Source organism: Sphingobium sp. TomMM7A, assembly GCF_055397305.1.
In genome coordinates this window covers 1-55,534 of record NZ_AP027311.1, presented here as the reverse complement: position 1 = coordinate 55,534, position 55,534 = coordinate 1, and the positions used below count along the sequence as shown (strand labels likewise).

The window sequence follows — 55,534 nt, the reverse complement described above, 5'->3', positions numbered from 1 at the left end:
AGCTGGAGAGCGGCGTCGCCGAACGCGTGATCGCTGGCATAGCCGAAGGCTGCAAGCAAGCTGGATGTGCCCTCATCGGTGGCGAAACCGCTGAAATGCCGGGCATGTATGCTGCCGGAGACTATGACCTCGCCGGATTCTGCGTCGGCGCGGTTGAACGCAGCAAGGCGCTCACCGGCAACAAGGTGAAGGCAGGCGATATCCTCCTCGGCCTCACCTCCTCGGGCGTCCACTCCAACGGCTTCTCGCTCGTCCGCCGCCTCGCCGCAGACAAGGGCTGGAAGCTCGACCGACCGGCGATCTTCGACAATGAAATACTGCTGATCGACGCGCTGATGGCCCCGACCCGCATCTATGTGAAGCCGCTGCTTCCTTTGGTGCGCGGCGGCAAGATCAACGCGCTCGCCCATATCACCGGAGGCGGCCTCCTCGAAAACATCCCTCGCGTCCTGCCCGAAGGCTGTCATGCCGTGGTCGACGCCGACGGCTGGGAGCAGCCCCCCCTGATGGCCTTCCTGCAAGCGCAGGGCCATATCGAACCGGAAGAAATGACCCGCACCTTCAACTGCGGCGTCGGCATGGTGCTCGCGGTGGACGCTGACGCGGCGGACAGCGTGACCGCCGAACTGGAAGCCGCGGGCGAAACCGTCGTCCGCGTCGGCGTGGTCGAAGCTGGCGAAAAAGGCTGCACCGTCAAGGGAAGCCAGGAGACCTGGAGCGCCAAGGCCGACTGGACCGCCACGCATCTGGGTTAGATCAAAGTGTCGAGATAAGAAAGCCGTTCGCCCTGAGCTTGTCGAAGGGCTTCACTTTTCTTCAAGAAAGAGCAGGGCTTCGACATTCGAACGAGGCAAGTGACTCGTTGAACAGCTGAACGGGGATGATATGACAAAGGCCAAAGTCGGCATCCTGATTTCCGGGCGAGGGTCCAACATGGCGGCGCTGCTCTACGCCGCCAAGCACCCATCCTGCCCCTATGAGATCGTCCTGGTCGCCGCCAACGACCCGCAAGCCGCTGGCCTCACCCTCGCCCAAGCGGAAGGAATCCCCACCTTCGCCCAAAGCCACAAGGGGCTAAAACGCGCCGAGTTCGACCAGATCATCGACGCAGAATTGCACAAGGCAGGCGCGGACTATGTCGCCCTCGCCGGCTACATGCGCCTGCTCTCCCCCGAATTCGTCGCAGGCTGGGAAGACCGGATGCTCAACATCCACCCCAGCCTCCTCCCCAAATATAAGGGCCTCGACACCCACCAAAAGGCGCTCGACGCGGGCGACAGCCATGCGGGCTGCTCCGTTCATGTCGTCACCAGCGAACTGGACGACGGCCCGGTGCTGGCGCAGACGGAGGTCGCCATCCTCCCCGGCGACACCGCCGACAGCCTAGCCGCCCGCATCCTGATCGCCGAGCATCAACTCTACTCCCGCACCCTCGCTGATTTCGTCACCCGCGAGCGCCAGCCCGAATGGCTGCTCGCCAAGGTCCGCGAACGCGCCCTCGCCCTTCCCCAGGCGGATGAGGTAACGTCCCACGGCATGCCCTGCTTCGGCATCGAAAAAGGCAAGAAATTCGCCTATTTCAGCCATGATCATCATGGCGACGGCATCACTGCCCTGCTCGTCAAGACCACAGCGCCCGAAGAACAGGCGATGCTGATCGACAGCGACCCCGCCCGCTATTTCCGCCCCGCCTATTTCGGCGACGGCTGGGTCGGCATCCGCCTCGACCTTGGCGACACCGACTGGGATCATATTGACGACCGGCTGGCAAAAAGCTGGCGGGAAATAGCGCCCAGGAAGCTCATGGGCCTGATGGACGTAGCTGACGAGTTTTGAAAGCACCCTGTTCCTGCGCAGGCAGGAACAGGTGACTTTCATTTTCAGCCATTCCACTCCACATAAGCCGCCATGACCGACAGCTTCGCCCCCGCCCCCATGCCCGCGATCGAGATCACCAACCTCACCAAAGTCTATGCGGGCGGCAAGCGCGCGCTCGACAATATCAGCCTCACCATCCCGCGCGGTCAGATTTACGGCCTGCTCGGCCCCAATGGCGCGGGCAAGTCGACGACGATCAACATCCTCGCCGGCCTCGTCAACAAGACCAGCGGCACGGCGAAAATCTGGGGTTTCGACATCGACCAGAACCCCCGCAATGCCAAGAACAGCATTGGCATCGTGCCGCAGGAAATCGTCTTCGACCCCTTCTTCACGCCGTTCGAGACGCTGGAGAATCAGGCGGGCTATTATGGCGTGCCAAAGGAGCGCCGCCGCTCGATGGAACTGCTGCGCGCTGTCCATCTGGAGGACAAGGCGAACGCCTATGCCCGCACCCTGTCGGGCGGCATGAAGCGCCGCTTGCTTGTGGCAAAGGCGATGGTCCATTCGCCGCCGATCCTCGTGCTCGACGAACCGACTGCAGGCGTGGATGTCCAGCTTCGCCAGCAGCTCTGGGCCTATGTCCGCGAACTTAACGCGCAGGGCGTGACCATCGTCCTCACCACCCATTATCTCGAGGAAGCCGAAGAGCTGTGCGACCGCATCGGCATCATCAACCATGGCCGACTGATCACCGACAAGCCGACCCGTGAACTGATCGCCATGGCGCAGGAAAAGGTCGTGCAGGTGACGGTCGATCGCGACATCACCGCCGCGCCGGACGCTCCGTGTTTCGAGAAGGTAGAACTGTCCGACCCGCGCACGCTGACCATCACTTACATGAAGGACCGCGCCAACGCCGGGCAGGTCTTAAGCGCCGTCCAGGCCAGCGGCCTCTCGATCGTGGACGTCGTCACGCGAGACCCTGACTTGGAGGATGTCTTCCTCCACCTGACGGCAGCGGCGTGACAGGGGGCATGCCTGTTCCCCCTCCCGCTGGCGGGAGGGGGTTAGGGGGTGGGCCTGCGCAACCTTTCCAAAACAGAAACACCGCCCGAGCAAAGCAACTCCGCAACACCGTCCCGACTCCCGAACGACTATTGTGGCAACAACTCCGCGCCCGCAAACTCGGCCACAAATTCAGCCGCCAGATACCGATAGGTCCTTACTTCGCCGATTTCCTGTGTCGTGAACTGAACCTCATCATCGAGATCGACGGCGAAACCCATGATCATCGCGCTGCCTATGACAATCGCCGAGAAGATTACTGCCTCACCCGAGGCTATCAAATCTTGCGCTTTTCCAATGCCGATGTGATGAAAAATCTTGAAGGCGTCATAACGCACATCCAGACCACCCTTGCGCAGGCCCACCCCCGGCCCCTCCCGCAAGCGGGAGGGGAGCAGTAGAAGTAATGCCCACCACCACCCACGACGTCGTCATCATCGGCTCCGGCGCGGCCGGTCTCACCGCCGCCATCAACCTGGCGCAAGACCGCAAGGTCATCGTCCTCGCCAAAGCCGCCCTCGACAGCGGCTCGACCAACTGGGCGCAGGGCGGCATCGCCGCCGTCCTCGACGGCGGGGACAGTTTCGAAGCTCATGTCAACGACACCATGGTCGCAGGCGCAGGCCTCAACAATCGCGAAACGGTCGAGTTGGTCGTATCCGAAGCCCCCGCCGCCATCGAAAGGCTGGCGAAACTCGGCGTCCCCTTCAACGGCGGCGAGGAATTTGGCGAACGCTGGCACCTGACGCGGGAGGGCGGGCACAGCCACCGCCGCATCGTCCACGTCGACGACGCCACCGGCCACGCCGTACAGGTCGCGCTCCTGAAGGCCGCCCGCGCCAATCCCAACATCACCCTGCTGGAGGATATGGTCGCCATCGACCTCATCACATCCCGCCATGGCGAGCGCTACTCTGGCGACGGTCATGTCTGGGGCGTCTACGCCTTCAACAAGCGGACCAAGCATGTCGATGCGCTGCTAGGGAAAGCGACGATCCTCTGCACCGGCGGCGCGGGCCGCACCTATCTCTTCTCCACCGCCCCGCGCGGCGCGACCGGCGACGGCATCGCCATGGCGTGGCGCGCGGGCTGCCGCGTCTCCAACATGGAGATGAACCAGTTCCACCCGACCTGCCTCTATAATCTGGAGGTCAAGAATTTCCTGATCACCGAAGCGGTGCGCGGCGAAGGCGGCCATCTGAAGCTCCCCCCCGGCGTCCCAGGCGGCGGCGAGCGCTTCATGCCCCGCTTCGACCCCCGCGCCGAACTCGCCCCGCGCGATGTCGTAGCCCGCGCCATCGACCATGAGATCAAGCGGCTCGGCCTCGACTATGTCCATCTCGACATCAGTCACAAGGAACCGGAGTTCGTCAGGCACCACTTCCCGACCATCTACGCCCGGCTGCTCGATCTCGACATCGACATCACCAAGGAACCGATCCCGGTCGTCCCGGCGCAGCATTATACCTGCGGCGGTGTCATCATCGATCTGGACGGCCGCACCGACATGCCCGGCCTCTACGCCGCTGGCGAAGTCACCGAAAGCGGCCTCCACGGCGCCAACCGTCTGGCCTCCAACTCCCTGCTCGAATGTTTCGTGTTCGGCGAGACGGCGGCTCGGCACATCCGCGCCCATTGGGACGATCTGCCCGCGCCCCCGCCAATCCGGCCATGGGACGAAAGCCGCGTCACCAATTCCGATGAAGAGGTCATCGTCCAGCACAACTGGAAGGAAATCCGCCGCTTCATGTGGGACTATGTCGGCATCGTCCGCACCACCAAGCGGCTGGAGCGCGCGCAGCATCGCATCGACCTGCTCGCCAAGGAAGTGGACGAATATTACGGCCATTTCCGCGTGACGCCCGACCTCATCGAACTACGCAACCTGCTGGAAGTCGCCCGTCTGGTCGTCCGCTCAGCGCTCCGCCGCAAGGAAAGCCGGGGCCTGCACTACACGCTGGACTATCCGGACATGCTGCCTGAGGCCGTGGACACGGTGCTCGCGCCCTGACGGTGGGCGGCTCAACTGGACAGGAATTGCTTCACCGCCGCGCTGAACCGCGCGGGCTGATCCGCCATGATAACATGGCCGCCCGGCCCGATCGGCGTCAGCGTCAAATCCTTCTTGGCAGCATAGGCCGCGCGAAAGTTTCGACCGATCTGCGCCGCCTGACTGGCATTGGCCCCGGTGGCGTAAACAACGTCCATGGGTACGCTGATCCGGCCAAGCTGCGGCCCAAGGTCGATATTGGCGAGGTCGCGAAGGGCATTGGCAATGACGTCCGGGTCACTCCCCCTGGCACCGGGAGCTTGCGCCAATATCTGCGCAAGGTAGCTCCGCCCTGCCTTGGTTCCCGTGAAATATTGGCTGAGTTGGTCGGCAAGATAGCCCATGCCGCGCGCGGTGCCGCCCACCATGGCCCCGCCGTCGGGCAGCATATCGACCACCATCAATCGGCCCGCCACGCCCTTCAGCCCCAGCATCATCGCCAGCGTACCGCCCATGGAATGTCCCACGACCGCTGGCCGCCGCAGCCCTACCGAACTGATGTAGCGCGCAATCTCATCCGCCAGCGGCTGGATCAGGGGGCCGCTCACATTGGCATCGGCCGCCAATCCCGCAAAGCCACGCACATGGACAAGGTGCCAGCGATAGCCCGGCAAAGCCGCCATCAGGCCGTTCCACAGCCCCGGGCCGCTCGCCAAACCCGCTATCAATATCACGTCGCGTCCGGTGCCCCGAACGGTCACGGCGATCCTGCGCGACGCGAACGGAGCAGCCATAGCCGTGCTGCCGAACATCAGCGCGCCCGCCACAGCCGCGCCGCCCAGCAGGAGCATTCGCCGGTCCAAAACCCCTATGTTCATCTCGCCTCCATCCCCGGTCGCGGCTTAACCTTAACTGAGCGCAAGAAGCATTCCGTTCAGACTCCTTACATCGCAATTGTGGAATCATTCGTCGCATGAACCTTGTCAGTCGGAAGGCTCGCGCCACCAAGAGAGGTAGGGAGAGCGCGGGGACGCAGATGAAGAATGGAAATGACGGGCGCGACACGCGTCCTTATGGCGGTTCGGCCCGTCTTGTCTTGTTGATGGCGGCGCTTTCGGCTTGTGTCAGCGCACCTGTGGAACCTCATGCGCGCGCCACGCCGCGGGTGCAGCCGACGACATCGACCTTTCCGATCAAGCCTGTCGCCAATCCGCCAAAACCTTTCCAGGCGCTGGACGTCGATCAACGCGAAACGCCGCCCCCCGCTCTCGTCAGCGTCGTTCGTAACCTGGGCCAGAGCTTCAGCGGAAAAGTCGGCATCGCCGTTCGCCGCATCGGCAGCGACTGGACGGTCGCGTGGAATGGCAACTCGCTTTTCCCGCAGCAGAGCGTGTCGAAGCTCTGGGTATCGATGACGTTCCTCGACGCGGTGGATCGCGGCAAGATTCGCCTGTCTGATTCGGCGACGATCACGCGGAAAGACCTGACCCTGTTCCACCAGCCAAGTGCTGCGCTGGTGGGCAACAGCGGATGGACGACGACCTATTCCGACCTGATGCGCCGCGCGATGACGCAAAGCGACAATACGGCGAACGACACCCTGCTGCGCGCGGTTGGCGGGCCGGAGGCTGTGCGATCCTATCTGTCACGGCGCTACATCAAGGATATCCGCTTCGGGCCGGGCGAACGGTTGTTGCAGGCGACGACCGCGGGTCTGGAGTGGCGGCAGGATTATTCGATCGGCCGCAATTTCTACGCGGCTCGTGCCAAGCTGCCGATGGCCGCGCGAGCGAAGGCGCTCGACAATTATCTCGCCAGCCCGCCTGATGGAGCCGCGCCCTCTTCGATCGTGCATGCGCTGGCCAAGCTCAAGGAAGGCAGCATGCTGTCCCCCGCTTCGGCCCAATTGCTGATGTCCATCATGAGCGAAGCCAAGACCGGGCCGCAGCGTATCAAGGGCGGGGTGCCCGCTGGCTGGCATTATCTGCACAAGACCGGGACCGGGCAGGAACTAGGCGCTCGCTCGACCGGCTTCAACGACGTCGGCATCATGACGGCGCCAGACGGGACAAGCTATGCGGTCGCGGTAATGATCGGCAGCACGACCGAATCGATCCCGACGCGCTGGCAACTCATGCAGGCGGTGGCAAAGGCCGTGGCCGCGAACCACGAAAAGCGATAACGCCGCCTTAGCGATCAAGCATCCTGTCGAGCGCGGCGGCAATCGCCGTCATGCCCGGCAGCGTGGGATGATAGGGCGCGCCGACCGGCTTGCCGCCTTGCACCGGATAACCGTCCATCCACGGGTCCGGTGCACAGACGTCGTGACCGACGGTAAGGCGCGAGGCCGCAAGAATGGATGAGCCGGTATCCCGCGCCACGCGCGCCGTCAGCGCGGCCAGCCGTTTCGCCATGGCCCGCGCCATCTCCGCATCTTGAGGAGAAACCGGCGTGGCAGCGCAAAGGCCTTTCCCCGGAAGCACCACAGGATAATCGACCCATATCAACTTGGCCTTGGGCGCGCGCTGCCGCACTTCGGCCGCGATATGGCGGAGCGCTGCGTCCAGCGCCGTCCATCTTTCTTCTTTGGGCGCCAGGGTGGGCGGACAGCGAGCCCCGCTTGCCGCATTCACCTGACGGCAGGACGCCCCCATCAGACCCCCGATATAGCCCACGTCATTGCCGCCAATGGTGATGGTGACGAGCCGCGTTTCCTCCGTCAGTGCTTCGATCTGCGGGCGGATGCCTGCCCAACCGTCGAGTACGCCGCCGGTCGTCGCCCCGCTGCAACTGACATCGACCAGCTCCAGCCCGCGCCGCTTTGCAAGCTGCTGCGCATAGTTGTTTGCGGAGCGGGCGCACATGGCCGGTTTGCTGTTCGCGGATGGCGCAATGCCCGGCCCTGCGGCGAAGGAACTGCCCATCGCCACATAGACCGATCCCGGAGCAATGCCGCCATCGTGCCGAACGCTCTGGTCATGCGCGCAGCCGGTGACGGCAGCGACCAACCCCAGCAGGAGAAAGCGAGGGAAGGAAGTTCGGGAAAAACGCCGCATCGGCCCTTGCTCCTCAATCCAGATTTGGCCGCAGCCAACGCTCCGCGGTTTCCAGGTCAATCCCGCGCCGCTGCGCATAATCTTCCAGCTGGTCCCGGCCGACGCGCGCAACGCCGAAATATTCGGCCTGCGCGTGACCGAAGTAGAAGCCGCTGACCGCCGCCGTGGGCAGCATGGCAAAGCTCTCCGTCAATGTGATGCCCGTAGCATGATGCGCGTCCAGCATGTCGAACAGCAACGGCTTCAGGCTGTGCTCGGGACAGGCAGGATAGCCGGGCGCCGGGCGGATACCGCGATATTGCTCGCGGATCAGCGCCTCGTTGGTCAGCTGCTCGCCTTCCGCATAGCCCCACAGTGCGGTGCGGACATAATGGTGCAGCCGCTCGGCAAAGGCTTCGGCCAGCCGGTCAGCCAGCGCCTTCAGAAGAATGTCCGAATAATCGTCGATCGCAGCCTTGAAGCGGGCAAGGTGCGGTTCGATGCCATGGATCGACACGGCAAAGCCGCCCATCCAGTCGCCATTGGGACTGATGAAGTCGGCCAGGCACATGTTCGCCCGGCCCTCCCGCTTGGCGATCTGCTGGCGCAGCATCGGCAGCGTGACATGCTTCTCATCCTCGACATGGACGATGATGTCATCCCCCTCGCGGCGGCAGGGCCACAGGCCCACGACCCCGCGCGCCGTCAGCCACTTCTCGCTGACGATGCGCTCCAACATCTTCTGCGCGTCGTTGAACAGGCTGGTCGCGCTTTCGCCGACGACCTTGTCCTCAAGGATCGCGGGATAATTGCCCGCCAGTTCCCACGCACGGAAGAAGGGCGTCCAGTCGATATAGTTGATCAGGTCCTTTAGGTCCCAATCAGGGAAGCTGTGGATACCCGGCAGCAGCGGACGGGGCGCCTTCAGCGCCTCATCCATCTCGAATGCGTTGGCTCGGGCGTCCTCGATCGACAGCAGCTGGCTCTGCCCCTTGCCTTCGCGCGCCTTGCGGACATGCTCATAATCGTCCTTGGTCTTCTGGACGAAATCGGCCTTCTGCGTTTCAGACACGAGCGCCGTCGCCACGCCCACCGCGCGGCTGGCGTCCAGCACATGGACGACCGGCCCCGTGAAAGCCGGATCGATGCGCAGCGCGGTATGCACGCGCGAAGTCGTCGCCCCGCCGATCAGCAGCGGCATGGTCATGTTGGCGCGCTGCATTTCCTGCGCCACCGTCACCATCTCATCGAGCGAGGGGGTGATGAGGCCGGAAAGCCCGATCATGTCCGCATCATTCTCATTCGCGGCCTTGATGATGTCCTGCCACGGCACCATCACGCCCATGTCGATCACTTCAAAGCCGTTGCACTGGAGCACGACGCCGACGATATTCTTGCCGATGTCATGAACGTCGCCCTTGACCGTCGCCATGATGATCCGGCCCTTGCCCTTCGCGCCCGGTTCCTTCGACGCTTCGATGAAGGGCAGCAGATGCGCCACCGCCTTCTTCATGACGCGCGCGGATTTCACCACCTGCGGCAGGAACATCTTGCCCGCGCCGAACAGGTCGCCCACGACATTCATGCCGTCCATCAACGGCCCTTCGATCACCTCGATCGGCTTCACGGCGGCCAGGCGGGCCTCTTCCGTATCCTCGACCACATACATGTCGATGCCCTTGACCAGCGCATGCTCCAGCCGCTTGGCGACCGGCCAGCCGCGCCATTCCTCGGCCGCCTTTTCGGACGCAGCATCCTTGCCCTTGAAGCTTTCGGCCAGTTCCACCAGCCGATCGCCCGCCTCGGGATCGCTGTTCAGCAGCACATCCTCGCACGCCTTGCGCAGCGCCGGGTCGATGGCGTCATAGACGTCCAACTGCCCCGCATTGACGATCGCCATGTCCAGACCCGCCGGAATGGCGTGGTAGAGGAACACGCTGTGCATCGCCCGCCGCACCGGCTCATTGCCGCGGAAGGAAAAGCTGAAGTTCGAAAGGCCGCCAGAAATATGGACATGCGGGCAGCGCTTCTTGATCTCGCGGCAGGCCTCGATGAAGTCGACGCCGTAATTATTATGCTCCTCGATCCCCGTCGCCACCGCGAAAATATTGGGGTCGAAGATGATGTCCTCCGGCGGAAAGCCCATGGTCATCAGCAACTTGTAAGCGCGCTCGCAAATTTCGACCTTGCGCGCCTGCGTGTCCGCCTGCCCCGTCTCGTCGAAGGCCATGACGACTACCGCCGCGCCATAGGCCATGCAGAGGCGGGCATGATGCAGGAAAGCCTCCTCGCCTTCCTTCATGCTGATCGAGTTCACGATCGGCTTGCCCGAAACGCATTTCAGCCCCGCCTCGATCACTTCCCATTTGGAGCTGTCGATCATCACCGGCACGCGGCTGATGTCCGGTTCCGACGTCATGAGCTTCAGGAAGGTCGTCATCGCCTCGACCGCGTCGAGCAACCCCTCGTCCATGTTCACATCGACGATCTGCGCGCCATTCTCCACCTGATCGCGGGCGATATCGATGGCGGCGGCATAGTCGCCCGCCATGATCAGCTTCTTGAACTTGGCCGATCCGGTGACGTTGGTGCGCTCACCAATGTTGACGAAAGTGGCGGAGGATTGGGTCATTGTCTGAACCTTCTCCCTCTCCCCTTCAGGGGAGAGGGCCGGGGAGAGGGGAATGCGAGGAGAGGCCGCCTTTACAGGCCCCTCTCCCTAACCCTCTCCCCTAAAGGAGAGAGGGAATTTTGATCTACGCCGCGATGTGCATGGGCTCCAGCCCGGCAAGCCGCGTCACTACCGGCAACTCAGGCACCACCCGAGGCTTATGCCCCGCCAGCGCCTTCGCCACAGCACCAATATGCGCAGGCGTGGTGCCGCAGCAACCGCCGACCATGTTTACCAAGCCTTCATCCACCCACTGGCGGATCAGGCTCGCCGTCGTCTCCGGCAACTCATCATACTGCCCCAACTCATTGGGCAGGCCCGCATTGGGATAGGCCAAAATCAGCGTATCGGCATTCTTCGCCAGCTCGCTCAAATAAGGCCGCAGCAAATCCGCCCCAAAGGCGCAATTCACCCCGATGGTCAGCGGCTTCAAATGCCGCAGCGAATACCAGAAGGCGTTGATCGTATGCCCCGACAGGTTGCGCCCCGACATATCGGTAATGGTAAAGCTCAGCATCAACGGCACAGGCCGCCCCGCCGCCGCCTCGGCCTCCCGCGCCGCCATGCCCGCCGCCTTGGCGTTCAGCGTGTCGAAGCAGGTCTCGACCAGCAGGAAATCCACCCCGCCCTCGATCAACGCATCGCACTGCTCGCGATAGTCGGCCTTCAGCGTGTCATAATCGACCTCGCGATAGGCCGGATCATTGACGTCCGGCGAGATCGACAAAGTCTTATTCGTCGGCCCGATCGATCCCGCCACGAAACGCGGCCGCCCATCCTTCGCCGTTGCCGCCTCGCACGCCTTGCGCGCAATCCGCGCGGCGGCGATGTTGATCTCCCGCACCAGATGCTCGCAGCCATAATCGGCCATCGCGATCTTGGTGGAGCTGAAGGTGTTCGTCTCGATCATGTCCGCCCCGGCATCGAGATAGGCGGTGTGAATACCCTCGACGATGTCAGGCCGCGTCAGGCACAGAAGGTCGTTATTCCCCTTCTGATCCTTCGCCAGGCCGAGCGACCCGCGATAATCCGCCTCGGTCAGCCCGTGCTTCTGGATCGACGTTCCATAGCCGCCGTCGAATATCATGATCTTCTCCGCTGCCACGGCGCGGAAGCGTTCCTCGGCGGTCATGCCGTCTTCTCCAGTTGCGGGCGGAGGCCGAGCAGATGACAGATCGCATAGCTCAATTCCGCCCGGTTGAGCGTATAGAAATGAAAGTCGCGCACCCCGCCCGCATAGAGCTTGCGGCACAGCTCCGCCGCCAACGTCGCGGACACCAGCTGCCGCGCGGCGGGCAGATCATCCAGCCCCTCGAACAATTTGCCCATCCAGCCCGGCACGTCAGTGTTGCACATGGCCGACATGCGCTGGACAGCCGCGAAATTGCTCACCGGCATGATGCCCGGAATGATGTCCGCTGTAATGCCAGCAGCCGCCACCGTGTCACGAAAGCGGAAGAAGGTTTCCGGTTCGAAGAAGAATTGCGTGATCGCTCGGCTAGCACCCGCGTCCAGCTTGCGCTTCAAATTGTCGATGTCGCTCTGCGCGCAGGACGCATCCGGGTGCGTCTCCGGATAGGCCGCTACCGAAATCTCGAACGGGTGACGCTTGCGCAAGCCTTCGACCAGCTCGGCCGCGCCCTTATACCCTTCAGGATGCGGCTGAAACTTCGTGCCCGCTTCCGGCGGATCACCGCGCAGGGCCACGATATGGCGCACACCCGCCTCCCAATAGGCGTCCGCCACCTCGTCGATCTCGGCCTTGCTCGCCGCGACACAGGTCAGGTGGGCGGCAGCCGACAACGGCGTTTCCTTCGCGATCCGCGCCACCGTATTGTGCGTCCGCTCCCGCGTAGATCCGCCAGCGCCATAAGTCACCGACACGAACTTGGGCGCCAGCGGCGTCAACGTCTCGATCGCCGACCACAGCTGCTCTTCCATCTTCTCCGTCTTGGGCGGGAAGAATTCGAAGCTCACATTCAGATCGCCCGCCAGATCGGCGTAGAGCGGCGCTTGCCAAGCCCGCGCGGCCTCTTCGACGGATGGAAAGCTCAGGGTCATAGGGAAACTCGTCCTTCGATGGGCAGGATTCGCGCGCCCCGGCGGCGGCCCAGCCATAATACTACCGTCAATTCCTGGCCGGGCAGCACCTCCACCCGCTCCAGCTCCAAACCTGCGTCCGCAAACCAGCTTTCGATCTGCGCGTCCGAAAAGCCGAGCCGCGCATGTTGATCGCGCAGCCGCAACTCTTCCCGTTCATGCGCCGCGAAATCGGCGATCAGCACCCGACCTCCAGCCTCGGTGACGCGCGCCGCTTCCGCAATCACCGCTTCGGGCGCCTGCGCATAATGCAGAACCTGATGCAGAACCACGGTGTCCACGCTGCCCGGCTCCAGCGGCAGCGCCCCGAAGTCGCCCAGCACCAACGCATATTTGTCACCTGCATCGGCAGGCAGCTTGGCCCGCGCCAGCCGCAACATATCGGGGCTGCGGTCAAGCGCGGTAACCTGATCCGCCGAGCGCCCGAACAACTCGATCATCCTGCCCGTACCCGTGCCGATATCGAGCAGATGGCCGATGGTTTCAGCACTCAAAAGCGCGGTCATGGCCGCTTCGACATCCACATCGGGCACGTGCAGCGACCGGATCGCGTCCCATTCCTCGGCATGTTCCGCAAAATAGCTTTCCGCCGCCCGTGACCGATCCGCACGGACCGCCGCCAGCCGGGCAAGGTCGGCCTTCTGCCACAGATCTTCGCTTTCCGACGGCACCAGCTGATCGAACAGCGTCAGGAAAGGCGCCATGGCCTCGCCCCTGACCAGCCGCAGGAAAACCCAATTGCCTTCCTTGCGCCGTTCGACCAGACCCGCCTCCGCAAGGATACGGACATGGCGGGACACGCGCGGCTGGCTCTGCCCCACGACCTGCGCGATCTCACCGACCGCAAGCTCCATGGCGCGCAGAAGATAGATGATGCGCAGCCGCGTCGGATCGCCAAGGGCGCGGAATATGTCGATTGCAGCGCTCATGGGCACATCATATAAAGAAATCTTTATATACGTCAATGGCCCTGCCGCCCTTCAAATGAGCCACAGAAGTGGAAGCCCGGAAATTGGCGAGTCGCACTATGGGGATTGCCTTGAGTGATCCAAGGCATTACGAATCGGCCCCGCAGGCGCAATGGGGGGTGAACTTTTCTCCGAGAGTGGTCTGCGACGTTTTTATCTCTGAGAGGGGTTTGCCCATGTCCAAGTCGATTGCTCTTTCGCTCGTTCTCGCCGCTTCGCTCGGCCTCGCCGCTTGCTCGAAGGGCGAAGACAATGCCGCCAATGCTTCGGCCAATGCTGCTGAGAACGCTTCGAATGCTGCTGACAACGCCATGAACGCTGCCGAGAATGCTGCTTCGAACGCCAGCAACGCCGCTTCGAACGCCAGCAACGCTGCATCGAACGCTGCCGCGAACGCGATGTAATTCCCTTCTCGGGATTTTTGGAAACAGGGCCGCCCGGCAACGGAGCGGCCCTTTTCTTTTGGACCGCGCGATTGCAATGAAAAGGGCCGCCCTTTTGGGGCAGCCCTTCTCTATCCAACAACGGGTGGCTGATCAGCAGTCCCGATCGATCGCCCGGCCAGCCAGCGCACCTACGCCCGCACCGACAATCGCGCCCGTGGTGCCGTCACCGCGGCGGCCGTAGCGGCCACTGCCCTTGCCGATCTCATTGCCCAGCAAGCCACCGGCAATCGCACCTATGATCGTGCCGCCCGTGCCATTGTCCCGGCAGCGATAGCCGCCGCGATAGCCACGATAATAATTGTCGCGATAGTAGCGGTCGCCACGATAGCCGCGATAATAATCACCCCGGTATCCGCGATAGCCCCGATCGCCGCGATAATAGTCACCGCGATCATAACGGCCCCAGCCGTCACGGGCCTGCGCAGGCGCTGCGGTTACGGCCAAGGAAGCAACGCCCATTGCCAGCGCGGCCCCCATATTGATCAGAAACTTGGTCTTCATGGCGTGCTCCTCAATCATGTCGTTACCGACTCCGGCGCGTCTCCGCCGCCCCATCGATTGCACCCCTTTTGGCCGATTCGCATTGAGCCAAGCCTGAATGGGCGTGTCAGCCACCGTTCAGATAAAAAAGCACCGTCCCCAGCCGGTTGCCGCTCATCAAGACCTGACCTGAACCTCATCACCGCAATGGAAAAACTGGTCCCTGTCCCGCAGGCGAACAGCATATATGAACAATCAGCCGTTGGTCGGGCAGGCGGGATTGCCTATGGCGGGGCGATGCGCCGTATCCTGATCGTCCTGCTGCTTGCGATCCTGCTTTTGCCGGCGCCCCATAAGAACAAACCTGAACTATTTGGGCCTGGTCCGCTGCTCGTTACCGCGCGCGCCCTGCCACTAGACGCGTCCGATCCGGCTGTTCACAGCATTGGCGCGCTCGATTATCTGGGAGGCTGGCAACTCAGCAGCCCCCACCATGGATTTGGCGGCATCTCATCCCTGCTGGTCGATCGACAGGGACAGGTTCTGGCGCTGAGCGATTCCGGCACTCTGATGGGTTTCGCGGTCAGACCTGCAATCGACAACCGCCATCCCTTCATCGCCCCCCTGCCAATCAGGGCACAGGACGGAGCCCAGCCATGGTGGGCATGGGATTCAGAGGCGATGGCGCATGATCCGGAATCGGATCGCTACTGGGTCGGCTTTGAGATGCTTCAGCGCATCTGCCGCTACGCCCCCGGCTTTTCGCGGGTGGAAACGTGCCGCACCTGGCCGGAGATAGAGGCCTGGCCGGAAACGGGCTCGATCGAATCCATGGCGCGCCTACCCGACGGGCGCTTCCTCGTGATCGCGGAAATGGGAATGACGGCAGATGGAAGCCATGACACGCTGCTCTTTGCCGGAGACCCGGCGGAGCCAAGCACCGCATCGCCCATGCACCTTCGCTATGTAGCGCCACGGGGCTATCGTCCGACGGATGCCGTCGCTCTGGATGACCGTCACATTCTGGTGCTCAATCGCCGCGTGACGCTGCGCGATCTGTTCACGGCCACTCTGGCCCTCATAGAGCTGCCATCCCATCCGGAATCCGGCGATCGGTTGACCGCTCGCACGATCGCCCGTCTTGCTCCGCCCCTGCTGGCCGATAACTTCGAAGGGCTGGCTATCACGCGCGAGGCCGGGCGAATTATCGTGTGGATCGTGTCAGACGATAATCATGAATTTTTTCAGCGCACCCTGCTGCTGAAATTTGCGCTGCGCGGGGCGCCCCGCATTCGTTGAGAAAAGAGCGGTGTCGGGCAGCGCCGCACATGCGGGAATGATGCGCGGGCGCATCCTCCCGGCACGCAAAAAAGCGGCCCGTTACCAGGCCGCTTCTTAAAGCCGAAACGAATCGAACCGAATCAGGCGGCCGGAGCAGCCTGCTTCTTGACGATGTCGCGCTTCAGACGGCGCGCCTTCAGCGACAGCTTGTCGTCGTTGGTCTTCAGCAGCCAGTTGTCCAGCCCGCCATTATGTTCAACCGAACGCAGGCCATGCGTCGACACGCGCAGCTTGACGGTGGTTTCCAGCGTTTCGGAAATCAGCGACACATTCTGCAAGTTGGGCAGGAACACGCGCTTCGTCTTGTTATTGGCGTGGGAAACATTGTGACCCACCTGGCGACCCTTGCCGGTCAGCTCGCAAATGCGCGACATAGTCAATCAACCTTGTAGTTCATGTTCGTTCGGAAAGCGGCGCCAGTAGCGGGATTCCGGAAAGCCGTCAACCCGCCCACCGGCCAGATCGGATCGCTTTCGCAACCCTTTCCACGGCTCGGACGTTTGCAGCCGATAGACGAAAGGAGGGAGCAATGCGACTCATTGGTGGCTTGTTGGTGATTGTTTTGCTGGTGCTGGCCGCTGGCATCGCGACCGGCTTCATAGACCTGCAAAAGACCCAGGAGGGCAGCCTGCCCAAAATCGCCGTGGAAGGCGGGCAAATGCCAAAGTTCCAGGCCGACGTGGCCAAGGTCGAAGTGGGCACGCGGAACGAAACCGTCGAAGTGCCGACCGTCGATGTGAAGAAGCCCTGATCATTTCGTAGACGATAGCTATGCTGTAAGGACTGGCGGATGGCACCGCCCTTTCCGCTTCCCGAACCCATGCGCCGCGCGCTCGAACTCGCACGCGCGGCGGAACTTGCGGGCGAGGTGCCGATCGGCGCCGTCGTCACGCTCGACGGGCGGATCGTTGGCGAAGGAGAAAATCGCAACCGGCGCGACTGCGACCCGACCGCTCATGCCGAAATCGTCGCGCTTCGATCTGCGGCGGAAGGGCTGGGCGATTTCCGCCTCACCGGCTGCGACCTTTGGGTAACGCTGGAACCCTGCCCAATGTGTGCTGGCGCCATATCCCACGCGCGCATCGCCCGGCTTTATTATGGTGCTGCCGACCCCAAGGGCGGAGCGGTCGAGCAAGGCCCCCGACTTTTCACCCAGCCCCAATGCCTGCACCGCCCTGAAGTCTATGGCGGACTGGGCGAAGCGGAAGCGTCAGCGCTGCTGCGTGACTTTTTCGCTGCCCGCCGCTGAATAATCGATGCGATAGAGGGTGTAGGGCAAGGTGAAGGCGCTCTTCAACGCCACGGGATGCAGCCAGCCGGGAACATCGCCCCGCATCAACCCCGCATAAAAGCCGCGAGGGCTGCGGGATTGGTAAACCGTCCCTTCCGGAAAGCCGGGGCAGATCAGCAGGTAGGTCGCATGATGCCGCGCGGCGACCGGCCGGAATGCGTCCGCCGGTCCGTCGAAGGCATGGTGCAGGTCCAGGATAACCGTGCCGTTGCGATGATAGGGACCCGCGATCGCGCTATGATGCGTGGTCGCGATCAGGCGCGGCCCCAGGTCCACCATTGTGAAAATGGTAGCGGAAGGAAGCTGGTTCAGCACCTCCAGCGCGGGCAGCGACCGGCAGCGGCCATTGGCCTTGCTGATCGACTGTAGTCGAGTCTTCGCCGCCGGGCGTTGTACTTTGGGCTTCTCACCAGTCACGCTGACCCACAACTGATTGATCTGCGGATAAAGCGGCGTCGCGAACGCTGCTACGGCAAGCAGTGCGGCTCCGACGATGCCGACTACACGCGCAAGAGGCCTGCCGAAGAATATAAGCTGAAGCACACGGTGCGCTGCCCAAGCCGCCGGTGGGATGGCGAGCAGCTGCGCCGCTGGTCCGGCCCGCAACTGCCAAAAGAGAAGCGCCGTCGAGAATAGCATCATCAGCCCAACCGTCGCCCAGGCCCACAGCCGATCGCTGTCGCGCCGCGACTCCCAAAGCGCCCAGATCAGGCCGAACAGACCCGCAACCGGAATGGCCATCAGCGGCACGATCAGGCTCCACGCCTGAACCGTGATCGGCTTGGCCTCACGAATATTGGCGAGCCACAGCCGCTCCAGTTCCGGCGAAATCTGATAGGCGCCCGTCAGGCATTGCGGCCAATTGAGCCATGCAAAGGCCGCGACGGCGCCCCCCACCAGCACGCCAGCGCACAGCCGGGCCTGCCAGCTGCGTAGTGGCAGCAGCGCCAGCAGTGTCATGCCCGCGCCCACTGCCCCGAATATGGCGACCCAGATAGGCGAGATAGCGTCGCACACCATCTGCCGGTTTGCGTAGCTTGCAAACAGCAGGAACAGGATGGAAACCGAGCCAGCAAGGCTCAGCGCATAGGGCAGCATCCGCCTCGCCGCGCCTTCCTTGAATACCCAACGAAGCGCGATCAGCGCCCCGCCCGCCGCCAGATAGACGATCATCTCCATACCGATGGTGATCGACAACGCGCTGCTCACCCCCGCCACGATGCCGCCGCGCAGCCAGTTACGGTCGATCAGCCCCGCGAGCATCAGTACCGTCAGGGCCAGCTGCCACCCATGATGATCGACCCGCATCGGCAGGAACATGCTGATGCCCATCTGCGCCGCGAAGGGGGCCAGGGCGGCCAGTATCCAGCCATTGCCTCCAGCGAGGCGGCGCGCAATGAAACCCAGCCCCAGCATCAGCGGCAACAAAGGGATCATCGGCGCAATCGCGCAGGCCAGCCGATCCGCCAACCCCTGCTCCAGAAACGCGCGGAAGAACAGCATCAGCGCCGCGATCGGCAGATCGACCAGCCGCGACCAGTGAATGTTGAACCCGGCAGGCGGATCAAGCCGATATTGCCTCAGATCATACCAGCCCTGCCCCGCCAGCCAGTCCTTGACCTGCAAATACCGCATATTGTCGTCGGTATCGTTGAGCGTCAGCCAGTGGATGGCGGGCCAGCGCGAATAGAGCAGCCAGGTCACGGCCGCGACCCACATCAGGAAGGTCAGCCATTTCCAGTGCACCTGCGCCCATGCAGACGTCCAAACCAGGGCGCGCCGGGATCTTTCCCGCAGGGTGAAGCCGCTTTGCAAGTTCATGGCCGGTGGATTAGAGCGTTCGCATCAAATCGCAACGGGGCCTTCATGAAATTGCTGTCACGTCTGACGCCGGAACGGCAGGCCCTGTTCTGGCAGATCGTGCGATATGGCCTCAGCGGCCTCTTCATCACTGCCTGTCAGGCCACCATCTACTGGACGCTCGCGGCTCTGGCCGGATGGCATCCGCAGCTTGCCAACACGACTGGTTATGTGGCGGCGGTGATGATCGGCTATGTCACCCACAGCCTCTTCACCTTCCGTGATCAGGATGGCGACGGAAACCATGCGGCGCGCGGCGTCAAATTCGTGGCCGTATCCCTGCTCAGCTATGCTTTGAACGCCCTCTGGGTCTTCCTCTGCGTCACCCATATGCAATGGCCGGAATGGTCGCCCATCCCGGCCATGATATTCGTGACGCCAGCCGTGGTGTTCGGCCTCAACCGCCAATGGGTGTTCCGCTAGGCGCGCGTCAATGGACGAAGCGGGCGACGACATCCCTGTACGACCGGCTGACCTTCACCTGAGCGCCTGATTCCAGCACCAGGAAGCACTCGCCATTGGTGTGCGGCTTCACCTGCCGCACTTGGCTGAGGTTCACAATAGTCGACCGATGCACCCGCTGGAAATTGCGCGGGTCGAGCCGCTTCTCCAGATCCTTCATCGTCTCACGCAGGATGAGCGAATTGTCGGCCGTGTAGATGCACATATAGTCGCCCGCAGCGTCGATCCGCTCGATCGAGTCGACATCGACGCGGAAAATCTGACCCCGGTCCTTGATGTTGATAAGCTTCTCGAAGCGGTTTGACGACGGCGCCTCTTCATCCGCGTTGAAATCGTTCATGGCATCAGGAGCGACCTCCGCCAGCACCTCGCGCAGCTTCTCGGCTTCCTGCACCTGCTTCTTTTCCGACAGGCGCTGACGCACGCGGTCCAGCGCGTCGGCAAGCCGACCTTCATCGACCGGCTTCATGAGGTAATCGACCGCCTGCGCCTCGAAGGCGCGAATCGCATGATCGCTATAAGCGGTGCAGAAAATGAACAGCGGCGGCTCGACCTCCATCAGGCCCTGAACGACAGAAAAGCCATCAAATCCCGGCATCTGAATGTCGAGGAACACAAGGTCGGGTTTATGCGTCTTTATCGCGCGGATGGCTTCGCGGCCATTCGAGCAGGTTTCAACAATTTCGACATCCTCATGCGCTTCCAGACGGAGCTTGAGGCCTTGAATAGCCAGGCTTTCGTCATCGACGAGGATTGTTCTGATGGTCATGCGGCCACTTTCGATGGTTCATCCAGATTAAGCGGCATTTCGATATGGACCGAAAAGCCGCTTGGCGTGGAACGCGTTTCAAAGCTCTGTCGTTCCCCGAACGCTTGAATCAGGCGATCGCGGATATTCGCCAGGCCAACGCCTGTCCCCTCGCTCATTGGGATGTTCGGGCGAGTGAACCCCTCGTTCAATCCCGGGCCGCTATCCGATACGACGATCCGGACATTTTCACCGGCAGGCTGCGCCGTAATGGAGATTTCGGCGCCTTCTTCCTTGGGGGTGACCGCATATTTGATGGCATTTTCCACTAGCGGCTGGAGCAGCAGGGAAGGCAATCGCGACTGTGCGACGGCCGGATCGATGTTGAATACCGGCCGCAAGCGGTCCTCGAACCGCATCTTCTCAATCTCCAGATAGAGTTTGAGCGTTTCAACCTCCTGCTCGATCGTCACTTGCGCTGTGGGTTCATTGATCAGGGTATAGCGCAAAAAGGACGACAGGCGTGAGAGCATCGCGTTGGCGCGATCCGTCTGCTTCAAAAGCACCAGCGTCGATATGCTGTTCAGCGTATTGAACAGGAAATGCGGATTGAGCTGATAGCGCAACATCGCCAGTTGCGCGCTCGACGCCTGATTTTCCAGATGCAGCAGCTGGTCCGCCTGCTCCTCCACCTGAAGGTAGAAGTTGATGGCGTAGTAAAGCGCCGACCAGGCACCCAGCAGCGTTATGCTGAGATAAAAGGCGCCAAGGAAGAGTTGTAGCCCCGCCGTTTCGCTTGCCCGGTTCTGGGTCGAAAAAACCCAGGCGTCGATAAAGGCGACCAGACCCGCCGCCATCACCACGGTCACGATCGATGCGCCCCAGGTGATGATCGGCCGCTGTCTTTGCAGAAATCGGAAGATGACCGCGATGAGCAGGGTCACCGAATAGCCCGACACGGTGGAAATCATCACCGGGATCAGGCTGGAGAGCGGCTGCCCATTAGCGATGGTGGATGAGCCGCGCAGCAGGAATGCACCCGCCCATCCGACGGATTGCAGGTTCCAGAAAGCGCGGTTCTTGTCAGCGAAAAAAGGCTGAGGCTGAATAGGTTGAACAGACATCGCCGTCAGCCTAGGCGAATTCAGGTTCAGGGTGAAGCCACCCAAGTTACGCCGCCGTAGCAGCTTCCTGATCCATCGGCGTGACCTCGTCGGGGCAAAGCCAGACAAGGTCCTTTAGTTCCAGCGCCCGGCCATCATGCGCCTGAATGGTCACACGGCGAATCGGCTGGCCATCGCGCTTGTCCGCCAGCACCTGGCAAGACGGCGATCCGCATCCCCATTTCTCGCCCCATTGACGCAATGCGATCATGACCGGGGCCAGTTCCTGCCCCTTTTCCGTCAAGCGATATTCGATCTTGCGCCGGTCGCACTGCATCGGCTGACGCAGCATGATCCCGTTCTCGACCAGCCGCGAAAGCCGGTTCGCCAGGATGTTGCGCGCGATACCGAGCGACGATTGAAAATCTTCAAAATGCCGGATGCCCGACAATGCGCCGCGCAGGATGAGAAACGACCAGCGCTCGCCCATCGCTTCCAGCGCGCTGGGGAGCGCGCACTGTTCCAGGTCCTGCGCCAGATTATGTTTCATCGTCCGTCTAGATAGCTCAAAGCCACAGCCCATGCAAAAGAGCAGCCATTTTGTCCAAAGATGGGATTTTTTTGTTGCACAGCAAGATGCTTCCCGGACAATCGGGTCACGATGCTGCGTCAATATGAACTTGTTGAGCGGGTGAAGCGCTACGATCCGGATGCGGACGAGGCGATGATCAACCGCGCCTACGTCTTCTCCGTCCAGAAACACGGGTCCCAGAAGCGCGCCAGCGGCGACCCCTATTTCAGCCATCCGATCGAAGTGGCGGGCATTCTTACCGACTTCAGCCTGGACGACCAGACGATCGTGACCGCGCTGCTGCACGATACGATAGAGGACACGCTCGTCACCTATGACGAGATTGAGAGCGCGTTCGGCAAGGACGTCGCCAAGATGGTCGATGGCGTCACCAAGCTGTCGAAGATTGAAGCGATGTCGGAAAATGAGCGGGCGGCGGAGAATCTCCGCAAATTCCTGCTCGCCATGTCGGACGATATTCGCGTTCTGCTGGTGAAGCTGGCCGACCGGCTGCACAATATGCGAACGCTGCACTTCATCAAGAATGAGCAGAAGCGCCGCCGCATCGCCCGCGAGACAATGGACATCTACGCCCCGCTTGCGGAGCGGATCGGCATGTATGATTTCATGCGCGAGATGCAGCTGCTCGCCTTCCGGGAGCTTGAGCCGGAAGCCTATGACAGCATCACCAAGCGGCTCGAACAGCTGAAGGAAGGCGGCCATGGCAAGGTCGATCGCATCGGCGCGGAACTGCAACTGCTGCTGGGCGGCAAGAACCTGTCCGTCACCGTGTCAGGCCGCGAAAAGCACCCCTATTCCATCTGGAAGAAGATGCAGGAACGGCACATCAGCTTTGAACAGCTGACCGACGTCATGGCCTTCCGCGTCATCACCGAAACGACAGAGGACTGCTACCGCGCGTTGGGCGTCATCCACCAGACCTACAAAATGGTGCCGGGCCGGTTCAAGGATTACATCTCCACGCCCAAGCGCAACGGTTATCGCTCGTTGCACACCACGGTGATCCATCAGGATAACGCCCGGATCGAGGTGCAGATTCGCAGCCGCGACATGCACAACGACGCCGAACTCGGCCTGGCCGCGCACTGGGCCTACAAGCAGAAGGGCGACGCGGCCGATCATCATGCGGCATGGCTGCGCGACCTGGTCGAAATCCTGGAACAGAGCCAGGATGCGGACGAGCTGCTCGAACATACCCGCATGGCGATGTATCAGGACCGGATCTTCGCCTTCTCGCCCAAAGGCGAGCTGCACCAGCTACCCAAGGGATCCACGCCGGTGGACTTCGCCTATGCCGTCCATACCTCGCTGGGCAACCAGACGGTCGGCGCCAAGGTAAACGGCCGCGTCGTGCCCTTGCGTACCGGCCTTGAAAATGGCGATCAGGTCGAAATCCTGAAATCGGAAGGGCAGGAGCCGCAGCCGGGTTGGCTCACCTTTGCGATCACCGGCAAGGCCCGCGCAGCGATCCGTCGCTATATTCGCCAGAAACAGCGCGGCGAGGAAGTTGCGCTGGGTGAGAAGCTCTATGAGGAAATCATCGGCCGCTTCTCGCCCGAATTGGCGAGCGAATTGGGTGACAAGGCGCTGAAGGCCGCGCTGAAGCGGCTAAAGCTGGATGATCGCGGGTCTCTGATGGTGGCCATCGCTACTCATCGCCTGCTCGATTCAGAGGTGATGGAGGCTCTTATCCCCGGCTCCACCAGCGTAGACGGGATTGAGGAAGCCCATCCGCGCCAGCACGCGCCCGTCTCGATCCGCGGCCTGACGCCCGGTATCGCCTATAATCTGGGCGACTGCTGCCACCCTGTACCCGGCGACCGCATCGTCGGTGTACGCCGCACGGGCGAACCGATCGAGGTGCACACCATTGACTGCCGATCGCTCGAAGCCGGGCAGGACGACGATTGGGTCGATCTCAGCTGGGACAGCAAGTCCAAGGGCGGAACCGCGCGGCTCCAGGTCATCGTCAAGAACCAGCCCGGCGCGCTTGCCGCCGTCGCCAACGTGTTCGGCGCGACCAAGGCGAACATTCTGAACCTCCAGCTGGTGAACCGCGAAGGGCCGTTCCACACCGACATCATCGATCTGGAAGTCAACGACGCCCAGCACCTGAACCGCATTCTCTCCGCGTTGCGAGCACTGGACGCGGTAGTACAGGCCGACCGGGTTTAGGGCAGCAGCATCTCCCCCTCCCGCAAGCGGGAGGGGGCCGGGGGGTGGGCTAGCGCAACGCAAGATCTTATTCTTAAGCAGCACGCCAACAAAGGCTGGCATCTCGGGCAAAAGCGCTGACCGCGGATCTTCTCCCTCTCCCCTTCAGGGGAGAGGGCCGGGGAGAGGGGAATGACGAGCCGCAGCTCCTTATGGCCCCTCTCCCGCCATCGCTTCGCTCGGCACCCTCTCCCCTGAAGGGGAGAGGGAATGTTCCTATCAGTCGCGAGCCATCCCCACCTGTATCCCCAACATCACACCCCCCGCAAAAACCATCCTATTTCCCCCACACCCTCCCATTCCCGCTGTCCTACACAGCCCCAACCTGCCTATCTCCCAGCCCTCTTTGAAACGTCGAACCGCTTCCCATGACGCCCACGCGCGCCCGGGCACGCGCGCGCATATGGTGTGAACTTCGGGACAAAAATGGCGCTTTTCCGCCATTCCCTACGTCACTTTCAACTTTCGCGTGACAGCAAACCTCCAATTCTGTAGAGGCCCCCGCAGCGGACCCTTCGGGGTCTTCCGTCCGAGACAGTCGGTGAAGGGAATTTGCCCTTCTTAATTTCCGGCCTAGACGGGGAAAAGCTCTTTACCGGCCGGACCTTGTGTCCTGTCCGGGTCTGCCTGTTCTCCTCAAGGGATACGGGCCAGTCGATCTCTCCCCTTCGGACTTTAAGTGCCCCGCGTTCGCGCGGGTTTTAGTCGTTTGCTGGTTCGCCAGCGAACATGAAGTGGAGAATGGCATGGATCGTAATCAGAAAGCTGAGGTCGTTTCCGCGCTGAACGCACATCTGGCAGATGTTGGCGTGGTCGTCGTGACCCGCAACCTCGGCATGACGGTCGCACAGTCGACCCAATTGCGTCAGAAGATGCGTGCAGCCGGTGGCACCTACAAGGTTACGAAGAACCGCCTCGCCAGAATCGCCTTTGAAGGCACCGACTATACCGCGCTCAGCAGCCTGCTGACCGGTCCTGTCGGCCTCGCCTCCTCGGCCGATCCGGTTGCCGCCGCCAAGGTTGCAGTCGAATTCGCCAAGACCAACGACAAGCTTGAGATCGTTGGTGGCGCAATGGGCGAAGTGCTGCTCGATGTAGAGGGCGTCAAGGCGCTCGCATCGTTGCCGTCGCTGGATGAACTGCGTGCGAAGATCGTTGGGCTGCTCGTTGCACCCGCGACCAAGCTCGCGACCGTCACCCAGGCACCGGCTGCGCAGCTCGCGCGGGTCTTCAACGCCTATGCGGAAAAGAACGCGGCCTAATCGCCGCGGTCCTACCGACAAGACAGGTTATCAACTTTCAATTGAGGGGCTCATGCCCCGCCCAGAAGGGAATATAGTAACATGGCAGACATCAACGCACTGGTCGATCAGCTCTCGGCCCTCACCGTCCTCGAAGCCGCTGAGCTGTCGAAGGCTCTGGAAGAAAAGTGGGGCGTTTCGGCCGCTGCTGCCGTCGCCGTCGCCGGTCCGGCTGCTGGCGCCGCTGCTCCGGCTGCTGAAGAGCAGACCGAGTTCGACGTGATCCTCACCGGCGACGGTGGCAAGAAGATCAACGTCATCAAGGAAGTCCGCGCCATCACCGGCCTGGGTCTGACCGAAGCCAAGGCGCTCGTCGAAGGCGCGCCCAAGGCTGTCAAGGAAGGCGCCAGCAAGGACGAAGCCGAGAAGATCAAGAAGCAGCTGGAAGAAGCCGGCGCGACTGTCGAGCTCAAGTAATCGGTTTTGCTCCGCCCCGCGCGGAGCACCGATCCAGCTCAGCTGGAACAAGGGCGGTATCTTCGGATGCCGCCCTTTTCTATACTGACACAGGCAGAGCAGCCTGCCTGAGTCCTTCTGGATCAGTCGCCCTAAACGCGCCCCAGCGCCTCTATAAGCGCCTGCCCCAGGGCCTTTATGGCCGCACCATCAACGCCCGCGTCCACCGCTTCCTCCAACGCGGACGCATGGCCGCCAATATCGGCGTAGCCAAAGATCCCGGCCACGCCCGCCAATCCATGGGCGAGGTGCAAAAGGCGGGAGCGATCCCCTGCTTCAAGCGCCGAAATGATGGCACTCAGATCGGACGCGGCCCGCGCATGGAAGCGCTGTCGCAACTTCTGCATTTGCGCTTCGGTATCGCTCATGGCTCCAGCAATGTCCGCACGGTCCCCGCGAGGCTCATCGGGTCGAACGGCTTGGCAAGCACGGTTCGCGCACCGAGGGCTTTGAGGTTCGTGACGTGCCGTGGATGAGTTTTGGCCGTGATAAATGCGACGGGAATTGTCGCGGTGGCGGGCTCAACCTGCAACGCCGCCAAAGTTGCAGGCCCATCCATGCCCGGCATCATCACGTCAAGCAGGATGAGAGCAGGCTGCCACTGTCTCGCCTGCTCCAACGCTTCCGCACCCGAGGCCGCCGTTCGCACCTCGAACTCCGGGTCCAGCTCAAGCGACATGGCCGCGATCTCCCGCAGGTCCGCCTCGTCATCAACATAAAGAATGCGGGTCAACTCGGGTCTTTCTGTCAATTCGGCATCACAGCGGTAATTCGACAAGAAACGTCGCCCCTGTTTCCGCCGCGGAATCCAGCGCGATGCTTCCGCCATGCGCCTCTATGATGCCTTTGCTGATTGCGAGGCCAAGGCCGGTGCCCGCATGGCCGTGCTGATGCGCACCGTCCTCCTGCTCAAAACGCTTGAACAGCCGCGCGCGAAACTCCGGCGAAATCCCCGGCCCCTCGTCAGCAACGCTGATCCGGGCGACGTCCCCCGCCCGCTCAAGGGAAACACGCACCGTCCCACCCGAGGGCGAAAATTTGCAAGCGTTGGACAGTAGGTTGGTCATCACCTGACACAGGCGATTGCCATCAACCTTCGCAACGACCGCTTCGGCCGGGCGGTCGAATTCAAGCTTAACACTGAAGCGCTCGGCATATGGCTCAATCTGCTCGATCGCCTCGATCAGCAGCAAGCCCAATTCCCGCCCGTCGAAATGGAAGACCAGCTTCCCCGACTGAAGTTTGTCCATGTCCAGCAGGTCATTGACCAGATGGATCAGCCGCTCCGCATTCTTGCTGCCGATCGCGACCAGTTGTTTGGCCCTGTCAGGCAATTCGCCAGCGGCGCCACCCGCCATTAATCCCAATGCACCGGAGATAGCGGTCAACGGCGTCCGCAATTCATGACTGACGGTCGATACCAGTTCGTCCTTCAGGCGGCTGATCTGCCGTTCCTGCGTCACATCCCGCGCCGTCATGATGAACCGCCCCCCACGGATCGATTCCCGGCGGATATCGAGGATGCGACCGTTCCGGCGCTGAATCTCCAACCGACGACTGTCGCTGGTGCGGATAGAATCGACGAAGCCCGCAACGATCTGATCCGGGTCACCGGGGCCCAGTTCGCCGCGCTGTGCGGTCAGGCGGATAAGCTCACGTGCGTCCCTTCCGCCCGTCACGCTATCGGGAGCATAATCGAAGAGATCGACAAAGGCTTGGTTCCACAGCATCAGCCGCAGGTCCCGATCCACCACCGCGACGCCGCCACTGACGTTTTCCACTGTTAGCTTCAGCAACTGGCGTTCGTCATCAAGCTTGCGCCGATGTTCGTCAGCCGCAAATCCTTCGACCCGCAATTCGATGAGGTCGATCACCGTCCGTGCCAGCTGGGCGAGCCGCTGCCGATGTGCCTCGCTGAAATCACGCGGCTTGTAATCGACGATGCACAAGGTCCCAAGCGGCTGGCCATTGGCTACCCGCAATGGCGCACCGGCGTAGAAGCGGACGTGCGGCGGCCCTGTGACCAATGGGTTGCCGCTAAACCTCGGATCCTTCGTCGCATCCGGCACCACCATGACCTCCGGTTGCAGGATCGCGAAGGCGCAAAAGGCGACATCCCGCGAGGTGTGGGTCTCATCGATGCCGCACGCACCGCGAAAACATTGCGTGTCTGATCCCACGATCGACACCAGCGACATGGGCACATCGAACAGGTCAGCTGCGAACTGGGTTATATGGTCGAACGGGCGTTCCCGACCGATGCCGCCAAGCCGGTAATGTTCCAGTGCTCGCAACCGATCGGCCTCGTCCCCCGGAATGGGAGGCTTCATGCCTTGGGCATCCTTGGGCTGCCGCTCCTGCATCGTTGGCATCGGTCCTCAAGTCCCGCTTATGATCACGGCACCAATCGACACCTTAACTGCAACGAAATCAACACCTTCCTTGAGAAGCAATGTCAAAGCGGATCAGGATCGAGGTAGAGATAGCGCGCGTCGAACTCCGCGAGGGCCTTCAAACCCTCAAGATCAAGGATCTGCGCTTCGCCACGCTGATATTTCAAAAGCCCCCGGTCGCGGAGCAATCTCAGCGTGCGGTTTACATGGACCGAAGTCATACCAAGGCTGTCGGCGAGCTGAGATTGGCTCATCCCGATATAGAACCGGTCGCTCGCCTGATCGATCACCTGTAGACGGACATATAGTTCGCAAAAAAGAGCCGCCATCCGGCCCGCCGCCGAACGCTGACCGAGCGACAATTCCCATTCGCGGCTCATGCACGCATCCAGGTTTGTGCTGAACCAGTACAGACGGCCGATACGCGGCCACTGCTCGATCAACTGGCGGATTTGCTCATGGGGCACCAGGGTCACGACGCAATCCGTCAGCGTCATGACATCATGCTCCAGCCGTTTCAGCGTGAAGCCATGAATGTCGACAAAGTCGCCCGCTAGGTGGATTTGCGTGATCTGCCGCTTGCCATCCGCCAAATCCTTGAAGCGGCACATCACCCCTTCGAGCAGCAATGTGCTGGCCTCAAGAGGTTCGCCCTCATGCACGATAATGCTGTTGCGAGGCACATGACGGCCCGGCGGCGTGATCGCCCGGATGGCCTCTTCCTCTTCCGGAGATAACGGGTGACGGAATCTAAGTTTGGCGAGATGAGCCTCTACCATCGCGGTCTCCTGGGGCGAGCCGGAGACACACAGCCTCGCTGAAGGACACTCGTCCCATCTGTACGCCAGAATCACTCCTTATGTCGATCCAGCCCGTCAGATCGACGACGCCCATCAGCACTTCCTCGCTCAGGATCGAGCGTATGCTGCTTACGGCAAGAGCGCAGGCATCAGCCTCTTCGGCCAACTCCCGCCCCTCGTCATCGCGGGTAAAGCCGGTGCCATTGTGAAGATCGAAATGAAGGCGGCGCATGGCATGGGGAACGCCGCCTTTGACGGTAAGTTTCACGCAGCTCAAGACGCACACTTCATGCCGCGCGCTTGGAGCCGACTTTTCTGCTATTTAACGCGCCGCGAGGAGGAACGGCCGATCGGCCGCCGCCTGCGCAAAGTGTTGAGCGCGCAAACTGCTCAGCATGTTGTCCCTGTCCGTCGCATCATTCGCCACAATCACCCATGCCTCGAACTTCGACCCAGGGCGCACCTCCTGCGGTAAGGGGTAAAGCGATCCCATCGATCGGATAGCGCGCATCGATATGCGATCGACGCTGCGGGATGCCGAAGAGCCCGCCAGAGAAATATTCTCGGGCCGACCCTGTTCGCCCAGCCGGAACTGCACGCGGGAATATCCGATCGATGCTCCATCACGATAGAGGGACGTTGCCTGACGGATACTCCGAGACAATCTTGATGCTGTCCGGTCCGTCCACTTTTCATAGCTTATTGCGCTTTTATCGGGTGCTACCACCGTCAGTTGCCCAGATCCCTGCCTGGCATCTGCCACCATCGGCACAGCCAAGCAGACGCAAAGCGCCGCCATCACAGGCTTGGCATACATAGAGGCCTCCTCTGTTTCTCTAGCAATTTTTTCCTGAAAGGCCGCTGCGGCAGCGTCGGACCAGCCGAGAGCAGCGGCTGCTTATATATTGCAAAGCCGCCTGACCGGGTAACAAATTATCGCCAACGAAGTCATGGGCATAAGAATTATTTCATCGGAGCTTAATTTTCAGATCGAAAGTAATTTACCCGCTTAACTTGTTTTAGCTTGGCAAAAGACAGCGTTAAACTGCCACCATCATTGGATTTTGATGGATTTACCTTACGGCAACGCCGCACGACTCAGGCGGAAATCGCCAAGCCGACGGCTTCCCCAACCTTGATGCCATCAATGGCCGCCGACAATATGCCGCCTGCATAGCCAGCACCCTCTCCAGCCGGATAAAGTCCGGCCACGTTCAAGCTCTGAAAATCCTTGCCGCGTGTGATGCGGATGGGGGATGAGGTTCGGGTTTCGACACCGGTCATGACCGCATCAGGGTGATCATAATTGGCAATCTGTCGGCCAAATGCGGGCAGCGCCTCGCGAAAGGCGTCGATCGCAAAGTCAGGCAGGCAAAGGGACAGATCGGTCATGGTGACGCCCGGCTTGTAGGAAGGGACGACCTCCCCGAGCGCTTCTGAGGGACGCCGCGCCATGAAATCGCCGACCTTTTGGCCTGGAGCCCAGTAGGAAGAGCCGCCTGCGACAAAGGCCTGGCTTTCCCAATGCCGCTGAAGGTCGATGCCCGCCAAAGGCCCTCCCGGAAAATCCCGCTCCGGCTCTATGCCAACCACCAGGCCTGAATTGGCGTTGAATTCCGCACGGCTATATTGGCTCATGCCGTTGGTGACGACACGTCCTTCTTCAGACGTGGCAGCGACCACGCGCCCCCCCGGACACATGCAGAAGCTGTAAACGGTGCGACCATTCTCGCAATGATGCGCAAGGCTGTAGGCCGCCGCTCCAAGTACCGGATGACCCGCACAATTGCCGTAGCGGGCTCGATCGATCCAGCTTTGTGGATGCTCGATCCGCACCCCGATTGAAAATGGCTTGGCTTCGATATGAACGCCGCGCCGGTGCAACATTTCGAAAGTGGGGCGGGCGCTGTGTCCGACGGCAAGCACAACATGGTCGGCCTCTATAAAGCTGCCGTCGGAAAGATGCAGTCCGCGCAGGCGCTGTGTTCCGTCGCCTTGCCGCTCCATTTCCAGTTCATCGACCTTGTGCTGCCAGCGATATTCGCCGCCCAGCTGCTCGATCTGGCGGCGCAGGCTTTCAACCATGCTGACAAGGCGAAACGTCCCGATATGGGGATGCGCTTCGGTCAATATGTCTTCAGGCGCGCCCGCCGCGACAAATTCCTCCAGCACCTTGCGGCCCAAGAATCGCGGGTCCTTCACGCGGCAATAGAGCTTGCCATCCGAAAAGGTGCCCGCGCCGCCTTCCCCGAACTGGACATTGCTGTCGGGATTCAGTTCGGCTCGCCGCCAAAGACCCCAGGTATCCTTGGTCCTCTCCCGCACAACCTTGCCACGGTCGAGGATGATGGGCCGGAAGCCCATCTGCGCGAGGATCAGTCCCGCGAAAAGCCCACATGGGCCTGCGCCCACGACAACCGGGCGCTTCCCCGACCAGCTTTGGGGCGCACGAGTGACGAAGCGGTAATCGGTATCCGGGCGGCGGCGCACGTCGTTGTCGCCCGCAAGCCGTTCAAGCAACGCGGCCTCGTCCACCAGCTCGACATCGACAGTATAAACCAGCTGGATTGCACTTTTTCGCCGGGCATCATTGCCCCGGCGCACGATGACGTGACGGACGAGGTCCGATGCCTCAATTCCCAGCCGCTCGCAAATGGCGGCAGGCATCGCATCGGCCGGGTGGTCGAGGGGCAGCTTGAGGCCGGAGAGACGCAACATGGCGCCGCCTCTAGCCGCATTTACCGCCCCGCTCCACCCCCTCATGAGGATAGGCCGCTGCCTTTTCAGAGACGCGCGCGCACGCCCGCGTAGACCGCCCGGCGTTCGATGGGATAGAAGGCCGCACTGGCCTGGTTCCCGGGGATCGATGGATCGTCCGGCTTGTAGCTTACGAGCGCTCCGATATCGCCTATCGCTCGCTTCCCCGTAAGATTGCGTGCATCGACGAATAGGCTAACGCCCTTCGTCAACTGCGCCTGCGCCCCGATGTTGAACGCCGCATAGCCATCAACGCGCTTGCTATTGCTATAATCAGCCCAGGCACCCTGTGGCAGCCATTCCACAGCCGGAGCGATGCTGGCGCGATCGGTTCCCAGCTTAACTTCCGCGCGGTAGAAATGACGTGGCACGACGGGGAGGCGGTTGTCGCCGAATTGCGCGTCATTCCGGAAACCGAAGTCGCTATACTGGTAGACCTGGCGCAACGTCGCCCACGGCGCGAGGGTCAGGTCCAGCGCAGCTTCGATGCCCTGGTGCCGCGTCCGGCCCGCGTTGAATGTCGCGGCCGGGATGATGCCCGGCTGGACATTATATTGCAGCAACTCGCCTTTCAGGTCCGCGCGATAGAGGCTTATGTCCCAACGGGCTGGCCCCATGCTGCCACGCGTGCCAATTTCCGCCGTCCAGGCCCGCTGCGCATCGAGTGGCGTGAAACCGGGTAGTGGCCCACTTGGTCCAGCGGCAATCTGGCCCAGTTCGATGAAGCCAGGCAACTCCACAGACCGGCTGTAATTTGCGTAGACCTGCACCGCCTGAGAGGGTGCATACAGAAGCCCGACTTTAGGCGCGAAGCTATCGAATTTCGCCTCGCCGCTGCGTGAAGGCACGAGGCGATTGTCCAGCCGCCGCTCACCATGCGTATAGATGCCACCTGCGATCAGCCATAAGCCCTGAACCGGAGCGATCCTGGCCTCCACATAGCTGTTGATCGTCTGCGCCCGCGCCTTTTGCATGGACGTGAGAGCGCCCGCTTTGCCGTCGATATTAACAAACTGCCGGAAATCACCATGGCCAAAACGTGCCTGCGTCCCCAGCGTTAGTTCGACCGGAAGCCCCCGCACCTCTCCCGAAAGGTCAAGGCTGGCGAACAGTCCACGATCCTCTGATTTCTGATCGACCACCTGATAAATGGGATGATTTAGAGCCTTCGCATTGAAATAGGCGCCGAAGGCCAATTGACCGCCGTCCAGTTCAACCGTGGTACGGTTTTGAAACCGGACGGAATCGATGTTGCGCGCCTGATCACCTGCAAAGTTGCCCTTGGCCGGGTCATTCAGCGCGTCCGCTTCGGTCAGCGCTCCCGACAGCTTCTGCCGGATCGTTTGGGCGCTGACATAGAAACGGGTTTCCACCCGATCGTTCAGCTTGATCCCCACATTGCCGTTGAAACGCAGGGCGCGTCGCTCGCCGTGAGCGCGGTCCCCATCAGACCTGTCGGCGGTAATCGCTGCCCAGGCGTCACCGCGAGCATCGGCATAACCATAGGCCGCCTTCGCACGCAGCGTATCGAACGAGCCGCCATCTATGCGCAATTCCGCGCCCGGCATCGTCCGTCCGGTGGGTGTCACCGCATTGATGGCGCCACCCAAAGTCGATCCGCCAAGTCGCAGCGCATTGCCGCCGCGATAGACCTCCAGATGCTGGAACACCTGCGGATCCAGTTCCTGAAAGTCTCCGTTGTCGTCGGCCATGTTGATCGGGATGCCATCCTGCAACAGCGTCAGGCCCCGCATATGGAAGCTCCGCGACAGTCCGGAACCGCGTATCGAAATGCGCACCTCTTGGCCAAAGCGCGGTTGCGTGTAGACACCTGCGGAGAAGGCCAGCGCGTCGCGCAGCGATACGGCCAACTTGTCTTCGAAATCCTTGGCAGCAACGACATCGGCGCCGCCCGCCGTCCGGCTTATATGGGTAACGGCATCTTCTACTGTAGGACTGGCGGTTACGATGATACGGCCCTGGTCACCAGCTTCATCAGCGAAAGCTGGGGTGGAAAGCAGCGAACAGGCAAGAGCGCACAGCGACACGCTGCGCAAAGCGGTAAATGTAGACATGAATTCATCCTCAAGAAAATCGTGCCGCGCTCAGCGCAGCATAAACGACAGCTTCAGGAGGACAGAGGAGGACCGGATGATGGCGGGGGGGGTGCGGCAAGTCGGGCGATCAGCCCCGTCTTGAGCGCGAATGCGATAGGCCCGAAAACAGTCTGCCACGCTGGCAACGGCAGATCGGCCAAAATCAGCGGCGGAACCACCGGCTGAACCGAGGCGGCGAAGGAGCAATGTTGTTGAACCGGGACGCCGTCATCCTGCGAATGATGTTCTTTCCCCGGCGCTTGATCGCGATCGACCAGGACGTTGATCGCGCCCTGCCCCGTACAGAGCGTCACCATCACGCCCCGATCCGTACGAACCGGCATGAAACCGGCAGGCGTAATCAACTGGATGGCCAGGACAAGCAGCGCCAACGCGGCCAGCAAGCCCCGCGCGACTTCCGATTGTCTGATTGCCCCCGTCATCAGGCGCCGCTTAACCTCCCAAGGCCCGACTGTCATCAGGGCAAATTGCCGCAGATCGCGCTTGACGTTAACGTAAAGCTTTCCTAGCTAAGACGCCATGGATCAGCGCAGCGGCATCGCGGGCATCGAATTGCCCGACAACAAAGAACGGCAAAGCTACACCATCACCGACCTGTCGGAGGAGTTTGGCGTCACGGCCCGCGCCCTGCGTTTCTATGAGGATGAAGGGCTGATCGCACCGGAACGTCATGGCCTCGCCCGCATCTATTCACGCCGTGACCGCGCTCGGCTTGCCTGGATCCTGCGTGGCAAAAGGGTCGGCTTCAGCCTCGCCGAGATTCGCGAAATGATCGACCTTTACGACGCGGATGAGGAACATGAGGAGCAGCGGCGCGTCACGGTCGCCAAATGCAAGGCTCGCATCGAACTGCTCACCCGCCAGAAAAGCGACATAGATGCCGCCATCGCGGAACTTTCGGGCTTTGTCGCAGCTCTCGACAAGCCCTGAACATTCGCGACTAAAAAGATAACCGGAGAAGATTGATGCCCAGCTATTCCGCCCCGATTCGCGAAACCCGCTTCATACTCGACCATGTGGTGGGCCTTGATCGCTACACCAATCTGCCCGGCTTTGAGAGCGCGACGCCGGATCTGGTGGATGCCATCCTCACAGAGGGCGCGAAGATTGCTGAGGAAGTACTCTTTCCGCTGAATGCCGTCGGCGACAAGGAAGGCTGCGTTCGAAACCCGGATGGCAGCGTCACGACGCCGCCGGGCTTCAAGCAGGCATTCGACACCTATGTGGAAGGTGGATGGACCACGCTGCACGCGCCGGTCGAATATGGTGGACAAGGCCTGCCCAATATTGTCGCGTCTGCTGTTGGCGAATATGTGCTGTCGGCCAATCACAGCTTCGAAATGTATCATGGCCTGACCAGCGGGGCCGTGTCCGCTCTGCTCGCCAAGGGCAGCGAAGAGCAGAAGCAGAAATATCTCCCCAACATGGTGTCTGGCAAATGGACGGGCACGATGAACCTGACCGAGCCCCATGCGGGCACGGACCTTGGCCTCATCAAGACCAAGGCGGTGAGGCAGGATGACGGCAGCTATTCGATCACCGGCACGAAGATCTTCATTTCTTCCGGTGAGCAGGACCTTACCGAGAATATCATCCACCTGGTGCTCGCCAAGACTCCGGACGCGCCCGAGGGCAGCAAAGGCATCTCCCTCTTCGTCGTGCCCAAGCTGTTGGTGAATGACGATGGGTCGTTGGGTGAGCGCAACGCCGTGTCATGCGGATCGCTCGAACATAAGATGGGCATTCACGGCAACGCCACCTGCGTCATGAATTATGACGGCGCCAAGGGATGGATCGTGGGCGAGGAGAATAAGGGCCTCGCCGCCATGTTCATCATGATGAACGCCGCGCGCATGTGGGTAGGCATGCAGGGCCTCGGCCAGGCGGAAATCGCGTTCCAGAACGCGGTCCATTATGCGCGCGACCGGCGGCAAGGCCGCGCACTGACCGGCCCACAAGACAAAGACGAAAAAGCCGATACGCTGTTCGTCCACCCGGATGTGCGGCGCATGCTGATGGAGGCGAAGGCGCTGACCGAGGGGCTGCGCGCGCTGATGTTGTGGGGCGCTATGCAGGTCGATCTGGCGCAGCACGCCGCGACGGAGGAGGAACGGCAGGCCGCCGACGATCTCGTCCAGCTGCTGACCCCGGTGCTGAAAGGCTATGGCACCGACAAGGGCTTCGACGTTGCGGTCATGTGCCAGCAGGTGTTCGGCGGTCATGGCTACATCTGGGAAAATGGCGCCGAACAATATGTACGCGACGCCCGCATTGCCCAAATATACGAAGGCACCAACGGCGTGCAGGCGATGGATCTGGTTGGCCGCAAGCTGCCGATGAATGGCGGCCGGGCTCTGCAGGCTTTCCTGAAAATCGTCGCGGACGAGGTCGCGCAGGCGAAGGGCAATGAGAAGCTGGCTGGCGTGGCTGAAGCGCTGGAGAAGGCCAGCGGGCAGTTGGGCGCGGCGACCATGTGGCTGATGCAGAATGCGATGCAGAACCCTAATAATGCAGGGGCTGGCGCGGTGCATTATATGCATATCCTGGGCATCGTTTCGACCGGCCTTATGTGGCTGCGCATGGCGAAGGCGGCGGCGGCGCTGCTGGAAGCGGGCGAAGGCGATGCGCGCTATCTGGAGGCGAAGCTGATCACGGCGCGCTTTTTTGCTGAGCGGGTGATGCCGGATGCGGGCGCGCTGCGGCGGAAGATCGAGGGTGGCGCCGAGAGCCTGATGGCGATCGATCCCGACATGTTTTTGGCGGCCTGAACGAGCCACTCTCATTCTTTACAGGTGGGGATGACGGAATGGCTGGGTTTGTTGCCACCCCCCTCCCGCTGGCCGGCGGGGCCGGGCGGGGCTTGCGTGACATTCGCCTTGCTTTGCAGCTGATATCTGGTTCCATCCGCTGCCCCTTTTCATGTGCGGAAGGGCATTTTTGATTGGGTCGTGAGCGGATATCCTTCCGTCATGCCAGCGCAAGCTGGCATCTCTCACGACAGGGCACAGCTTAGCCTCATGAGATCCCAGCTTACGCTGGATGACGGGAAATGGGTGGTTAGGGGACGTTGCCCGTCTCCGGCGACGTGATATTAGTCGGGCATGAGTTGGATGTATCTGCTGACCTCGCTGGCTTCTCCCGCCGTCGTCGATGCCCCGCCTTTTCAAAATTTCGATGTTTTCCGAAATGCATTGTCGCACGACGCATTCAACGAGATGCGCTGCAAAGGCATGTCTACTGAGCGCACGAAACGCCTCTACAATCAGCAGTATAAAGCACGCCAAGACCGGATAAGGGCCGCAATCGTAGCGAGCCATGGCACCGAATATCTGAACAACGAAGATATCATCGCCATCGGGCTTCCATGCCCGCACTACAGGGGCGCAGAAGAGCGCCTGAAGCGATTTTTGTCTATGGTAGAACAACGCTTAAGCATACCACAACAATAACCGCCTGTCTGGCATTGGTGGTTGACCGTCGGGCGACGAAACGAACGTTCACCGGTGAGCGAAACGAGTTCTGCCCAGCTGGTGCTGATGCAAAAAGGCCGGGGCAGATGATGCTGCGCCCGGCCTTCTGATTTTCAGGTCTAAGATGGCGCGCGCTTAGTCGCCCCACAATTCCTTGAGCTTGCTGAAGAAGCCGGTCGATTGCGGGCATTCCTCGCCGGTTTCTGTGTCGCGGAAGGCCTCAAGCAGTTCCTTTTGCCTGGCGGAAAGGCGGGTCGGGGTTTCGACATCGACCTGTATCACAAGGTCGCCCTGCCCTCGCCCGTTCAGCACCGGCATGCCTGCGCCGCGCTGACGGATTTGCTTGCCCGATTGGATGCCGCTCGGGATCTTGATCTCGTGCCGCTGGCCGTCGAGGCCGGGCACTTCGATGCAACCGCCGAGTGCCGCCGTGGTGAAGCTGACGGGCGCGCGGCAGAACAGGGTCGTGCCGTCCCGTTCAAAGAGCGTATGCCGCTTCACATGCAGGAAGATGTAGAGGTCGCCCGCAGGTGCGCCGCGTGCGCCCGCTTCGCCTTCGCCGGAAAGGCGGATGCGGGTGCCTTCATCGACACCGGCCGGGATATTGACGGACAGTGTCTTGGGCTTGTCCACCCGGCCTTCGCCGCGGCAGGTGCGGCAGGGGCTTTCGATGACCTGACCCGCGCCGTGACAGCCGGGGCAAGTGCGCTCGACGACGAAGAAGCCCTGCTGCGCCCGCACCTGGCCATGGCCGCCGCAGGTGCCGCAGGTCTTGACGCCGGTGCCGGGCTGCGCGCCCGACCCTTCGCAGCTTTCGCAGGATGCGGAGACTTCGATCTCTATTTCGGTCTTCTTGCCGTGATAGGCTTCGTCGAGCGTGATCTCCATGTCGTAGCGCAAGTCTGCGCCGCGGCGCTGCGCCTGACGCCCGCCATTGCCGCCGAAGCCGCTCTGGCCGAAGATCGTCTCGAAAATATCGCCAAGGTCGGAAAAGCCGCCCGCGCCGCCACGCCCGTTGAAGCCGCCACCGCCGCCATTCTGGGCATTGGTATAGGCAGCGTGACCGTAGCGATCGTAGGCCGCGCGCTTCTGCGGGTCCTTCAGGCACTCATAGGCTTCGGAAACCGCCTTGAACCTCGCTTCGCCGTCGCTGCATCCCCCGGTCTTGTCCGGGTGATATTTCATCGCCAGCTTGCGGTAGGCGCTCTTGATGGTGCCTGCATCAGCCGAGCGCTCGACCTCGAGCAGTTCGTAATAGTCCAATTCGCTACTCATTTCGCCCCCGGCGCGCGCACGTCCCTCGGCTTCGCCCGGCACGAACGGCTACCATAACCGTTCGGTTCGAGCGAAGTCGAGAAGCGTTTCATCGGGCCTTATGCCTTGTTGTCGTCCACTTCCGAAAATTCGGCATCGACGACATCGTCATCAGCCTTCGGAGCTTCAGCGCCCGGAGCCGAGGCCTGAGCCTGTTCCTTCTCGTAGATCGCCTGGCCGAGCTTCATCGCGACCTGAGCGAGTTCCTGCGCCTTGGCCTTCATCGCTTCGGCGTCGCCGCCTTCGACAGCGGATTTGGTCGCGGCGATCGCGGTTTCGATCTCGGACTTGAGGGCAGCGTCCACCTTATCGCCATGCTCGGACAGCTGCTGCTCGGTGGTGTGGATCAGGCTTTCGGCATTGTTCTTGGCCTCTGCGCCTTCACGCCGCTTCTTGTCCTCTTCGGCGAAGCGTTCGGCGTCCTTGACCATCTGGTCGATGTCGGCGTCGCTGAGGCCGCCCGAAGCCTGGATGCGGATCTGCTGTTCCTTGCCCGTGCCCTTGTCCTTGGCATGGACGTTGACGAGGCCGTTGGCGTCGATGTCGAAGGTGACCTCGATCTGTGGCACGCCGCGCGGCGCGGGCGGGATGCCGACCAGATCGAACTGGCCGAGCAACTTGTTGTCCGCCGCCATTTCACGTTCACCTTGGAACACGCGGATCGTCACCGCCTGCTGATTGTCGTCAGCGGTCGAATAGACCTGCGACTTCTTGGCCGGGATGGTGGTGTTGCGGTCGATCATGCGGGTGAACACGCCGCCCAGCGTCTCGATGCCAAGCGAAAGCGGGGTCACGTCGAGCAACAGCACATCCTTGACGTCGCCCTGCAACACGCCCGCCTGAATCGCCGCGCCCATGGCGACGACTTCGTCCGGGTTGACGCCGGTGTGCGGTTCCTTGCCGAAGAATTCCTTCACGGCCTCGCGCACCTTGGGCATGCGGGTCATGCCGCCGACGAGGACGACTTCGCTGATCTCGCTCGCGGAAATGCCAGCGTCGGCCATAGCCTTCTTGCAAGGCTCCATGGTGCGCTTGATGAGGTCCGTCACCAGACGCTCCAGATCGGCGCGGGTGATGTTCTTCACCAGATGCTTGGGGCCATTCTGGTCAGCGGTGATGAAAGGCAGGTTGACTTCGGTCGACTGCGCCGAGGACAGTTCGATCTTCGCCTTCTCGGCCGCTTCCTTTAGACGCTGAAGGGCCAGCTTGTCCTTGGTGAGGTCGATGCCCTCATCCTTCTTGAAGCCTTCGGCCAGATATTCGACCAGCTTGGCGTCGAAATCTTCACCGCCAAGGAAGGTGTCGCCGTTGGTCGACTTCACCTCAAACACGCCATCGCCGATTTCGAGAATCGAGATGTCGAAGGTGCCGCCGCCAAGGTCATAAACCGCGATCGTCTTGCCGTCCTGCTTCTCAAGCCCGTAGGCGAGTGCAGCAGCCGTCGGCTCGTTGATGATGCGCAGCACTTCCAGGCCAGCGATCTGGCCGGCGTCCTTGGTCGCCTGACGCTGGGCGTCGTTGAAGTAAGCGGGAACGGTGATGACCGCCTGCGTGACCGTCTCGCCCAGATAGCTCTCGGCGGTTTCCTTCATCTTTTGAAGCGTGAAGGCAGAAATCTGCGAAGGCGAATAATCCTTGCCGCCCGCCTGGACCCATGCGTCGCCATTGCCGCCCTTCACGATGTGATAGGGGACCAGCTCCATGTCCTTCTTGGTGGTCGGATCGTCGAAGCGTCGGCCGATAAGGCGCTTCACCGCGAAAATCGTGTTGTCCGGATTGGTGACGGCCTGTCGCTTGGCGGGCTGGCCGATCAGGCGCTCGCCATCCTTGGTGAAGGCCACGATCGACGGCGTGGTGCGCGCGCCTTCTGCATTTTCGATCACCTTGGGCTTGCCGCCATCCATCACAGCCACGCAGCTGTTGGTGGTGCCAAGGTCAATGCCGATTACTTTTCCCATCTTGTCCTCTTAAACCCCAATTTCATTCAGCGGTTAACGGCCCCATACCTCACGAAAGCGCCAAGGCAAGGCCGTTTGCGGATGGGATATAGGCGTGATCTTTCTTGGCACAAGAAGCGCGGGCGATTACCGTAACAACCGACCGGAAACGAGACAGTCACGAAAGCCTCCTGATGCGCGCACTATTCAGCCTCTTTGCCCTTGCCGCTCCTTTCACGCTTGCGGCATGCGGCGATCCTGCACCGACCTATATCGACCAGGCCTGGGTCCGCCTGAGCCCCAACAAGGATACGCCATCGGCTGGATATTTCGTGGTGCATGGCGGTGACGCAGCGACGCAACTACGCGGCGTGCTCACCGATTACGCGCTCAAGGTAGAGATGCATGAGAGCATGGATCATGACGGCATGATGATGATGCAGAAGATCGATTCAGTCGACATTCCCGCCAAGTCGAAGGTCGCCTTCGCGCCGGGCGGCAAGCATCTGATGATCTGGGGAGTCAATGATACGGCTATCAGCCGGGGCAAGATGACGCTGACCTTCCTCCTCGCCAATGGCGACCGCCTGCTGGTCGATGCCGCGATCCAGAAGCCTGGCGCGCCGACGCCCAAGGCCGAGGAGTCCAGCAAGCATTGAGCAGCCGCGCCCTTACACAGGGAGAAATCATGCTTGCCCGCTCGGTCTTCGGCGATGCGATACTCTATGATCAGGTGCGGGCTCACAATCGTAAATGGTGGCCATTTCAGCCCGCCCGCGTGACGATGTCGCCGGACGGCCATCTCTGGTTCAATCCAAAAAGCGGCCTCTTCTGCGCGGATTTCTGCGACCAGGGGCTGCACTTGCAGGGTCATTTCATCCACGAGATGACCCATGTCTGGCAAGCTCAGAGGGGCGGCAAATGGTATCTGCCGCTGATGCGCCATCCCTTCTGCCGCTATGGTTACGACATTGTGCAGGGTCGGCCTTTCGGGGGGTATGGACTTGAACAACAGGCGGAGATCGTCCGCCATGCGTTTCTGATGCGGAAAGGCGCACGCGTGGAGGGCAAGCCGCCGCTGCATGTCTATGAAGAGCTACTCCCCTTCAGCCGGGCCTAGTCGTAAGACAGGTTTTCGTCGCCAAAATCTGTTATCTTGGCCCGCATGCGGCTGATCGCACCATTCCTACCGCTGGCGGCCTTCTTCGCCACGCCAGCCTTGGCAGAGCCTTCGCCCACTCAGTGTGCGGGCCATTATTATCTTCGTGGCGTCATGGAGACCGGATCTGAACTGATGCTCCGGCCGGATGGGCGGTTTCAATGGTATCTCGTCTATGGCGCTCTTGATCTTTTCGCCGAAGGACGCTGGCAGGAGGTGGATGACACCGTCCGGCTGCTGGCCGAACCGACGAAAGACGTGCCGCAGCCCGGTTTCAATACGTTGACACTAACCATCCGGGGTAAGGAGCTAATTCCGCCCGATGGACGCGGAGCGTACAGCCGTCCCTCCGACGAAGCCGACTGAAATCCTCAGCTAACCGCCGTTTCCAGCAAACGGATGCTCCCCGTACCAGCGTCGATTTCAGCGCGCACGCCCAACGGCAGGCTGAACTGGCTCGCGACATGACCTATGGCAGCGCCTTGAAATGCTGGAACGCTAAGGGGGCCGAAATGCTGCTGTAGCACTTCGGACAAGGTGAAACCGCCATAGGACGGCTCGCGCGCGCTACAGCTCGTGCACTGACCAAACACCACGCCCGCTACCTTGCCGAGAATGCCTGCCTGCGACAGCTGGGTCAGCATCCGGTCGATCCGGTAGGGTGCCTCATCCACATCCTCCAGAAACAGGATGGCACCCGCAAAGTCTGGCAGCCAGCCCGTGCCCATCATGGCCGCCAGCACGGTCAGGTTACCGCCCAGCAATCGCCCGCTGGCACGTCCTGCGCCAAAGATCCGGATGCGTCCGCCCAATGGAACCAGCCGGTCCTCCTTGGGCTGCGGGTTGATCAAGGTCGGTGTGGCACCTTCAAAGGCAATCGCGCGAAAGGCGTCCCAGCTGAATTGCGGCCAGCTGCTTGCGGCATTGGGTCCATGGATCGTCGTAAAACCCGCTCGCGCCGCAAAGGCCATGTGTAACGCTGTTATGTCGCTGAATCCGATCAGCAGTTTGGGGTTCGCGCGAATCGTTGCAAAGTCCAGATGAGGCAGGATGCGCGCGCATCCCCATCCGCCTCGAACAGCAAACACGGCCCGGACCTCCGGATCGGCAAACATCGCGTTCACATCGGCGGCCCGGTCCTCGTCTTTGCCCGCCAGATACCCATATCGCTCGACCAGATGCCGGGCAGGCTTGGGCTTCAATCCCATCGCCAATATCGTTTCCCGCACGACAGCCAGATCGAACATGTCATCCGTAAAGCCCGCAGGCTCGACAAGCCCCACAACATCGCCCGGACGCAAGCGTGGCGGCTTGATGAGGGTTGGAGCAGGCGCCTTGGCGGCCAACAGGGCGGCCCCCATGCCCGCCAGCATCATCCGCCTGTCGAAGCCCGGATAGCCGCTCAAAAAGCGCTCCCATCCTTGCGCCGATAGCTTCCCATCGACCATCTAAGATCGATGTCAGGATAATGCGCGTCCCCCTGCGGCACTCGCCCGAAAGCCAGGAACTCGCAATCGCCCTCACTTTCATTGATAAGCTGGTGCCCATTCGGCTCTCCCTTTGGAAAAGCTGCCATGTCACCTGCCTGCATCGAAAAGCGGCCTTCTTCTTCGATCAGCACGGCCTGCCCGCTCAGCATGACGACGAATTCATCTTCGTCCTCATGCCAGTGCCGCTGCGATGAAGCCGCGCCTGGTTTCAATATCACATGACTGATGCCAAAATCGGCAAGCCCGCAACCATGGCCGAGCTTTCGCACCCAGCGTCCATCGACTGCCCCAGAATAGGGTGCCGGATAACCGGTCCTGTTGTTCTGCTCTATGGCTGCAAGATCGATCTTGGGCATGATCTCTTCCTCCGCTGGCAAAGGCGCTCGGCTTTCGCTAACGCAGCCTCATGAGCATGACCAGCACCAATGCCGACACAGTGGACATAGCACGAAAGCTGATTGCATGTCCTTCGGTAACGCCTGCGCGGGGTGAGGTTTTCGCCGTGCTGGAGGCGATGCTGGTTCCGCTCGGCTTCACGGTCGACCGCTTTGTTGTGGGGGAGGAGCCCGACGGTCCGGTCGAAAATCTGCTCGCCTGGCGTACAACCGGAGCGGGTCCGCACTTCGCCTTCGCCGGACATCTGGACGTCGTGCCGCCCGGGGATGGCTGGACAAGCGACCCATTCACGCCAGAGCTTCGCGGCGACCTGCTCTACGGTCGCGGCGCGGTCGATATGAAGGGGTCGATAGCTGCATTCGTCGCCGCGCTTGCCAGCATTCCGGAAGACCTGCCGGGTACGGTCAGCCTCATCATCACTGGCGACGAAGAAGGCCCTGCGGTTTTCGGCACGCTGGCGCTCATGGATCGCATGGCCGCGCATGGACTACGGCCCGATCTCTGCCTGGTTGGTGAACCCACGTCATCCCAGCGGCTCGGAGACGTCATCAAAGTGGGCCGACGCGGTTCGGTGAACATGTGGATCCGGGTTGACGGAGTGCAGGGGCATGTCGCCTATCCGCATCTGGCCGACAATCCCGTGCCACGGCTCGTTCGCATTCTTGCCGCCATAGATGCCGTGGTGCTGGACGAAGGCACCGACTGGTTTCAGCCAAGCAATATCGAGATCACCGACCTGGAAGTCGGCAACTCCGCAACCAATGTCATTCCAGCCGCAGCGAATGCGCGCATCTCCATCCGCTTCAATGATCGACATAGTGGCGCGCAGTTGATTGAACGGATCAACGCGATCGCCGCAGCGGAGGGCGGCACCGTCACCGCAAAGATCAGCGGCGAACCATTTCTGACCGAACCCGGAGCCTTGTCCAGCCTTGCCGCAGGAGCGATCAGGGAAGTGACCGGGGTGGAAGCGGAGCTTTCCACTACTGGTGGCACTTCGGACGCGCGTTTCCTGTCGCGCCTCTGCCCAGTAGTCGAATTCGGCTTGAATAATGCGACGATGCACAAGCTGGATGAGGCAGTGGCCGTGCAGGACCTGCAAGATCTGACGCGCATATACGCGCTTATTGTCCGCCGGGCCCTAGCGGCCTGATCTTCAAACCATTCGGCGCTGGATGGCCTGCTTTGGTGCAAAGCGGGCCAGATAATCCTGCTCGCTGGTGGGTCGGGCAAAATGATATCCCTGGAACAGCGTGCAACCGATAACGCGCAGCATTTCCATTTGCGCTTCCGATTCGACACCCTCCACCACAACCTCCATCCCCAGCCCCTGGATGAGGCCGACAACGGCACTGCAAATCGTACGTGCCTCGGCTGATACGGCGATGTCGCGCACCAAACTCCGGTCGATCTTGACCCGATCGACGGGCAGCTCCTTAAGGCGGGACAGGTTGGAATAGCCAGTACCGAAATCATCGATGGCGATCCGCACGCCTTCCTCACGCAGCGCTTTCAACTGCGCACGCACCCGCTCGTCCATTCCCATCGCCAGCGATTCGGAAATTTCCAGCTCCAGCATGTGCGGCGGGGTCTTATGCGCCGCCATGGCGTGCCGCAGCCGCAGGAAGAAATCCGCTTGGGACAGTTCCCGTGACGAGATGTTGACCGCGATGCGCTGCCCGATCTCGGCCTTCGACCAACGCGCCGCCGTTTCGCAAACGCGGCTCATTACCCAATCGCCCAACGCCACGATGGCGCCGCTTTCCTCCGCGACAGGTACGAAGAAGCCCGGCATGACCATGTCACGTTCGGGGTGTGCCCAGCGGATCAAGGCTTCGGCCGTGACGACCCGGCCACTCACAGCCTCCACCTGCGGCTGGAACTCCAGAATAAATTCGTCCCGTTGCAGCGCCAGCAACAAATCCCGCTCCAGTTCAGCGCGGTCGGCGGCTTCCAGCGCCAGTTCGGCAGTGAACATCTCGGCCCGGTTCCGGCCCCGGTGCTTGGCATGATACATGGCGATATCGGCGGATCGCAGCAGGGCAGAGAGGGTATCGCCGTGATCGGGGTAACAGGCGATGCCGATCGATGCGCCCAACTCTATATGCTGGCTGCCCAGATCGAAGCGCTCGCTCAGGGCGAATTGAATAGCGCGCGCGATCCGGCTCGCAGCCTCGGGTCCGGGCAACTGGGGGAAGAACATCGTGAACTCATCACCCGCGAGCCGACCGATGACCGCATCGTTCATGCCTGCACTGACCTGCGCCATCACGACTTCGCGGAGACGTCCGGCGACACGAGCGAGCAGTTGGTCGCCCGCAGCATGGCCCAGCGTGTCATTCACCCCCTTGAAGCCATCGAGATCGATAAAGAACAGCGCCGCTGCACAGGTCTCTTCCCGCTCGGCAAGTAACCTTTCAACCTGTCGGCAAAAGCTGGTTCGGTTGGCAAGGCCCGTCACCTGGTCAAACAATGCGAGCGTTTGCACATGGTCGAGGTTGGTGCGGACCTGACTGAACAGGCTGGTCATCGCCACCGACAAATCGGGCAATTCGACGGCGATCTCGGGCGGTACGGACGATTGCAGATCACCATGGGCAGCGGCGATCAGCCTTTCGGTTGCGACATCAATGGCGCTCGCGGTCGTGGCGACCGTCTGGCGCGCTGAAGCCCAACTCAATGTGCCGCAAAGGATCGCGACGATCAGCGATCTGCCGATACCCAGGATATCATTGGCCTGATCCTGCCCAAGCACAAGCGACAGGATGAACACCAGCGCTCCCGCGGCGCAGGCGAAGGCGGTGGCGCGGCTTTTCAATGTCACGCCCTGCATGTGCCTCCTGCCCAGAGCGTAGCTCGATAATGAGCCACGGATCGGGATGCTTATGGAGGATGCTGGTTAAGAAAAGGTCAGTGGCAGACCTTCGCACGGCTATTTTTTGCGCCGCAATATGATGTAGATAGCTCCGTCGCCGCCATGGCGGGGATGGGCCTGTCTGACGCTTGCGATCCGGTCTGCAAAGGGGCTGGTTTCAAGCCAGTGACCGATCTCACCCCGGATTGCGCCCCGCCGAGATTCTCGGTTTGGAACAGCAGCTTTGGGAGGCTTCCCTGTAATCACGAGCAGGATGCGCAAATCACGGGCCAATGCGGACGAAAGCGCCTGATTCAGCATTGCATACGCGCTCGAGAGGGTGTGACCGTGGAGGTCGATTGCCACGTCCGGTGCCAGTGTCCCGCCACGGATACGGCGCTCCCACCCATTATCGAGAACTGCTGCCGGGGAGCGGGATGGACGTGTTTCCATAGGCCGCGAAGGAACAGGCGGCAAAGCTCGGCTGCCTGGCACCGTTGCGACAGGCTCAGTCATATCGACTTTATGCCGACCAGGCCGCAGTGGGCGAACGGATCGAGTAAGAGCGCTCCAAAGCGCCTGTTCGTCAGAGGAAAGATGCCGACGGGCCATCGCCAGCCGCAATTATTGTGACGTCAGCCGCGCCGCCGATCCAACGGGCAGCAAGATCAGCGCGCTGCCGCGTGCCGACATGCCCCCGGCGATCGACCGCGCTCGACTGCCTGCACCCCAGAAACTGTCGAACCGATTGGCGCCCTTGATGGCACCGCCCGTATCCTGGGCAATCCAGACGCCATTGGGCTCCGCACGATCAAGCGAGAGCAGCACCGGCGCCCCCATCGGGACATATCGCGGATCAGCAGCCACGGTCGCCTCAGCCGTCACCGGCACTCCCATAGCGCCAATCGGCCCCGGCCCCGTCAGTTCGCGAAAAAACACGAAGCTCTTGTTTTCATTCATGATCTGCGCCCCCTCCACCGGGTTGGCGCGCAACCATGCCATGATATCCTGCATCGATCCCGCCTGGATCAGTCCGCGATCCTTCATCAGCTTGCCGATGCCAGCATAATCGCGGCCATTCTGCCCGTCATAGCCGATCCGCATGACATCGCCACCGGGCAGCTGCAGACGTCCACTGCCCTGCACCTGAAGAAAGAAGAATTCGACCGGGTCCGCCGCCCATGCAAGTTCGAGTCCGCGACCAGCGAGCGCTCCAGCGACGATTTGGGAACGCTCGTCAAAGGGGACGAAATTGCTCCCTTGCACCTTGCCGCGGATAGTCTTGCCCTTGAGACTGTCACTGAACAAGCCAAGACTGACGTCGATCAGCTCGGGCGGACGGCGATAGATCGGGATCTGGTAGCCTGCTTGCTCATTTCGCGACCCGGAGATTTCAGGCTCATAATATCCCGTGACGAACGCTGTGCCGGGACCGACCTGCACCGCCTCGAAATAGCGGGCGAAAAATTCATTGGCGCTCGCTTCAGGCCAGCTGGACGCGGCAGCGCAGGCATTGTTCCAGTCCGATCCTCTTGTAAGGCCGCTCTGATCGATGCGCTTCATCAGCGACGGGCAGGAAAGACGAAATGCCTCCAGCGCCTTGCGTGAACGCTCTCCTGCTTCGATCAGTGGCGCAATGTCGGGACCACGCGTAACTCCGGCGGCGACCGCAGTTAAATTGTCGGCAGCCTGGGTCGATGGCGTAGCGGACGGCAAAGCGGGGCGCGGCGTCGCGGGAACTGCGCTGACCGGGGCCTCAGGCCCGCGCACTGGTCTCGAAGGGGCAGGACCTGTCGCTCCGGGTGGGATGACACCGCCCGCGCACGCCGACAAGAGCAGCGCAGCCGACAGCGCTGCCCACGGCTGCTTGAAATTCATGCCGCCTCGTCGGTTTCGCTGAGCTTCCAGTTGGGATCGGTGCTGCGCAAATCACGCGTGAACGTCCAGATGTCGTTGGTGCCCACCGCATCGGTCAGCGAACCAGCGACGACATTGCCATCCTTGTCTCTAGTCACCGCTGCGATATCCGCCTCGAACCGAAGCGAGACTTCGGCAACACGTCCATCGACGCTGGCGCCGACGATCTGCGCCTTTTCGATCCGAACAAGCCGGTTGTCGAGCACATGACCCGCAGCCTCGCGCTGTGCGATCGCTTCCTCGAAAGAGGTCAGCACGTCTGTATCACACAACCATTCCAGTTCGGAACGATCGCCCCGCCAGAACGCCTCCAGCACCATTTTATAGGCTGCTTTCGCACCTTCGATAAATTGCGGGACATCGAAATTCCGGTCGGCCGCGATCAATGCGCGCACCCCCGCTTCGCCACCTTGGGCGATCAAGCCATCGGCCAACCGCACCGAATCACCGGCCATGTCCGTCATCGTGCGAGGCTGAAGTACAGTTACCTTTGCCCTTTCCTCAGCGGGACGCAACGCAGGTTCCTGCTCATGCCCCGTCCGCTTTCCCAGTACGGAGTAGAGCCGCAACGCCAGAAAACCGGCGATGAGGGCGAGGATCACGATTACATACACGGGGCAAAGAACCCTTTAGACTAGATCTGGAAAACGACAACGCAACCAACATAGGCATGTTTCCGCCCATATTCAAATGGCGCCTTTTGGCGGCGGCATTGCCCTGCCCCGCCGCCCCTGCTAAGCGCACGGGCCAACGTCTTGGGGCTTGTTGCCCCCGGACCAACAGGAAATTCAGGGAACTCAAATGGCCGACGAAGCCGATACGATCCAGACCAGCGCGGGTAACGGCGCCGACACGAGCCCACAGATCGCGCTCATCAGCCAATATGTGAAGGATCTCTCGTTCGAGAACCCTAATTCGCCTGCCGTCTACCAATGGCCAGATCAGCCGCAAATCGATGTTCAGTTCAACATCGGGGCCGACAAGGTCGGTGATGAAGTCGTAGAAGTTTCCTTGAAAATCGAAGTGAAGGCGCTCGCTCCGCAGGGTACGGCATTTGCGGTCGAACTGCTGTACGCCGCGCTCTTCGGCATGCGCAATGTGCCGGACGAACAGCTTCAGCCTTTCATGCTGGCAGAAGCGCCGCGCCTGCTCTTTCCCTTCGCCCGCCGCGTTCTGGCCGATGCGATCCGCGATGGCGGTTTCCCGCCGCTGTTGCTGGACCCGATCGATTTCGGTGGACTTTACGAGCAGCAGGCTCAGGCGATCGCACAAACCGCTGGCGAACCGGCTGGTCACGCCTGAAGCACATATGAGGCCGCACTCCGCTCCCGCTGGGCTCGCCAAGCTTGCGGTAATCGGAGTAAGCGAACTGCCCTGCGCTTCGGCCGTAGGCAGAACGGACCAGCCCAACCTCGCTCGGCGGGAGAGATAATCCCATGAAGTTGGTCAAGGCGCTTGGCTCGGTAGGCGGGCTGACGCTCGCCAGCAGGGTGCTCGCGCTGGTCCGTGACTCATTGGCCGCGCGCTATGTCGGTGCAGGCTTTGCGTCGGACGCCTTCAATGGCGTAGCATTTCGCCTGCCCAACATGTTTCGCGCCCTGTTTGCGGAGGGCGCCTTTTCCGCAGCCTTCATTCCGATGTTCAACCGCAAGGCGGCGGGGCCGGGCGGTGTCGCGGACGGCTATCATTTCGCCGAACGTGCGCTTGCCGTCCTGTTGCCGGTGCTTATTCTTTTCACTGTCATCCTGATTGCTGCGGCCTACCCCATCACCTGGCTGCTATCCGGCGGTTTCTCGCGCCAAAACCCGACGCCGGAGCAGTTTGCCTTCGCGGTGCTGTTGTCGCGCATCACCCTGCCCTATCTCGCGCTGATCAGCCTTGCTTCCTTGTTGGGCGGCATATTGAATTCGCTCGATAAATTCTGGGTGAATGCGGCCGCCCCGATATTGCTCAATGTCGCCATGATCGCCGGGCTGTGGCTTTTCCACGGGGCGGACGAATATGAAACGGCTCGTGTCCAGGCCACATCGGTCACTTTGGGCGGAGCGCTGCAACTCTTATGGTTGATCTGGGCCTGCCGTCGCGCGGGCGTATCGATGAAGATCAAACGCCCCCGTCTTGACGGTGACGTGCGTGAATTGCTGCGTCTTATAGTGCCAGCTGCCGCCGGTGCTGGCGCTTCGCAGATCAACCTGCTTATTTCCACGGCCTTGTCCGGTTGGCTGCTAGCCTCCGGGTCGATCACCTATATCTACTACGCCGATCGGTTGAACCAACTGCCGCTTGGACTGATCGGGATCGGCCTTGGCACCATATTGCTGCCGACCATTTCCCGGCTTCTGTCGACGGGGCAGGAGCAGGTGGCCATGGAAACGCAAAATCGCGGCGTGGAGTTGGCCCTCTTTCTCACATTGCCCGCGACGATCGCCTTCATCACGGTTGCCGAGCCGATCGTTCGCGGCCTTTTTCAATATGGCCGCTTCAGCGTTGAGGATGCGCGTCGCTGTGGCTGGGCATTGTCCGCCTTCTCGATCGGCCTCCCCTCCTATGTGCTCGTGAAGGTTCTGACGCCCGGCTATTATGCGCGTGGCGACACCAAAACGCCGGTGCGTTATGCGATGCTATCCATCCTCATCAACATCATCGGCAATATCGCACTAATCCCCCTGCTCGGGCATGTAGGCCCGCCGCTGGCGACTGCGATGTCCTCGACCGTCAATGTCGCCATGCTTTATGCAACGCTGGTAAAGCGCGGCCATTTCATCGCTGATGCGCAGCTGCGCCGAAGGCTTCCTCGACTTGCGCTGGCAGCACTCGTCATGGGCGGCGCGCTTGTCGCGGGCGAAAGCCTCCTTGAACCATGGTTAGCGGGGGCAATGATCCAGCGTTATCTTGCGCTGGCCGTGCTTGTCGGCGCGGGGATAGCGCTTTACGGGATAGCCTGTTTCCTGACTGGCGCCTATCGGGTGTCCGACCTTAAGGCACTCATGCGCCGACGGGGTTCAACCACGACCCAAGAGAATGGATAGAAGAATGCGCGTCCTTTCCGGCATCCAGCCGACCGGTAATCTGCACCTAGGCAATTATCTGGGCGCGATCCGCAATTGGGTGCGCATGCAGGATGAGATGGATGCGGCAAGCCAATGCTTCTTCTTTCTGGCCGACATGCACTCGATCACCGTGCATGAGGGGCGCGAGCAGCGCATCCGCAATGTCCGGGACATGGCGGCGGCGCTTGTCGCTGCGGGGATTGATCCTGATCGCTCCGTACTGTTCAATCAGGCACGGGTCCCCGCCCATGCGGAGCTATGCTGGTTACTGAACGGCACGGCGCGGATTGGCTGGCTGAACCGCATGACACAATTCAAGGACAAGGTCGGCAAGGATCGCGAAGGCGCCTCGATCGGCCTGTTCGTCTATCCGGTACTCCAGGCAGCCGACATCCTCGTCTATAACGCTACGCATGTGCCTGTGGGCGAGGACCAGAAGCAGCATCTCGAACTGGCCCGGGACATCGCCACAAAGTTCAACACGGATTTCGGGGTCGAGCTGTTCACCTTGCCCGATCCGATCATCCCCAGGGAGTCGGCGCGCATCATGTCCTTGCGCGATGGCACTGCAAAGATGTCGAAGTCCGATCCGTCGGACATGAGCCGCATCAACCTCACCGATGAGGATGACGCGATCATGCAGAAGGTGAAGAAGGCCAAGACTGATCCGGAACCATTGCCCGAAACGGCAGAGGGTCTGCAGGGCCGACCGGAAGCGAATAATCTGATCGGCATCTACGCGACTTTGGCGGGAAGAACGGCCGACGCCGTGTGCGCCGATTTTGCGGGCAAGGGTTTTGGGGCTTTCAAACCTGCTTTGGGCGAACTGTTGGTTGAAACCCTCCGGCCTATCCGTACGCGCTTTCTTGAACTGCGCACGGATGACGCGGCTCTCGACGCTATATTGGAGAATGGTGCGGCGAAGGCGCGTGCCGCCGCTGAACCCGCATTGCGGTCGGCCTATGATGCGATGGGCCTGATGCGCTGAAACGCTGCCCGTACGTCGTCGACGGAATAACGATCGCCGTGGCGTCTTGCCTATAGCTGACCTTTTTGCGCCCGCCCGCCTTGTTCGAGCGTTCAAATGATGTTCAGTTGCGTTCTGCTATTGACGGGCGCAAGGTTGCAATGGCTCTCTGCCTTAGGGACGCAAGAATATGAAACTTATCAAAAAGATTGGCATGGTTGCGGCGCCGACGTTGGCGCTGATCGCCCTTTCTGGCTGTGCTTCATCCTTCAAAGCGAATGTTGCGCGCTTCCAGCAATTGCCTGCACCCGCCGGGCAGAGCTTCACGGTCGTCGCCGATGACCCCCGTCTCGCCGGTGGCCTTGAATTTTCACAATATGCAGGGATGGTAGGTCAACGCCTGGCGCAGACAGGCTATACTCCCGCATCTGATCCGGCCCGCGCGGACCTGATCGTCCGCGTCGCCTATCATGTCGATAATGGGCGTGAGAAGGTGCGCTCTACCGGCTTCGGCCCGCCCGACCCCTATTTCTATGGCGGCTGGGGCTGGCGCGGCCGCTGGGGCAGGCCTTGGGGCTACGGCTTCTATGACCCGTGGCTGTTCGGCCCCGGTTACAGCGACGTCAGCAGCTATACCGTGTATACCAGCGACCTCAGCATGAAGATCGATCGGGCGGCCGATAACCGGCGGCTGTTCGAAGGCAAGGCGTCCGCGCAATCCCTGTCGAACAGGTTGACCTATCTCGTCCCCAACTTGATCGACGCCATGTTCACCGGCTTTCCGGGGCAGAATGGAGAGGATGTGAAGATCACCCTACCCCCCGAACGGAAGGGCTGACCTCGGACGAAACGCTCATCGGTGGTCTTCGCCCTGGAGTCGTAGGAGACCGCCGAATTTCTCGGCTCGAAAGGATCAGGGAAGCCGACGGGCTGTCATGATCCTTATGGACTGCTGAAGCATCTGCCCCTTCATAACCCCCTCGCCCGCAGTCGGCGACTTGGGTGCCGACAGGATAGCGCGGACCACGTCCATGCCCTCCACCACATGGGCAAACACAGCAAACCCCTGATTATCGCTCGGCAACACGGGTTGCGCGTCCATGCTGGGCATCCTGCCAAGGACGATGAAGAAATCCCCGGTGGCGCTTCCAGGCGCATAGCGTGCCATGGAAAGCGCGCCTTCATCATGGGTAAGCCCGGTTTGCGTGGTGGACTCATGGGCGATGGGTGGGAGTGTGCGCGCGGGATCATTCTGCGTTCCGCCCTGGACGAAGCCATAATCGGCTGTCCCCACGGCGCGGTAGAATGTGGTGCCATCCAGCCGCTTTTGATCGACGTAGCGCAAGAAGTTGCGCGCGGTGATCGGCGCCTTGGCTAGATGGACGGCGACGATGATGCGGCCAGCACTGGTATCGAGCGCAACCTGCACATCCTGTGAAGGAGAAGAAGCCGGAACCTGAGCAGCAGCGGCCGTGAAGGAAAGTATAGCAGCGAGCAGAAGGGCAAAATGTCGGATCACGGCGACACCCTAATCCATCGCTACATCGCTGTCAGCGTCAGTTTTCCAGCTGGCGCAGGAGGGCGCGGATGTCGGCGTCTATATCCGCATTCGTTTGCCGCAGTCCCTCGATCGTGCGCACGGCGTGGATGACGGTGCTATGATCGCGGCCGCCAAAAATGCGTCCGATTTCGGGCAGCGACCGGGGCGTCATCTTCTTGGCGAGATACATGGCCACCTGACGGGGTCTCGCCACAGCGCGAGCGCGGCGCTTGGACCGCATCTCCGACGCGTCGATCTTGTAGTGCGCCGCGCAGACCTTCTGGATCTCGTCTACCGTGATGCGGCGCGCGTTGGCGCGCACGGCGTCGGCGAGCATGCTTTGGGCAAATTCCAGATCGACGGAGCGGCCAGTGAGTTGGCCATAGGCGATCAGTTTGTTGAAAGCGCCTTCTAACTCACGAATGTTTGAGCGAATTGAACGCGCTAGAAAATCGATGACGGCGTCAGGGACCGGCGGGTCGCCGGCGATGGCGCGCTTGGCTTCCAGGATGGACAGGCGCAGGTCAAGGTCGGCCGGGCGGATGTCCGCGACCAGCCCTCCGGCGAGGCGGGAGAGGATGCGGGCGTCGATCGAATCGAGCAGTTGCGGGGCGCGGTCGGCGGTCACGACGATGCGAGCGCCAGAATCGATCAAGTCATTGATAGTGTGGAGAAATTCTTCCTGCGTGGAGCCCTTGCCCGCGATGAACTGGATATCGTCGATCAGCAGCAGGCGGGCAGCGCGCAGGCGCGCCTTGAACATCATGGTCTCGTTCGCGCGCATCGCGTTCACGAACTCCATCATGAACCGCTCCGCCGACATGTAGAGCACGGGCGCGGCGGGAGAGTGGGTGGAGAAGTGCTGGGCGATGGCGTGGAGCAGGTGCGTCTTGCCCTGTCCCGTGCTGCCATGGATGAAAAGCGGGCTGAAGCGGGGCTGCGCTTCTGCCGCGATCGCCTGCGCCGCGGAAAAGGCGAGGTGGTTGGATTCGCCGGTTACGAAATCGGCAAAGCTGTGGCGCGGCTGGAAATTGCAGGCGGGGGCGGCATCAAGGGAAACCGGATCAACAACGGCGATCTCCTCCACCGGTGCGGCTTCGAGCAGGCGCGGGCCGATGGAGTTAGGCGCGCGGCGAAGCCTGACCTCCCGGACCCCTACGCCAGCACAGCGCCATGCCATGCAAAGGCGGTCACCAAAATGACCGGACACGAAATTGGCCGTGAAGTCGGAGGCGAACAGCAGGTCCAGCGTCTGGGATTCGGGGCAATAGTCGCCCAGCCGAGCGGCCTTCAGCCACTGATCGAACATGCGCGGGCCGATGTCGCGGCGAAGCCCGGCGCGGATCGCGTCCCACGCCGATTCCAGACGCGCATCATCATGCGATGCCTGAACGCTCAAACTATCCGCCACTGCCGTGAAACCCTTCAT

Annotated in this window: 56 protein-coding genes (1 of these 56 cut by a window edge); 25 read left to right on the top strand and 31 right to left on the bottom strand. The window is 61.5% G+C overall.

What is annotated here, in order from left to right:
* From purM to nadB, 5 genes are all read left to right on the top strand, one after another.
* Positions 1-755 carry the 3' portion of a phosphoribosylformylglycinamidine cyclo-ligase gene (gene purM, locus ACZ5ZH_RS00280; RefSeq protein WP_464771794.1) on the top strand. The gene continues 340 nt to the left of window position 1, outside the view, so 755 of the gene's 1,095 nt are visible here — the last part of the coding sequence; its start codon lies beyond the left edge, outside the window; it ends in the stop codon at positions 753-755.
* Between the two features lie 130 nt (positions 756-885).
* Positions 886-1,836 carry a phosphoribosylglycinamide formyltransferase gene (purN, locus tag ACZ5ZH_RS00275; protein ID WP_464771793.1) on the top strand — a complete coding sequence of 317 codons (951 nt, stop codon included), beginning with the start codon at positions 886-888 and terminating at the stop codon, positions 1,834-1,836.
* 72 nt (positions 1,837-1,908) lie between these two features.
* A complete protein-coding gene (locus ACZ5ZH_RS00270; protein ID WP_464771792.1) occupies positions 1,909-2,847 on the top strand; it encodes an ABC transporter ATP-binding protein in 939 nt (312 codons plus the stop codon).
* A gap of 8 nt (positions 2,848-2,855) precedes the next feature.
* Positions 2,856-3,287, top strand: a complete 432-nt coding sequence (locus ACZ5ZH_RS00265; protein WP_464771791.1) for an endonuclease domain-containing protein — start codon at positions 2,856-2,858, stop codon at positions 3,285-3,287.
* A gap of 5 nt (positions 3,288-3,292) precedes the next feature.
* Positions 3,293-4,897, top strand: coding sequence for an L-aspartate oxidase (gene nadB, locus ACZ5ZH_RS00260; protein ID WP_464771790.1), 1,605 nt, complete (start codon positions 3,293-3,295; stop codon positions 4,895-4,897).
* An 11-nt stretch (positions 4,898-4,908) separates the two neighbouring features.
* Here nadB and ACZ5ZH_RS00255 read toward each other — a convergent pair whose 3' ends face one another.
* Positions 4,909-5,754: an alpha/beta fold hydrolase gene (locus ACZ5ZH_RS00255; protein WP_464771789.1), complete on the bottom strand. Its 846-nt coding sequence runs from the start codon at positions 5,752-5,754 to the stop codon at positions 4,909-4,911.
* A gap of 158 nt (positions 5,755-5,912) precedes the next feature.
* On the opposite strand from ACZ5ZH_RS00255, the gene ACZ5ZH_RS00250 reads away from it, so the two are divergent.
* Positions 5,913-7,058: a serine hydrolase gene (locus ACZ5ZH_RS00250; protein WP_464771788.1), complete on the top strand. Its 1,146-nt coding sequence runs from the start codon at positions 5,913-5,915 to the stop codon at positions 7,056-7,058.
* 7 nt (positions 7,059-7,065) lie between these two features.
* On the opposite strand, the gene ACZ5ZH_RS00245 is transcribed toward ACZ5ZH_RS00250, so the two are convergent.
* The 5 genes from ACZ5ZH_RS00245 to ACZ5ZH_RS00225 all read right to left on the bottom strand — a co-directional run bounded on the left by ACZ5ZH_RS00245 (position 7,066) and on the right by ACZ5ZH_RS00225 (position 13,611).
* Positions 7,066-7,932, bottom strand: coding sequence for an SGNH/GDSL hydrolase family protein (locus tag ACZ5ZH_RS00245; protein ID WP_464771787.1), 867 nt, complete (start codon positions 7,930-7,932; stop codon positions 7,066-7,068).
* Positions 7,933-7,945: 13 nt separating this feature from the next.
* Positions 7,946-10,543, bottom strand: coding sequence for a methionine synthase (gene metH, locus ACZ5ZH_RS00240; protein ID WP_464771786.1), 2,598 nt, complete (start codon positions 10,541-10,543; stop codon positions 7,946-7,948).
* Positions 10,544-10,667: 124 nt separating this feature from the next.
* On the bottom strand, positions 10,668-11,714 hold the full coding sequence (locus ACZ5ZH_RS00235) for a homocysteine S-methyltransferase family protein (protein WP_449471037.1): 1,047 nt from the start codon (positions 11,712-11,714) through the stop codon (positions 10,668-10,670).
* The gene (metF, locus tag ACZ5ZH_RS00230) at positions 11,711-12,643 is read right to left on the bottom strand and encodes a methylenetetrahydrofolate reductase (protein WP_464771785.1); all 933 of its coding nucleotides are present in this window, start codon (positions 12,641-12,643) and stop codon (positions 11,711-11,713) included. The genes ACZ5ZH_RS00235 and metF overlap by 4 nt, the downstream gene beginning before the upstream one ends.
* Positions 12,640-13,611, bottom strand: a complete 972-nt coding sequence (locus ACZ5ZH_RS00225; RefSeq protein ID WP_464771784.1) for an ArsR/SmtB family transcription factor — start codon at positions 13,609-13,611, stop codon at positions 12,640-12,642. Before ACZ5ZH_RS00225 ends, metF begins: the two co-directional genes overlap by 4 nt.
* A gap of 215 nt (positions 13,612-13,826) precedes the next feature.
* Here ACZ5ZH_RS00225 and ACZ5ZH_RS00220 point away from each other — a divergent pair, with 215 nt between their 5' ends.
* Positions 13,827-14,054, top strand: coding sequence for a circumsporozoite protein (locus ACZ5ZH_RS00220; RefSeq protein ID WP_460988155.1), 228 nt, complete (start codon positions 13,827-13,829; stop codon positions 14,052-14,054).
* 132 nt (positions 14,055-14,186) lie between these two features.
* On the opposite strand, the gene ACZ5ZH_RS00215 is transcribed toward ACZ5ZH_RS00220, so the two are convergent.
* Positions 14,187-14,597 carry a glycine zipper 2TM domain-containing protein gene (locus ACZ5ZH_RS00215; protein ID WP_460987385.1) on the bottom strand — a complete coding sequence of 137 codons (411 nt, stop codon included), beginning with the start codon at positions 14,595-14,597 and terminating at the stop codon, positions 14,187-14,189.
* 276 nt (positions 14,598-14,873) lie between these two features.
* On the opposite strand from ACZ5ZH_RS00215, the gene ACZ5ZH_RS00210 reads away from it, so the two are divergent.
* A complete protein-coding gene (locus tag ACZ5ZH_RS00210) occupies positions 14,874-15,875 on the top strand; it encodes an esterase-like activity of phytase family protein (protein ID WP_464772658.1) in 1,002 nt (333 codons plus the stop codon).
* A gap of 122 nt (positions 15,876-15,997) precedes the next feature.
* Here the strand turns inward: ACZ5ZH_RS00210 and rpmB are convergent, their stop codons facing one another.
* Positions 15,998-16,291 carry a 50S ribosomal protein L28 gene (gene rpmB / locus ACZ5ZH_RS00205; protein ID WP_196225248.1) on the bottom strand — a complete coding sequence of 98 codons (294 nt, stop codon included), beginning with the start codon at positions 16,289-16,291 and terminating at the stop codon, positions 15,998-16,000.
* 155 nt (positions 16,292-16,446) lie between these two features.
* Between rpmB and ACZ5ZH_RS00200 the strand changes: the two genes are divergently transcribed.
* The gene (locus tag ACZ5ZH_RS00200; RefSeq protein ID WP_196225247.1) at positions 16,447-16,668 is read left to right on the top strand and encodes a hypothetical protein; all 222 of its coding nucleotides are present in this window, start codon (positions 16,447-16,449) and stop codon (positions 16,666-16,668) included.
* A 39-nt stretch (positions 16,669-16,707) separates the two neighbouring features.
* Positions 16,708-17,166: a nucleoside deaminase gene (locus ACZ5ZH_RS00195; protein ID WP_449471030.1), complete on the top strand. Its 459-nt coding sequence runs from the start codon at positions 16,708-16,710 to the stop codon at positions 17,164-17,166.
* Here ACZ5ZH_RS00195 and ACZ5ZH_RS00190 read toward each other — a convergent pair.
* A complete protein-coding gene (locus ACZ5ZH_RS00190) occupies positions 17,128-19,029 on the bottom strand; it encodes a hypothetical protein (RefSeq protein WP_464771783.1) in 1,902 nt (633 codons plus the stop codon). The genes ACZ5ZH_RS00195 and ACZ5ZH_RS00190 overlap by 39 nt on opposite strands.
* A gap of 45 nt (positions 19,030-19,074) precedes the next feature.
* On the opposite strand from ACZ5ZH_RS00190, the gene ACZ5ZH_RS00185 reads away from it, so the two are divergent.
* Entirely contained in the window at positions 19,075-19,491 is a 417-nt protein-coding gene (locus tag ACZ5ZH_RS00185) for a GtrA family protein (RefSeq protein ID WP_464771782.1), read from the top strand.
* Between the two features lie 7 nt (positions 19,492-19,498).
* Here the strand turns inward: ACZ5ZH_RS00185 and ACZ5ZH_RS00180 are convergent, their stop codons facing one another.
* From ACZ5ZH_RS00180 to ACZ5ZH_RS00170, 3 genes are read right to left on the bottom strand one after another with little or no spacing between them, the layout of a single operon-like run.
* On the bottom strand, positions 19,499-20,299 hold the full coding sequence (locus ACZ5ZH_RS00180) for a LytR/AlgR family response regulator transcription factor (protein ID WP_196225243.1): 801 nt from the start codon (positions 20,297-20,299) through the stop codon (positions 19,499-19,501).
* The gene (locus ACZ5ZH_RS00175) at positions 20,296-21,402 is read right to left on the bottom strand and encodes a sensor histidine kinase (RefSeq protein ID WP_196225242.1); all 1,107 of its coding nucleotides are present in this window, start codon (positions 21,400-21,402) and stop codon (positions 20,296-20,298) included. The genes ACZ5ZH_RS00180 and ACZ5ZH_RS00175 overlap by 4 nt, the downstream gene beginning before the upstream one ends.
* 46 nt (positions 21,403-21,448) lie before the next feature.
* The gene (locus ACZ5ZH_RS00170) at positions 21,449-21,931 is read right to left on the bottom strand and encodes a winged helix-turn-helix transcriptional regulator (protein ID WP_460987375.1); all 483 of its coding nucleotides are present in this window, start codon (positions 21,929-21,931) and stop codon (positions 21,449-21,451) included.
* 111 nt (positions 21,932-22,042) lie between these two features.
* Between ACZ5ZH_RS00170 and ACZ5ZH_RS00165 the strand changes: the two genes are divergently transcribed.
* The 3 genes from ACZ5ZH_RS00165 to rplL all read left to right on the top strand — a co-directional run bounded on the left by ACZ5ZH_RS00165 (position 22,043) and on the right by rplL (position 25,905).
* Positions 22,043-24,148 carry a RelA/SpoT family protein gene (locus tag ACZ5ZH_RS00165; RefSeq protein ID WP_460987373.1) on the top strand — a complete coding sequence of 702 codons (2,106 nt, stop codon included), beginning with the start codon at positions 22,043-22,045 and terminating at the stop codon, positions 24,146-24,148.
* Between the two features lie 785 nt (positions 24,149-24,933).
* Positions 24,934-25,449: a 50S ribosomal protein L10 gene (gene rplJ / locus ACZ5ZH_RS00160; RefSeq protein ID WP_449471020.1), complete on the top strand. Its 516-nt coding sequence runs from the start codon at positions 24,934-24,936 to the stop codon at positions 25,447-25,449.
* 81 nt (positions 25,450-25,530) lie between these two features.
* Complete coding sequence (gene rplL, locus ACZ5ZH_RS00155) at positions 25,531-25,905, top strand: 50S ribosomal protein L7/L12 (protein ID WP_449471019.1); 375 nt, start codon at positions 25,531-25,533, stop codon at positions 25,903-25,905.
* Between the two features lie 131 nt (positions 25,906-26,036).
* Here rplL and ACZ5ZH_RS00150 read toward each other — a convergent pair whose 3' ends face one another.
* The 9 genes from ACZ5ZH_RS00150 to ACZ5ZH_RS00110 all read right to left on the bottom strand — a co-directional run bounded on the left by ACZ5ZH_RS00150 (position 26,037) and on the right by ACZ5ZH_RS00110 (position 34,433).
* Positions 26,037-26,312, bottom strand: coding sequence for an Hpt domain-containing protein (locus ACZ5ZH_RS00150; protein WP_464771781.1), 276 nt, complete (start codon positions 26,310-26,312; stop codon positions 26,037-26,039).
* Positions 26,309-26,677, bottom strand: coding sequence for a response regulator (locus tag ACZ5ZH_RS00145; RefSeq protein WP_449471016.1), 369 nt, complete (start codon positions 26,675-26,677; stop codon positions 26,309-26,311). The genes ACZ5ZH_RS00150 and ACZ5ZH_RS00145 overlap by 4 nt, the downstream gene beginning before the upstream one ends.
* A gap of 25 nt (positions 26,678-26,702) precedes the next feature.
* Positions 26,703-28,274, bottom strand: a complete 1,572-nt coding sequence (locus ACZ5ZH_RS00140) for a GAF domain-containing sensor histidine kinase (RefSeq protein WP_464771780.1) — start codon at positions 28,272-28,274, stop codon at positions 26,703-26,705.
* A gap of 125 nt (positions 28,275-28,399) precedes the next feature.
* Positions 28,400-29,116, bottom strand: a complete 717-nt coding sequence (locus tag ACZ5ZH_RS00135; RefSeq protein ID WP_460987366.1) for a Crp/Fnr family transcriptional regulator — start codon at positions 29,114-29,116, stop codon at positions 28,400-28,402.
* Positions 29,088-29,405, bottom strand: a complete 318-nt coding sequence (locus ACZ5ZH_RS00130) for a DUF6894 family protein (protein WP_464771779.1) — start codon at positions 29,403-29,405, stop codon at positions 29,088-29,090. The genes ACZ5ZH_RS00135 and ACZ5ZH_RS00130 overlap by 29 nt, the downstream gene beginning before the upstream one ends.
* Positions 29,406-29,459: 54 nt before the next feature.
* Positions 29,460-29,801 (bottom strand): energy transducer TonB family protein, encoded by a 342-nt coding sequence (locus ACZ5ZH_RS00125; protein ID WP_464775197.1) that lies wholly within the window; start codon positions 29,799-29,801, stop codon positions 29,460-29,462.
* A gap of 434 nt (positions 29,802-30,235) precedes the next feature.
* Positions 30,236-31,855, bottom strand: a complete 1,620-nt coding sequence (locus tag ACZ5ZH_RS00120; RefSeq protein ID WP_464771777.1) for an NAD(P)/FAD-dependent oxidoreductase — start codon at positions 31,853-31,855, stop codon at positions 30,236-30,238.
* Positions 31,856-31,920: 65 nt separating this feature from the next.
* Entirely contained in the window at positions 31,921-33,969 is a 2,049-nt protein-coding gene (locus tag ACZ5ZH_RS00115) for a TonB-dependent receptor family protein (RefSeq protein ID WP_464771776.1), read from the bottom strand.
* Between the two features lie 53 nt (positions 33,970-34,022).
* Positions 34,023-34,433, bottom strand: coding sequence for a DUF2946 family protein (locus tag ACZ5ZH_RS00110; protein WP_464771775.1), 411 nt, complete (start codon positions 34,431-34,433; stop codon positions 34,023-34,025).
* A gap of 97 nt (positions 34,434-34,530) precedes the next feature.
* Between ACZ5ZH_RS00110 and ACZ5ZH_RS00105 the strand changes: the two genes are divergently transcribed.
* The 3 genes from ACZ5ZH_RS00105 to ACZ5ZH_RS00095 all read left to right on the top strand — a co-directional run bounded on the left by ACZ5ZH_RS00105 (position 34,531) and on the right by ACZ5ZH_RS00095 (position 37,460).
* The gene (locus tag ACZ5ZH_RS00105; protein ID WP_449471002.1) at positions 34,531-34,941 is read left to right on the top strand and encodes a MerR family transcriptional regulator; all 411 of its coding nucleotides are present in this window, start codon (positions 34,531-34,533) and stop codon (positions 34,939-34,941) included.
* A 35-nt stretch (positions 34,942-34,976) separates the two neighbouring features.
* A complete protein-coding gene (locus tag ACZ5ZH_RS00100) occupies positions 34,977-36,779 on the top strand; it encodes an acyl-CoA dehydrogenase C-terminal domain-containing protein (protein ID WP_464771774.1) in 1,803 nt (600 codons plus the stop codon).
* Positions 36,780-37,121: 342 nt separating this feature from the next.
* Positions 37,122-37,460, top strand: a complete 339-nt coding sequence (locus ACZ5ZH_RS00095) for a hypothetical protein (RefSeq protein ID WP_464771773.1) — start codon at positions 37,122-37,124, stop codon at positions 37,458-37,460.
* Between the two features lie 156 nt (positions 37,461-37,616).
* On the opposite strand, the gene dnaJ is transcribed toward ACZ5ZH_RS00095, so the two are convergent.
* Both dnaJ and dnaK read right to left on the bottom strand, forming a co-directional pair.
* A complete protein-coding gene (dnaJ, locus tag ACZ5ZH_RS00090; protein ID WP_464771772.1) occupies positions 37,617-38,756 on the bottom strand; it encodes a molecular chaperone DnaJ in 1,140 nt (379 codons plus the stop codon).
* A 98-nt stretch (positions 38,757-38,854) separates the two neighbouring features.
* Complete coding sequence (dnaK, locus tag ACZ5ZH_RS00085) at positions 38,855-40,753, bottom strand: molecular chaperone DnaK (protein ID WP_449470994.1); 1,899 nt, start codon at positions 40,751-40,753, stop codon at positions 38,855-38,857.
* 173 nt (positions 40,754-40,926) lie between these two features.
* Between dnaK and ACZ5ZH_RS00080 the strand changes: the two genes are divergently transcribed.
* From ACZ5ZH_RS00080 to ACZ5ZH_RS00070, 3 genes are read left to right on the top strand one after another with little or no spacing between them, the layout of a single operon-like run.
* Positions 40,927-41,391, top strand: coding sequence for a copper chaperone PCu(A)C (locus ACZ5ZH_RS00080; protein WP_464771771.1), 465 nt, complete (start codon positions 40,927-40,929; stop codon positions 41,389-41,391).
* On the top strand, positions 41,388-41,852 hold the full coding sequence (locus ACZ5ZH_RS00075; RefSeq protein ID WP_460987350.1) for a vgr related protein: 465 nt from the start codon (positions 41,388-41,390) through the stop codon (positions 41,850-41,852). Before ACZ5ZH_RS00080 ends, ACZ5ZH_RS00075 begins: the two co-directional genes overlap by 4 nt.
* A 45-nt stretch (positions 41,853-41,897) precedes the next feature.
* A complete protein-coding gene (locus ACZ5ZH_RS00070; protein ID WP_464771770.1) occupies positions 41,898-42,257 on the top strand; it encodes a hypothetical protein in 360 nt (119 codons plus the stop codon).
* Positions 42,258-42,262: 5 nt separating this feature from the next.
* Here the strand turns inward: ACZ5ZH_RS00070 and ACZ5ZH_RS00065 are convergent, their stop codons facing one another.
* Positions 42,263-43,267, bottom strand: a complete 1,005-nt coding sequence (locus tag ACZ5ZH_RS00065) for a S66 peptidase family protein (protein WP_464772657.1) — start codon at positions 43,265-43,267, stop codon at positions 42,263-42,265.
* Between the two features lie 26 nt (positions 43,268-43,293).
* Positions 43,294-43,737: a cupin domain-containing protein gene (locus ACZ5ZH_RS00060; RefSeq protein WP_464771769.1), complete on the bottom strand. Its 444-nt coding sequence runs from the start codon at positions 43,735-43,737 to the stop codon at positions 43,294-43,296.
* A gap of 50 nt (positions 43,738-43,787) precedes the next feature.
* Between ACZ5ZH_RS00060 and dapE the strand changes: the two genes are divergently transcribed.
* Positions 43,788-44,930: a succinyl-diaminopimelate desuccinylase gene (gene dapE, locus ACZ5ZH_RS00055; protein ID WP_464771768.1), complete on the top strand. Its 1,143-nt coding sequence runs from the start codon at positions 43,788-43,790 to the stop codon at positions 44,928-44,930.
* 3 nt (positions 44,931-44,933) lie between these two features.
* On the opposite strand, the gene ACZ5ZH_RS00050 is transcribed toward dapE, so the two are convergent.
* The 4 genes from ACZ5ZH_RS00050 to ACZ5ZH_RS00035 form a co-directional block, all read right to left on the bottom strand.
* On the bottom strand, positions 44,934-46,610 hold the full coding sequence (locus tag ACZ5ZH_RS00050; RefSeq protein ID WP_460987342.1) for a putative bifunctional diguanylate cyclase/phosphodiesterase: 1,677 nt from the start codon (positions 46,608-46,610) through the stop codon (positions 44,934-44,936).
* A 99-nt stretch (positions 46,611-46,709) separates the two neighbouring features.
* On the bottom strand, positions 46,710-47,243 hold the full coding sequence (locus tag ACZ5ZH_RS00045; protein ID WP_464772656.1) for a Smr/MutS family protein: 534 nt from the start codon (positions 47,241-47,243) through the stop codon (positions 46,710-46,712).
* 12 nt (positions 47,244-47,255) lie between these two features.
* Positions 47,256-48,509 (bottom strand): murein transglycosylase A, encoded by a 1,254-nt coding sequence (gene mltA / locus ACZ5ZH_RS00040; RefSeq protein ID WP_464771767.1) that lies wholly within the window; start codon positions 48,507-48,509, stop codon positions 47,256-47,258.
* The gene (locus ACZ5ZH_RS00035) at positions 48,506-49,162 is read right to left on the bottom strand and encodes a Tim44/TimA family putative adaptor protein (protein WP_464771766.1); all 657 of its coding nucleotides are present in this window, start codon (positions 49,160-49,162) and stop codon (positions 48,506-48,508) included. The genes mltA and ACZ5ZH_RS00035 overlap by 4 nt, the downstream gene beginning before the upstream one ends.
* A 187-nt stretch (positions 49,163-49,349) precedes the next feature.
* On the opposite strand from ACZ5ZH_RS00035, the gene secB reads away from it, so the two are divergent.
* The 4 genes from secB (at position 49,350) to ACZ5ZH_RS00015 (ending at position 53,403) form a co-directional block, all read left to right on the top strand.
* Positions 49,350-49,850, top strand: coding sequence for a protein-export chaperone SecB (gene secB, locus ACZ5ZH_RS00030; protein ID WP_460987336.1), 501 nt, complete (start codon positions 49,350-49,352; stop codon positions 49,848-49,850).
* A gap of 134 nt (positions 49,851-49,984) precedes the next feature.
* Entirely contained in the window at positions 49,985-51,577 is a 1,593-nt protein-coding gene (gene murJ / locus ACZ5ZH_RS00025; protein ID WP_464771765.1) for a murein biosynthesis integral membrane protein MurJ, read from the top strand.
* Positions 51,578-51,581: 4 nt separating this feature from the next.
* Entirely contained in the window at positions 51,582-52,586 is a 1,005-nt protein-coding gene (gene trpS / locus ACZ5ZH_RS00020; RefSeq protein ID WP_460987332.1) for a tryptophan--tRNA ligase, read from the top strand.
* 169 nt (positions 52,587-52,755) lie between these two features.
* Positions 52,756-53,403, top strand: coding sequence for a DUF4136 domain-containing protein (locus ACZ5ZH_RS00015; RefSeq protein ID WP_460987330.1), 648 nt, complete (start codon positions 52,756-52,758; stop codon positions 53,401-53,403).
* Positions 53,404-53,478: 75 nt separating this feature from the next.
* Here ACZ5ZH_RS00015 and ACZ5ZH_RS00010 read toward each other — a convergent pair whose 3' ends face one another.
* Positions 53,479-54,084 carry a peptidylprolyl isomerase gene (locus ACZ5ZH_RS00010; RefSeq protein WP_464771764.1) on the bottom strand — a complete coding sequence of 202 codons (606 nt, stop codon included), beginning with the start codon at positions 54,082-54,084 and terminating at the stop codon, positions 53,479-53,481.
* A gap of 37 nt (positions 54,085-54,121) precedes the next feature.
* Positions 54,122-55,534: a chromosomal replication initiator protein DnaA gene (gene dnaA, locus ACZ5ZH_RS00005; RefSeq protein ID WP_460987328.1), complete on the bottom strand. Its 1,413-nt coding sequence runs from the start codon at positions 55,532-55,534 to the stop codon at positions 54,122-54,124.

Bases quoted from the DNA above. Each gene is read 5' to 3' on its own strand.
- dapE (WP_464771768.1), top strand. From the start codon at position 43,788: ATGAGCATGACCAGCACCAATGCCGACACAGTGGACATAGCACGAAAG.
- ACZ5ZH_RS00185 (WP_464771782.1), top strand. From the start codon at position 19,075: ATGAAATTGCTGTCACGTCTGACGCCGGAACGGCAGGCCCTGTTCTGG.
- ACZ5ZH_RS00190 (WP_464771783.1), bottom strand. From the start codon at position 19,029: ATGAACTTGCAAAGCGGCTTCACCCTGCGGGAAAGATCCCGGCGCGCC.
- metH (WP_464771786.1), bottom strand. From the start codon at position 10,543: ATGACCCAATCCTCCGCCACTTTCGTCAACATTGGTGAGCGCACCAAC.
- ACZ5ZH_RS00100 (WP_464771774.1), top strand. From the start codon at position 34,977: ATGCCCAGCTATTCCGCCCCGATTCGCGAAACCCGCTTCATACTCGAC.
- ACZ5ZH_RS00150 (WP_464771781.1), bottom strand. From the start codon at position 26,312: ATGAGCGATACCGAAGCGCAAATGCAGAAGTTGCGACAGCGCTTCCAT.
- ACZ5ZH_RS00140 (WP_464771780.1), bottom strand. From the start codon at position 28,274: ATGAAGCCTCCCATTCCGGGGGACGAGGCCGATCGGTTGCGAGCACTG.
- ACZ5ZH_RS00115 (WP_464771776.1), bottom strand. From the start codon at position 33,969: ATGTCTACATTTACCGCTTTGCGCAGCGTGTCGCTGTGCGCTCTTGCC.
- ACZ5ZH_RS00175 (WP_196225242.1), bottom strand. From the start codon at position 21,402: ATGTCTGTTCAACCTATTCAGCCTCAGCCTTTTTTCGCTGACAAGAAC.
- rplL (WP_449471019.1), top strand. From the start codon at position 25,531: ATGGCAGACATCAACGCACTGGTCGATCAGCTCTCGGCCCTCACCGTC.
- ACZ5ZH_RS00045 (WP_464772656.1), bottom strand. From the start codon at position 47,243: ATGGCCCGTCGGCATCTTTCCTCTGACGAACAGGCGCTTTGGAGCGCT.
- rpmB (WP_196225248.1), bottom strand. From the start codon at position 16,291: ATGTCGCGCATTTGCGAGCTGACCGGCAAGGGTCGCCAGGTGGGTCAC.
- ACZ5ZH_RS00105 (WP_449471002.1), top strand. From the start codon at position 34,531: ATGGATCAGCGCAGCGGCATCGCGGGCATCGAATTGCCCGACAACAAA.
- ACZ5ZH_RS00165 (WP_460987373.1), top strand. From the start codon at position 22,043: ATGCTGCGTCAATATGAACTTGTTGAGCGGGTGAAGCGCTACGATCCG.
- ACZ5ZH_RS00225 (WP_464771784.1), bottom strand. From the start codon at position 13,611: ATGAGCGCTGCAATCGACATATTCCGCGCCCTTGGCGATCCGACGCGG.
- ACZ5ZH_RS00245 (WP_464771787.1), bottom strand. From the start codon at position 7,932: ATGCGGCGTTTTTCCCGAACTTCCTTCCCTCGCTTTCTCCTGCTGGGG.
- ACZ5ZH_RS00220 (WP_460988155.1), top strand. From the start codon at position 13,827: ATGTCCAAGTCGATTGCTCTTTCGCTCGTTCTCGCCGCTTCGCTCGGC.
- ACZ5ZH_RS00050 (WP_460987342.1), bottom strand. From the start codon at position 46,610: ATGCAGGGCGTGACATTGAAAAGCCGCGCCACCGCCTTCGCCTGCGCC.
- ACZ5ZH_RS00015 (WP_460987330.1), top strand. From the start codon at position 52,756: ATGAAACTTATCAAAAAGATTGGCATGGTTGCGGCGCCGACGTTGGCG.
- ACZ5ZH_RS00060 (WP_464771769.1), bottom strand. From the start codon at position 43,737: ATGCCCAAGATCGATCTTGCAGCCATAGAGCAGAACAACAGGACCGGT.
- ACZ5ZH_RS00065 (WP_464772657.1), bottom strand. From the start codon at position 43,267: ATGATGCTGGCGGGCATGGGGGCCGCCCTGTTGGCCGCCAAGGCGCCT.
- ACZ5ZH_RS00135 (WP_460987366.1), bottom strand. From the start codon at position 29,116: ATGGTAGAGGCTCATCTCGCCAAACTTAGATTCCGTCACCCGTTATCT.
- metF (WP_464771785.1), bottom strand. From the start codon at position 12,643: ATGACCCTGAGCTTTCCATCCGTCGAAGAGGCCGCGCGGGCTTGGCAA.
- purN (WP_464771793.1), top strand. From the start codon at position 886: ATGACAAAGGCCAAAGTCGGCATCCTGATTTCCGGGCGAGGGTCCAAC.
- ACZ5ZH_RS00215 (WP_460987385.1), bottom strand. From the start codon at position 14,597: ATGAAGACCAAGTTTCTGATCAATATGGGGGCCGCGCTGGCAATGGGC.
- ACZ5ZH_RS00180 (WP_196225243.1), bottom strand. From the start codon at position 20,299: ATGACCATCAGAACAATCCTCGTCGATGACGAAAGCCTGGCTATTCAA.
- ACZ5ZH_RS00235 (WP_449471037.1), bottom strand. From the start codon at position 11,714: ATGACCGCCGAGGAACGCTTCCGCGCCGTGGCAGCGGAGAAGATCATG.
- secB (WP_460987336.1), top strand. From the start codon at position 49,350: ATGGCCGACGAAGCCGATACGATCCAGACCAGCGCGGGTAACGGCGCC.
- dnaJ (WP_464771772.1), bottom strand. From the start codon at position 38,756: ATGAGTAGCGAATTGGACTATTACGAACTGCTCGAGGTCGAGCGCTCG.
- ACZ5ZH_RS00195 (WP_449471030.1), top strand. From the start codon at position 16,708: ATGGCACCGCCCTTTCCGCTTCCCGAACCCATGCGCCGCGCGCTCGAA.
- murJ (WP_464771765.1), top strand. From the start codon at position 49,985: ATGAAGTTGGTCAAGGCGCTTGGCTCGGTAGGCGGGCTGACGCTCGCC.
- trpS (WP_460987332.1), top strand. From the start codon at position 51,582: ATGCGCGTCCTTTCCGGCATCCAGCCGACCGGTAATCTGCACCTAGGC.
- ACZ5ZH_RS00265 (WP_464771791.1), top strand. From the start codon at position 2,856: ATGCCTGTTCCCCCTCCCGCTGGCGGGAGGGGGTTAGGGGGTGGGCCT.
- ACZ5ZH_RS00110 (WP_464771775.1), bottom strand. From the start codon at position 34,433: ATGACGGGGGCAATCAGACAATCGGAAGTCGCGCGGGGCTTGCTGGCC.
- ACZ5ZH_RS00095 (WP_464771773.1), top strand. From the start codon at position 37,122: ATGTATCTGCTGACCTCGCTGGCTTCTCCCGCCGTCGTCGATGCCCCG.
- ACZ5ZH_RS00270 (WP_464771792.1), top strand. From the start codon at position 1,909: ATGACCGACAGCTTCGCCCCCGCCCCCATGCCCGCGATCGAGATCACC.
- dnaK (WP_449470994.1), bottom strand. From the start codon at position 40,753: ATGGGAAAAGTAATCGGCATTGACCTTGGCACCACCAACAGCTGCGTG.
- ACZ5ZH_RS00210 (WP_464772658.1), top strand. From the start codon at position 14,874: ATGCGCCGTATCCTGATCGTCCTGCTGCTTGCGATCCTGCTTTTGCCG.
- nadB (WP_464771790.1), top strand. From the start codon at position 3,293: ATGCCCACCACCACCCACGACGTCGTCATCATCGGCTCCGGCGCGGCC.
- ACZ5ZH_RS00070 (WP_464771770.1), top strand. From the start codon at position 41,898: ATGCGGCTGATCGCACCATTCCTACCGCTGGCGGCCTTCTTCGCCACG.
- ACZ5ZH_RS00170 (WP_460987375.1), bottom strand. From the start codon at position 21,931: ATGAAACATAATCTGGCGCAGGACCTGGAACAGTGCGCGCTCCCCAGC.
- mltA (WP_464771767.1), bottom strand. From the start codon at position 48,509: ATGAATTTCAAGCAGCCGTGGGCAGCGCTGTCGGCTGCGCTGCTCTTG.
- ACZ5ZH_RS00080 (WP_464771771.1), top strand. From the start codon at position 40,927: ATGCGCGCACTATTCAGCCTCTTTGCCCTTGCCGCTCCTTTCACGCTT.
- ACZ5ZH_RS00120 (WP_464771777.1), bottom strand. From the start codon at position 31,855: ATGTTGCGTCTCTCCGGCCTCAAGCTGCCCCTCGACCACCCGGCCGAT.
- rplJ (WP_449471020.1), top strand. From the start codon at position 24,934: ATGGATCGTAATCAGAAAGCTGAGGTCGTTTCCGCGCTGAACGCACAT.
- ACZ5ZH_RS00255 (WP_464771789.1), bottom strand. From the start codon at position 5,754: ATGAACATAGGGGTTTTGGACCGGCGAATGCTCCTGCTGGGCGGCGCG.
- ACZ5ZH_RS00250 (WP_464771788.1), top strand. From the start codon at position 5,913: ATGAAGAATGGAAATGACGGGCGCGACACGCGTCCTTATGGCGGTTCG.
- dnaA (WP_460987328.1), bottom strand. From the start codon at position 55,534: ATGAAGGGTTTCACGGCAGTGGCGGATAGTTTGAGCGTTCAGGCATCG.
- ACZ5ZH_RS00200 (WP_196225247.1), top strand. From the start codon at position 16,447: ATGCGACTCATTGGTGGCTTGTTGGTGATTGTTTTGCTGGTGCTGGCC.